The sequence below is a fragment of the Microcoleus sp. ARI1-B5 genome (assembly GCF_036705795.1).
Taxonomy (GTDB): Bacteria; Cyanobacteriota; Cyanobacteriia; order Cyanobacteriales; family Microcoleaceae; genus Microcoleus.
The window spans coordinates 1-40,842 of record NZ_JAUBVK010000005.1; the positions used below are offsets into that span (position 1 = coordinate 1).

At 46.4% G+C, this 40,842-nt stretch carries 29 protein-coding genes and 1 pseudogene; 18 read left to right on the forward strand and 12 right to left on the reverse strand.

Translation table 11 applies throughout. The features are described 5' to 3' along the window. The 3 genes from QUB63_RS09840 to QUB63_RS09850 form a co-directional block, all read right to left on the reverse strand. A partial coding sequence (locus QUB63_RS09840) for a DUF4347 domain-containing protein (protein ID WP_332944795.1) occupies nt 1–3,416 on the reverse strand: 3,416 nt, incomplete at its 3' end. Nucleotides 3,417–3,889: 473 nt separating this feature from the next. Next, nucleotides 3,890–4,315 (reverse strand): hypothetical protein, encoded by a 426-nt coding sequence (locus tag QUB63_RS09845; protein ID WP_332944797.1) that lies wholly within the window; start codon nt 4,313–4,315, stop codon nt 3,890–3,892. Between the two features lie 501 nt (nt 4,316–4,816). Continuing rightward, the gene (locus tag QUB63_RS09850) at nt 4,817–5,749 is read right to left on the reverse strand and encodes a cation diffusion facilitator family transporter (protein WP_332944799.1); all 933 of its coding nucleotides are present in this window, start codon (nt 5,747–5,749) and stop codon (nt 4,817–4,819) included. 44 nt (nt 5,750–5,793) lie between these two features. Here QUB63_RS09850 and hpsU point away from each other — a divergent pair, with 44 nt between their 5' ends. The 5 genes from hpsU to QUB63_RS09875 all read left to right on the forward strand — a co-directional run bounded on the left by hpsU (nt 5,794) and on the right by QUB63_RS09875 (nt 9,471). Then, entirely contained in the window at nt 5,794–6,474 is a 681-nt protein-coding gene (hpsU, locus tag QUB63_RS09855) for a hormogonium polysaccharide biosynthesis acetyltransferase HpsU (RefSeq protein ID WP_332944800.1), read from the forward strand. Between the two features lie 198 nt (nt 6,475–6,672). Next, nucleotides 6,673–8,154: a mechanosensitive ion channel domain-containing protein gene (locus QUB63_RS09860; protein WP_332944802.1), complete on the forward strand. Its 1,482-nt coding sequence runs from the start codon at nt 6,673–6,675 to the stop codon at nt 8,152–8,154. A 10-nt stretch (nt 8,155–8,164) separates the two neighbouring features. Beyond that, nucleotides 8,165–8,332, forward strand: a complete 168-nt coding sequence (locus tag QUB63_RS09865; RefSeq protein WP_332944803.1) for a hypothetical protein — start codon at nt 8,165–8,167, stop codon at nt 8,330–8,332. Nucleotides 8,333–8,397: 65 nt separating this feature from the next. Beyond that, nucleotides 8,398–8,589 (forward strand): hypothetical protein, encoded by a 192-nt coding sequence (locus tag QUB63_RS09870; protein ID WP_332944805.1) that lies wholly within the window; start codon nt 8,398–8,400, stop codon nt 8,587–8,589. A 66-nt stretch (nt 8,590–8,655) separates the two neighbouring features. Beyond that, nucleotides 8,656–9,471 carry a flagellar assembly protein H gene (locus QUB63_RS09875; RefSeq protein ID WP_332944806.1) on the forward strand — a complete coding sequence of 272 codons (816 nt, stop codon included), beginning with the start codon at nt 8,656–8,658 and terminating at the stop codon, nt 9,469–9,471. 86 nt (nt 9,472–9,557) lie between these two features. Here QUB63_RS09875 and QUB63_RS09880 read toward each other — a convergent pair whose 3' ends face one another. Beyond that, nucleotides 9,558–10,166: a TetR/AcrR family transcriptional regulator gene (locus QUB63_RS09880; RefSeq protein WP_332944807.1), complete on the reverse strand. Its 609-nt coding sequence runs from the start codon at nt 10,164–10,166 to the stop codon at nt 9,558–9,560. A 114-nt stretch (nt 10,167–10,280) separates the two neighbouring features. On the opposite strand from QUB63_RS09880, the gene QUB63_RS09885 reads away from it, so the two are divergent. The 3 genes from QUB63_RS09885 (at nt 10,281) to QUB63_RS09895 (ending at nt 13,863) form a co-directional block, all read left to right on the forward strand. Then, nucleotides 10,281–11,702: an HlyD family efflux transporter periplasmic adaptor subunit gene (locus tag QUB63_RS09885; protein WP_332944809.1), complete on the forward strand. Its 1,422-nt coding sequence runs from the start codon at nt 10,281–10,283 to the stop codon at nt 11,700–11,702. Nucleotides 11,703–11,849: 147 nt separating this feature from the next. Continuing rightward, on the forward strand, nt 11,850–13,034 hold the full coding sequence (gene devC / locus QUB63_RS09890; RefSeq protein WP_332944810.1) for an ABC transporter permease DevC: 1,185 nt from the start codon (nt 11,850–11,852) through the stop codon (nt 13,032–13,034). A gap of 112 nt (nt 13,035–13,146) precedes the next feature. After that, nucleotides 13,147–13,863, forward strand: a complete 717-nt coding sequence (locus QUB63_RS09895) for a DevA family ABC transporter ATP-binding protein (RefSeq protein ID WP_332944811.1) — start codon at nt 13,147–13,149, stop codon at nt 13,861–13,863. A 239-nt stretch (nt 13,864–14,102) separates the two neighbouring features. On the opposite strand, the gene QUB63_RS09900 is transcribed toward QUB63_RS09895, so the two are convergent. From QUB63_RS09900 to QUB63_RS09910, 3 genes are all read right to left on the reverse strand, one after another. After that, on the reverse strand, nt 14,103–15,149 hold the full coding sequence (locus QUB63_RS09900; RefSeq protein ID WP_332944813.1) for a glycoside hydrolase family 24 protein: 1,047 nt from the start codon (nt 15,147–15,149) through the stop codon (nt 14,103–14,105). A gap of 103 nt (nt 15,150–15,252) precedes the next feature. Further along, nucleotides 15,253–16,521 (reverse strand): glycosyltransferase family 4 protein, encoded by a 1,269-nt coding sequence (locus QUB63_RS09905; RefSeq protein ID WP_332944814.1) that lies wholly within the window; start codon nt 16,519–16,521, stop codon nt 15,253–15,255. Between the two features lie 603 nt (nt 16,522–17,124). Further along, entirely contained in the window at nt 17,125–18,042 is a 918-nt protein-coding gene (locus QUB63_RS09910) for a YihY/virulence factor BrkB family protein (protein ID WP_332944815.1), read from the reverse strand. Between the two features lie 114 nt (nt 18,043–18,156). Between QUB63_RS09910 and QUB63_RS09915 the strand changes: the two genes are divergently transcribed. From QUB63_RS09915 to QUB63_RS09930, 4 genes are all read left to right on the forward strand, one after another. Then, complete coding sequence (locus tag QUB63_RS09915; RefSeq protein ID WP_332944817.1) at nt 18,157–19,245, forward strand: hypothetical protein; 1,089 nt, start codon at nt 18,157–18,159, stop codon at nt 19,243–19,245. Nucleotides 19,246–19,526: 281 nt separating this feature from the next. Further along, the gene (locus tag QUB63_RS09920) at nt 19,527–20,420 is read left to right on the forward strand and encodes a CNNM domain-containing protein (RefSeq protein WP_332944818.1); all 894 of its coding nucleotides are present in this window, start codon (nt 19,527–19,529) and stop codon (nt 20,418–20,420) included. A gap of 118 nt (nt 20,421–20,538) precedes the next feature. Continuing rightward, the gene (locus QUB63_RS09925; protein ID WP_293178791.1) at nt 20,539–20,736 is read left to right on the forward strand and encodes a hypothetical protein; all 198 of its coding nucleotides are present in this window, start codon (nt 20,539–20,541) and stop codon (nt 20,734–20,736) included. After that, nucleotides 20,720–21,049: a type II toxin-antitoxin system PemK/MazF family toxin gene (locus QUB63_RS09930; RefSeq protein ID WP_332944821.1), complete on the forward strand. Its 330-nt coding sequence runs from the start codon at nt 20,720–20,722 to the stop codon at nt 21,047–21,049. The genes QUB63_RS09925 and QUB63_RS09930 overlap by 17 nt, the downstream gene beginning before the upstream one ends. A gap of 52 nt (nt 21,050–21,101) precedes the next feature. Here the strand turns inward: QUB63_RS09930 and QUB63_RS09935 are convergent, their stop codons facing one another. Then, on the reverse strand, nt 21,102–29,312 hold the full coding sequence (locus QUB63_RS09935; protein ID WP_332944822.1) for an FkbM family methyltransferase: 8,211 nt from the start codon (nt 29,310–29,312) through the stop codon (nt 21,102–21,104). Nucleotides 29,313–30,111: 799 nt separating this feature from the next. Here QUB63_RS09935 and QUB63_RS09940 point away from each other — a divergent pair. The 5 genes from QUB63_RS09940 to QUB63_RS09960 all read left to right on the forward strand — a co-directional run bounded on the left by QUB63_RS09940 (nt 30,112) and on the right by QUB63_RS09960 (nt 35,282). Beyond that, nucleotides 30,112–31,332, forward strand: coding sequence for an RNA-guided endonuclease InsQ/TnpB family protein (locus tag QUB63_RS09940; RefSeq protein ID WP_332944824.1), 1,221 nt, complete (start codon nt 30,112–30,114; stop codon nt 31,330–31,332). A 91-nt stretch (nt 31,333–31,423) separates the two neighbouring features. Beyond that, complete coding sequence (gene ftsH3 / locus QUB63_RS09945) at nt 31,424–33,262, forward strand: ATP-dependent zinc metalloprotease FtsH3 (RefSeq protein ID WP_332944825.1); 1,839 nt, start codon at nt 31,424–31,426, stop codon at nt 33,260–33,262. A gap of 147 nt (nt 33,263–33,409) precedes the next feature. Continuing rightward, entirely contained in the window at nt 33,410–33,772 is a 363-nt protein-coding gene (locus QUB63_RS09950; protein ID WP_332944826.1) for a YybH family protein, read from the forward strand. Nucleotides 33,773–34,012: 240 nt separating this feature from the next. Continuing rightward, nucleotides 34,013–34,651 carry a bifunctional 4-hydroxy-2-oxoglutarate aldolase/2-dehydro-3-deoxy-phosphogluconate aldolase gene (locus QUB63_RS09955; protein ID WP_332944827.1) on the forward strand — a complete coding sequence of 213 codons (639 nt, stop codon included), beginning with the start codon at nt 34,013–34,015 and terminating at the stop codon, nt 34,649–34,651. Nucleotides 34,652–34,766: 115 nt separating this feature from the next. Further along, nucleotides 34,767–35,282, forward strand: a complete 516-nt coding sequence (locus QUB63_RS09960; RefSeq protein WP_332944828.1) for a L,D-transpeptidase — start codon at nt 34,767–34,769, stop codon at nt 35,280–35,282. 269 nt (nt 35,283–35,551) lie between these two features. On the opposite strand, the gene QUB63_RS09965 is transcribed toward QUB63_RS09960, so the two are convergent. From QUB63_RS09965 to QUB63_RS09975, 3 genes are all read right to left on the reverse strand, one after another. After that, on the reverse strand, nt 35,552–35,827 hold the full coding sequence (locus QUB63_RS09965; protein ID WP_332944829.1) for a DUF1963 domain-containing protein: 276 nt from the start codon (nt 35,825–35,827) through the stop codon (nt 35,552–35,554). A gap of 299 nt (nt 35,828–36,126) precedes the next feature. After that, nucleotides 36,127–36,783: an ester cyclase gene (locus tag QUB63_RS09970; RefSeq protein WP_332944830.1), complete on the reverse strand. Its 657-nt coding sequence runs from the start codon at nt 36,781–36,783 to the stop codon at nt 36,127–36,129. Nucleotides 36,784–37,083: 300 nt separating this feature from the next. After that, the gene (locus QUB63_RS09975) at nt 37,084–38,673 is read right to left on the reverse strand and encodes an Hsp70 family protein (protein WP_332944831.1); all 1,590 of its coding nucleotides are present in this window, start codon (nt 38,671–38,673) and stop codon (nt 37,084–37,086) included. A 452-nt stretch (nt 38,674–39,125) separates the two neighbouring features. Here QUB63_RS09975 and QUB63_RS09980 point away from each other — a divergent pair, with 452 nt between their 5' ends. After that, entirely contained in the window at nt 39,126–39,815 is a 690-nt protein-coding gene (locus tag QUB63_RS09980) for a CPBP family intramembrane glutamic endopeptidase (protein WP_332944832.1), read from the forward strand. 192 nt (nt 39,816–40,007) lie between these two features. Here QUB63_RS09980 and QUB63_RS35005 read toward each other — a convergent pair. After that, nucleotides 40,008–40,173: pseudogene (locus tag QUB63_RS35005) on the reverse strand (ATP-binding protein); the annotation flags it as partial. Nucleotides 40,174–40,842 lie beyond the last annotated feature (669 nt).

Here is a 40,842-nt window from a genome sequence, read left to right on the forward strand (position 1 = left end):
GTTTGTGGCAGATTCCAGTTAGCTGGTGTGAAGGTGACACTTGCTTTGTCTACTGTACCTTCGGTAGTGTTGTTGCTGGTTAATCCGATGGCAACATTCGCTGTTGGCTGACTGTCTAGTTTGACGGTAAAGGTGGCTTTTCCCCCGGCTTCAGTGGTGGTTAATCCTGTGGTGGGTGCGATTGTGATTCCAGCAGTGTCGTTGTCTGCGATCGTCACACTTTGATTGGTAGTGGTTCCTAATAGTATCCCTGCTGATGGGGTGCTAATCGTTAAGGTAGCTGTTTCCGTACCTTCGACAAGATTGTCATCGTTAACTGTGAGGGTGAATTGCCCAGTGTTGCTACCATTTGGGATGGTTATTTGAGCGGGAATAGCACCTGTAAAATCAGCGCTGCTCGCAGTACCAGTTAATGCTAAATCGATTGTTTGAGGGCCGACGACATTACCTTCGGCAGTGGCGGTAAAGGTAATGGCGGTTGTACCGGCTTCGCTGGCTGTATTGGTGCTGGCACTGAGGTTAACTTTCGGTGCGGGAATGGTAATATTAAACGTAGCTTTGTCGGAAAGGTCAACACCGCTATTGGTTGTGCCGCCGTCATCTTGGAGTTGTACTTCAATGGTGGCTGTACCGGGAGTGCCGTTGGGAGTGTAGGTAAGCGTGCCGTTGTTTGCAACTGTTGGTGGAGTGGTAAATAAGGTGTTGCCGCTGGTAATGTTAATGGTGTAGTTCTTAACAGCTTGACTTGCTTCGTTGGTGGGGCCGAAAGTAACGCTATTTACCCAATTGTTGACGGTTTGAGCTGTATTTGTCCAAGCTGTTAGGGTTTGGTTGCCTAAGTTAGTGAAACTGGGTTTGTCGTTGACTGGGTTAACGGTAATAGTAAAGTTTTGTACTGCGGAAGTATCAACACCGGTGTTAGCAGTACCGCCGCTATCTTGGACTCTCACATCAAAGGTGGATGTGCCGAAGGCATCGGCGGCGGGAGTGTAGGTGAGCTTGCCATTTGCGTCTATTGCTGGTGCTGTGGCAAATAAGCCTGCGTTGCTGATATTGCTGACGGTGTAGGTGGCAGTTTGGGCGGATTCGTTCGCTGGGCCGGGGTTGAAGGTGGCCCAACCTGTTACCGTTTGTGCCCCAGCGTCTTCATTGACTGCGACGGGGTTGGTAGCACTGAAGCTGGGTTGGTCGTTGACTGGGGTAACGGTGATGTCTGCGGTATCGGTGGCAGTGCTGACAGCGATGTTGATGCCGATGTTGGTTGTGCTGCCATTCGTACCCACTATTTGATCCCAAGCTCGGAAGGTGATGCCGTTGGTAAGGGTGCTGGAGTAGTTAGCGGCTGGTTGAAAATAAATGCGGGTGTTGGCATCAGCGACAAGTAGGCGAGCGTTGGTATTGGATACGGCGCCCAAGGCGTTCCAGTTTGTGCCGCCGTTGATGCTGTAGAACCAACTGCCGTTAGTTGTGTCGGCGGCAGTGATGGCGATGCCGACCAGTGCGCCAGTGTCGGGATCGGTGATGTTGTTTTGCCCCGTACCTATAGCAGCAATCGAGGAAATGAGTGTGCCAACAGCGCCCGTGGGTGCTAAGGAGTCTTCCAAGACGGGATTGAGAGTGACAACGGTATCGGCAAGGACAGGGGCGGTGTTAGCAATTGTCCCGTAGATATCGTTATTATTTGTTCTAGTGTTTGCGTTCTGAGCAGCAGTATTACCGCTGGTGCGGAGGAAACCAAAGGCACTGACGGTGGGAACAACCGCTGGCATTCCCTGAGTGTTGCCTTGAGCAGTTTGTGCGGCTTGGGCTGCTGCATCTAATACAAAAATCGCGCCTCCCAAAGCTTGACCGTTATTTGCTCCAGTGCTGCCTGTAGCTGTGTTGTTGTTGAAGGTAGTGTTCTGTAGTGTTAAAGTGCCTTCCCTGACAAAAATCGCGCCACCCAATCCGGCACCGCCACCACCAGGAAGAATGGGGGAGTAGCCTGTAGTACCGCCTCCTGTGCCACCGCCAAAGCCGCCGGCGCCTGGTTGGTTAATGTTAACACTCACACCGCCGCCACCGCCAAAGCCACCTCTGCCACCTTGACCAGCAGCAGCACCGCCACCGCCACCAAAGCCACCCCAGCCACCATTCAAAAAGGCTTGGTCGCCAGCAGCACCGCCACCGCCACCGAAGGCACCGTTGCCTCCGTTGGTAAAGTTAAAGCCGCCACCACCGCCACCGCCACCAGTGCCATTACCGCCATTTGCTCCACCAGCGCCACCGGCACCGCCGCTCCCGCCGAAAGCCCCGCCAGAGCCGCCAGCTCCACCGTTGTTGGCACCAGAGTTATTGCCGCCGTTGCCGCCAAAACCTCCGCCGCCGTTGCCGCCACTGGCGCCAGCGCCACCTCCGCTGTTACCGCCAAGACCGCCACCGCCGCCTAAAAATCTACCATTATTAGCGCTATTCCCGCCGATCGCTTGGTTGCTCGAAAAAGTGACATTATTAATTGTCACATTACCGTTATAGATAAATAACGCGCCACCCATGCCAGCCGCGCCGCCGCCGCCACCGCTGGTAGCAGTGCTGCCATTTCCTCCTTGAGCTCGTCCTCCGGCTATGCTCAAGGAGGAAAAACTGACGGTTCCAGACAGCACAAAGAAAGGTCGAACATCACCAGCGTCATTGGTACCGTTGTTATTGACATCCCCACTGACGGTGAAACCGCCTCCAATAAAGGCGATATTGCTGTTAATTAGCTGATTCGGAGTTCCCGTCAGCCTGACATTTGTGGCGAGGGTAATAGTGTCATCTACCCCCACCGAATTATTCGCCTGCAAAATAGCCCAGCTTAGGGTGTTAGCTGTCCCCCCCGTCCCATCATCGGTTGCCACCGTGACATTATAATTGAGCAACACACCGTCATAAGCTTTCATCGCCTCCTGATTAAACGGCACGGCGGCTTCTATCTTGCCCGTTGTTGTTTCTAAGTTCCAGTCGCCGCCTTTAGCAGCAGAACCCGTCAAGTTGTCAGAAGCTGCAATATCTGCGCCTGTTATTTCACTCAATCGCTTGACAAAATTCTTGCCGGTGTCTCCTGCTGCTGCATCGCAGCCATAAAGTAAGATATCTCCGTTCTCAGTTAGGGCATTTCCCCACTGTTTGAGCTGAGTGTTGAAACTTTCTATGTCATTCCCATTCAGCAGGTCAGAACCGAGTTTTAAACTACCTTCGCTTCCGTGAGAAAGAATATGCACGGCTTCAATGTTACTTTCACTCGCCAATGCTTTTGTAATTTGCTCGATGCCGCTGCGCTTGTCATCTAAAATGACTATTCGATCGTTAGCATCGACACCTTGGATCAGACTTTGATAGTTCTGTACAGAAGGGTCTACGAAAATGATTTGCTGGTTGGCGGTTGATAAGTTCATAGTTGTTGCAATCCTTGAGATTTATGGTTTACATTTAAGTCCGGCAGCAGGGGTTGAAACCCCCGCCTCAAAGAAGACAGTCCTCGCTATGAGGACTGAAGAGCTGATTAGTCATATCCAAGTAAGGAATGAGAATTAAATAACATTGACTTCCGTAGCTTGGGTTGCAGCATGAACCCTCCGCTTCGCTTCGCCCAACATTCCCAGGGCGTTGGGTTTCGTCCCTCAACCCAACCTACACAGCTTATTTAAAATGATAAGCCCTTAAATCGCTCAAACAAATCCGGGGGTAAAATCGTTTTTATCGGTTTAAACTCGACTCGGGCACGCACTTGATTTAACCCTTTTGTTTTGAGCTTTCGATCGAATTATGGCTCTTGATATTGAAGATTATCGAAATCACGTTCGAAAGGTGCTTCGCCAATAAATTGAGAAATTAGCGACATCTTTTTAGCAGGCATTATGGTTAATAATTAGGACTGTAGCAGTAGAAGAGAGACCGTCTGTTCTCTGTAGAATGCTTCTTTAAGAGCGTTATAAGCATAACCAACTAAACGCGCCCCTTGACTTAATGCCTCGGTGCGACTGTAGACTGTAGCCCGTTCCGCTGGATTATTATTAAATAACCTGGAAACATCAAAGGCGTTGCGCCGAATTAGCAGCTCTATGCTGTCCATAATCCAAGCGATGTTTCTGACACAGCAAATCAGTTTTGCTTCGGGAAATAGTTCTAGAATTAATGGCAATTTGCTGCACCACAGGCGATGGGTGTCGAAGATCGCTTCTTTTTGAGCTTGCGGGTGATAATAGGCAGAAAATATACTCATAATCAGCGCCCGTTTTTGTTCCGGGGAAATGAAAACTGAACACTCGTTGTCTTCGCTCATAGCTTCCAACATTCTCTCCACTTGCGCCCCCGACTGGGCTAGTCATAGCTGCGTGAAAGCGGGGATTTTGTCGCAATAATGCTGCCAGCAAAGTAGAGCCTGAGCGCGGTAGTCCCGATATAAAGTGGGATCTCACTGGCTTCGCGTGGGAATGAATGCATATAACTTAGATGCAAGTTTAATGTATCATACTAAAGACATATCTTTTATAGCAGATCTTTATTTAACATTTCGCAACACAACATCCCGGTTTACGATATCTTTACAATCTAGACATCGTGGGTTGGCTTTCCCTATCTCTAATCATTGCTTCGGGCCCCTGCCTCTGTAAAGTCGTAAAAGTCGGATCGTAAAGTCGGAAAAGTCGGATCTTTGTCTTTGTGATGAGTAGATAATAAGGTTTACGATATCTTTACAATCTAGACATCGCCCTTGTTAATTACTTAGGTATTTTAACCGCAGATCTCAGGGGATATACGCGGATATACGCAGATATACGCAGATGAAGAGATGTTATTTGATGAGTTCTTCGAGGGATGGAAAAAGCAATTTTTCGGCGCTGATTTTTTGGCAATCGCAACCTTGTTGAGTTGCGGATATTGCTGATACTTTTCCTAGCAGCAATTGGATGCTTTCTATTAGCAGCGGTAGGGTTAATAAAATTATTGATGCCGAGACTAGCAAGCTAATTAAGCCGTCAGCCCAATTCCAGTGCAGCCACGCTACGGCGATCGCAGCTAAAATTACTCCAACAGACGAAAAAATGTCGGCGACTGCGTGCAAAAACGCGCTTTTGAGGTTCAAGTCGCCGTGACAGCAGGAATGCAAGCAACAAGCATTAATCGAGTTGATGCTTAAACCGACTATGGCGGTAATTAACATCGGGAGCCCTTCTACTTCGGGAGTTGGGGACTGCAAGCGGGCGATCGACTCAGCAGCAATCCAGAGGGCGATCGCCACTAAACTGATACTATTAACTAAAGCGGCAATGATTTCTCCACGAGCGGGCTCTATGCCCACTCCACAAGAAAACTCACTCTTCGCTTCACAGGCATCTTGCCTGTTATTAACAATAGTGCCGATGCCCGCCCCACCAGAAAACTCACTGTTTGTGGAACAGGCATCTTGCCTGTTCTTAAGAATAGTTCCCGAACTCAATTCGATCGCACAATCTACGGGTTTCCTTCTGCTTTTGAGTGACGAGTACCAAGTGGCGGCTAAAGTTATTGTTAAAGCTGCTACATCTGACAAAACGTGACCGGCATCTGCTAATAGGGACAAACTGTGAGAGCTCGTTGCGGCGATTAACTCTGCTACGAAAAAGCTGCTAAGGAGTACCAATGCTGTTTGTAAAAGTCGCACTTTGGCAATTCTGGGATTGGCGTCGCAGCCTGCGAGATCCTTGGTGTTTTCAGAGTTAAAATTGTCCCTAACTGGAAATATCATTGAGCAGTCCTTAAAGTTAAACTCGATTTTTAATTGAACATTAGATGACTTATTATACGCCAACTCCCGACCCGGAACCGCAAAAGCCGATCGCAAATTCCCCAAATCCTGAAATCAGTTATCATCCAATTAGCGACAACCAACCAAATATTTTAACAGGGGAATCTTTGGTTGATTTGCGGAGGTACGATCGATCGAATGTCGATCGGGGAAGGCCCGGTTGGCTAATTTTGCTTTGGTGGTTGGTGCAGGCGATCGTATTTCCCCTCACTCCACACCCTTTTAACGGCATCAGAAGCGGGCTGCTGCGGTTATTTGGAGCAAAAATAGGTTTTGGGGTAATTATTCGCCCTACAGCTCGTTTTACCTATCCCTGGAAAATTGAAATCGGCGATTGCAGTTGGATCGGAGATGATGTGGTTTTGTACAGTCTCGATCGAATTGCGATCGGCAAACACTGCGTCATTTCTCAAAAAAGTTACCTCTGCACCGGCACTCACGACCCCCAAGACCCAGCCTTTAGCTTAATAACAGCACCTGTTATCATTAATCATGGCGTTTGGATTGCCGCCGACTGCTTCATTGGCCCCGGTGTCGAAATCGGCGCCAATGCTTTAATTGGAGCTCGCAGCAGCGTCTTTAAAAATATGCCAGCTAGCTTTGTTTGCACGGGAACACCCTGTCGTGCCCGCTATCGGCGAGAAATTAAACAAGTTCGTAGTTAGGACTTCAGTTTTTTCTTATCCTACTTCGCCGAGAAATATTAAGGCAGTTAATACAGCCATATATTTCAATAAAGTTCAGTTAGCGGTTGTCCGAAGAGAGGAACGAAGCAATCGCAGTATCTAATTTTCACAGCGTCTTGAATTCCCGACTGTCTTATCTGAACCGTCTTGCCATATATTTACTTAATTTACCACAAAATGACTGTAAATACAATTCCCCAACAATTACTGACAGATATCTCCCAAGTCTTTACATCTACCTTATTTAAAATCGGGGATAATCCTGTATCGCTGCGGTCACTTGGGGAACTGATTGTATTGTTCATGGCTGTCCTCGTTATCTCGCGAGCTTTTACAGAGTTTCTGAAGGAACGCTTGCTGGTTCGATTGGGAATTGACGAGGGAAACCGGGAAGCAATCGCCGTAATCTTGCGCTATTTGATAGTAGCTTTGGGAGCGATCGCCGCCATCCAAAGCATCGGCTTCAACCTGGCTTCTTTGGCAGTAGTTGCGGGGGGATTGGGAGTCGGAATTGGCTTCGGAATACAGGATTTAACAACTAATTTTGTCAGCGGCTTAACGCTGCTTTTAGACAGGCCTGTGAAAGTCGGAGACTTTGTGGAATTAGAAGGATTGATGGGAATTGTTAAAAAAATCTCGATTCGCTCGACCATTATCACCACCAACGACGACTCCAGCGTCATAGTTCCCAACAGTACCATGATTAGCAACAAAATTGTTAACTGGAGTTACGAAAACCCGCTACTCTGTCTGCGACTCTCCATAGAAGTAGCCGAGAATAGCGACCCGCTGTTAGTGACAGAAACTCTGTTAAATATTGCTTACGCGGAAGCAGGGGTTTTGTACGAACCGCATCCGAAAGTATTCTTTGTTGAGTTTGGCGATGATAGTTTTAAATTTGAACTTTTAGTTTGGACGGACAGGCCGACTGAAAGAGAAGTAATTAAAAGTTCTTTGAATTTTGCGATCGAGTACAATTTCCGCCAGCAGGGAATCGAATTTCCGTTTAATGACCGAGAAATTTATTTGAAAAATCCTGAAGTTTTGTTGTCGCTATTCAACAAAAATGAAAATGCAACTGACACGAGTAAAATGTTCTCTAAAAAAAGCCATAAAAGGCCGATTTTAGCAGAGGAAATAAAAAAGCGATCGTCACTTAGCGGTTTGCTGCGAGAGGTAGAATACTTTGAAAATCTGACGGATCTAGAATTGCGACAAATGATAGAAGTTGGATACCGCCAACGGCTGCGGCCGCACGAATTTTTATTTCGCGAAAACGACCCCGGAGATGCTTTTTACCTGATACTTTCAGGTTCGGTTGAAGTTTTTGTCGAAGCTATTGACAAACACCTGAACAACCTCGGTACGGGTCAGTTTTTGGGGGAACTTTCTTTGATGCTGGGAATCCCCAGAACTGCTTCGGTGAGAGCTTTGGAAGAAACAATTTTGTTTGCGATCAATAAGGAAGGTTTCCAGAAAGTTTTAACTGAACGACCGGATTTATCCGAGCAGATTATTCAAGAAATAGTCAAACACAAAGAAGAGTTAAGCGAGAGACAGCAGCTATTGCGAGAAATGGAATTGGTAGATGCAGCGGAAGACGATGAAAATCCTGTAGAATGGGTGAGGCAACGGTTGAAAAAATTATTTAGTGTTTGAAATAATTTAGATGACGCGATTCATTCACGATTTATTTGCCAAAGAATACCTGGAGGAATTGCTTTCGCCGATCGGAACAGTCGATATCGTTCAGTTGACAGTTGACCTGGGACAGTTGACCTGGGACAGCAAGAGGGCGACCTCTACCGGGCAGGAAGAGGATTGGAGTAATGAATAGTCGGATTTTAATTTCTCAAGGGATCTCGGGGCTGGGGCTTTAAACCAATTCTTTCTGGTAAAGATGTGACTTCCGAAGTCCGAGAAATTGATGTTTATTTCACTCCCGGTGCTGCAATTGCCGAATACTCGGAAACCTTGGGGTTGTTGGGAAAAATGGCAAGCACGACGGCAATTTTTGAACCTTTTCGCAATCCGGCAAGCATCAACGAAATTTGTACCTGTCTGGGCAAGTTGTTGGACGTGCGCGGCGAATAGGAGGGAAAATTTAGACGAGAAAATACTCGCTATGATGACGATCGATTGCCGAGGCTGTGGATTCTGATGCCCACGGCATCCAAAGCTGTGGTAGATAGTTTTAATGCGATACCGGATACGGAGAATTGGGTGCCGGGAATCTATTTTTTGGGGGCATCTTTGCGCACCGCCATTGTGGCGATTCACCAGTTGCCGGAAACTCCCGAAACCCTGTGGTTGAGGATTTTAGGCAAGGGGGGAGTGCAGCAGCGGGCCATTGCCCAATTGACTGCTTTAGCAACGGACGATCCGTTGCGGATTATTGCGCTAGAATTGCTGTATCGGCTACAGTCAAATTTAGTAACTGATACCCAACAGGAATTAGAGCCAGAAGAGCGGGAGTTAATTATGGCGATCGCACCCCTTTTTCAACAACAATTAGAAGCAGCAGAGCAACAGGGAATAGAACGAGGACTAGAACAAGGCTTAGAAAGAGGACTCGAACAGGGATTAGAACGGGGGCTAGAAGAGGGATTAGAACGAGGCAGACAAGAACAAAAGCGCTTAATATTAGAGAACTTTCTGCGAGTTAGATTTGGTGAATTAACTCCAAAAATGATAGTTGTTCTATCTCCAATATCCAAGTTGCCGGCGGCGGAATTTACTGTGCTGTTGCTGGCATTGTCGATGTTGACAGTGGATGATGCAGGGCGGGAATCTGCGGTTAAATTGTTGGTGGAAAGTATGTTGCAAGTGCGATCGCCCGAATTGGGCGATTTTCTGCCGACAGCCGTGACTAATTTATTGGCGCTGCCTGTGGCAGAATTGACATTGTTTGTAGAACAATTTCCGCAGTTATCGGCTGATGAATTGAGGGAACGGTTAGGTGAAGCATCTGAGTAAAATTTGCGATCGCAGCCATCAAGGGCGATCGCTCTTTATGGCTGCGATAATTCTCACATAAAATTCCTAGATTCTGTCGATCGCCCTTAAGAATTGGACTGCGGGGGTAAAATCAAGTGCAGCAGAGCCTCGATCGCTCGATCGCGCTCCATTGGCATAATATCTTTACCGTGCATCATCTCCTGCGTTAACTGGAAATATACCAGAGAGCCAATAAAAATCCGCGCCGTCGCCTCCGGATCGGGCAATTTTAACTCTGGATGCAATGTTAAATATTCAGTCAGGCGATCGATACCCGGTTTAGCTAAGTTTCTCACAAAAGTCTGCGCTAGCTGGGGAAAACGCCCCGACTCCGCAATCACCAACCTCACGAAATTGAGAAATTCTGGTTCGTGCGTCGCCTGATCCAATATAGTTGTGGCAATGAATCGCAGCGCCACGGCGGGTTCTTCATCCAGAATTGTAAAATGGACTTTTTTTCGCGCCAGCCACTGAACCAAGGCCGCGAACAATCCCTCTTTATCTTGAAAGTAGCTGTAAACCGTGGCTTTGGAAACTCCCCCCGTCTTCGCTACCTTGTCCATACTCGTGCCCGCGTAGCCGTGGGTTAAAAATTCTTGCATCGCACCTTGCAGGATTTGCTCGCTTTTATCACCTGCTGCTGCGTCTGGTTCGATCGGTTTTGTCCTGGCCATTGCTGGTTTATGTAATTTTTGCTTGGGGTATTGACATCATTATACTGAACCGTTTAGTATTTAACTATAAACTAAACCGTTTAGTTTTTACCTACCCAAATCATGAGGTGTGTCATGGTACACCGATTAACCGCAGAAAGCTTATCCTCAAATTCACCCTTAGTTAAACAAGTCCTAGTTGTAGCAGCGTTAGCAACTCTGGCGGCTGGGGGAACTACTGGTTACACGATCTGGCGATCGCGCATTCCCGATGCCAACGCAGCAACCGCAGCAGCAGCCGTCGCAGCATCGCAATTAACAACAGTGACAGCCTTGGGGCGACTGGAACCTAGGGGAGAAGTGATTAAAGTCTCGGGATCTGGGGCGGCGGAAGGAAACAGGATCGATCGACTCCTGGTAAAAGAAGGAGACAGAGTGAAAACAGGTGAAACGATCGCAATTCTCGACAGTCGCGATCGCCAGCAAGCAGCCTTTGAGCAAGCACAAGAACAAGTGCGCGTTGCCCAGGCAAATCTAGCGAAAGTGAAAGCTGGAGCCAAAAACGGCGAAATTCAAGCGCAGAAAGCCACTATTGCCCGCTTAGAAGCCGATCGCAGCAACGAAATCACAGCCCAACAGGCGATCGTTGCTCGCTTAGAAGTCGATCGCAGCACCGAAATTACAGCGCAACAAGCCACCATTGCGCGCCTAGAAGCCGAACAGCAAGGGGAAATTCAAACCCAACAAGCCACAATTGCTCGCATAGAAGCCGAACTCCGCAACGCTAGAAACGAACAGCGACGGTACTCGCAACTGTACGAACAAGGAGCAATTTCTGCCTCAACTAGCGACAGCAAAAGCCTCGCCGCCGAAACAGCCCAACAGCAACTCAACGAAGGAAAGGCAAAACTCAACCAAATTCGCCAATCCCGCCAACAACAAATTAACGAAGCCCAAGCCAAACTGAATCAAATTCAGCAATCTCGCCAACAGCAGATTAATGAAGCCCAAGCCAAACTCAGCCAAATTCAGGAATCTCGACAACAGCAAATCGACGAAGCCGAAGCAAATCTCGATCGCATCGCCGAAGTGCGCCCCGTTGACATAGAAGCAGCCGCCGCCGAAGTCAGTTCCGCTGCTTCTGCGGCCAAACAAGCCAAAGCCAATCTAGCTCTAGCTTACATCCGCGCTCCCAGAGATGCTCAAGTCCTGAAAATTCACACGTATCCGGGCGAAAAAGTGGGAAACGACGGCATTGTCGAACTGGGACAAACTCGCGAAATGCTGGCGGTGGCTGAAATCTACCAAAGCGATGTGGACAAAGTACGGATTGGACAGCCAACCAAAATTACTAGCGATTCTTTCCAGGGGGAATTGCAGGGAAGTGTCGAATACATCGGTTTGCAGGTGCAGCGGCAAAATATTGTTAACACCGATCCTTCTGCCAATATTGATGCTCGAATTGTGGAAGTGAAAGTGCGCTTAGATGCAGCTTCTAGCCAAAAAGTCGCGGGATTGACCAATTTGCAAGTCAAAGTTGCGATCGGCGGGAATTAAAGATTAAGAACTTTTTAACCACAGAGAGCGCAGAGGACACAGAGGATGAGAAGAGAGAGATGAATTAATTACGATTTAATTAAAGATTAAGAACTTTTCAAACATCAGGTTGCTGTCTTTAATCCACAATCTAAAATCTAAAATCCTATGATTGGACTCATCAAACCCTTACAACAGTTAAGACGCAGAACTCCCCTCGGATGGCTGCAACTGAGTCGCGACAAAGGGCGAATGGCGGTTGCAGTAGCAGGAATTGCCTTTGCTGACATTCTGATGTTCATGCAGTTGGGCTTCCAAAATGCTCTCTACACCAGCAATACGCGCCTGCACGCAACATTGCAAACAGACTTAGTTTTGATTCACCCCCAAGCCCGAAATTTAATTAATTTATCTTCCTTCCCCCGGCGCAGATTGTATCAAGCAATGAATGTACCGGGCGTGAAATCAGCCGATCCGCTTTACGTGAAAATTGCCAACTGGAAAAATCCCGAAACTCGGCGGGAAACGTCGCTGATGGTGGTGGGTTTCAATCCCGATCGCCCTGCGTTTGCGCTTCCAGAAGTCAACCAAAATTTGAGCGCGATTAAATTGCCGGATACTGTGCTGTTCGATCGCGCTGCGAGGGGAGATTACCAAAGGACGATCGCCGAAATCGATCGAGGAAAGTCGGTTAAAACTGAGATCGAGCGGCGCACCGTTACCGTCAGCGGGTTATTCACAGTGGGAGCATCTTTTGCCGCCGACGGCATCTTGATGACTAGCGATCAAAATTACCTGCGCCTGTTTCCCAGACAAAACGCCGCCAGTGTTAATGCCGGATTAATTCAACTGCAACCGGGTGCTGACCCCGTGCAAGTTCAACAAGTTTTAAAAGCATACTTGCCGGAGGATGTCAAGGTACTTACTAAACAAGAATTTATCGATTTTGAGAAAAATTACTGGGCTAAGAATACTGCCGTCGGCTTTGTGTTTAATTTAGGCGTAGCGATGGGTTTTGTAGTAGGAGTAATTATTGTTTACCAAGTTCTCTCAACCGATGTCAGCGACCATATGGCAGAATACGCTACTTTTAAAGCGATGGGCTACCGCAATGTTTATTTGCTCGGCATTGTTTTTGAAGAAGCTCTAATTTTATCAATAATCGGTTTTTTCCCAGGATTGGGAGTCTCTTTTGGACTTTACGCCTTAACTCGTAAAGCTACAAATTTACCCCTGTACATGACGCTCATTCGAGCATTTACAATATTGATTTTGAACGCGGTTATGTGCAGTATTTCAGGTGCTATTGCTACTCGAAAACTGCAAGCAGCAGACCCGGCAGATATGTTTTAATCGAGTTGACCACAATACGGCCTCGCGCGCATTATCAATCTCGTCTTTCTCCTCTGCGTTCTCTGCGCCTCTGCGGTTCATCCTTAAATTTCAAACTTCAAAATAATCAATCATGAATTCTGCTACTGTTTGCGAAACAACTAACAATTTACAGATTCCTGAACCTGTAATTGCCGCACACAAACTCGACCACTACTTCGGTCAAGGTCAACTGCGAAAACAGGTACTTTTTGACATCAACCTGGAAATTAATGCTGGGGAAATTGTGCTGATGACGGGGCCTTCCGGTTCGGGAAAAACCACGCTTTTGACTTTGATTGGCGGACTGCGGTCAACTCAATCTGGCAGTCTCAAAATTCTCGGTCAAGAAATGTGCAAGGCTAGTTCCGATATATTGGTGAAAGGACGGCGCAAAATTGGCTATATTTTTCAAGCGCACAACTTGCACCGCAGTTTGACGGCGCTGCAAAACGTGCAAATGGGTTTGGAAGTTCACGGGAATTTGTCGCGTTCCCAAATGCGCGATCGCTCGGCACAAATGCTAGAATTGGTAGGGCTGGAACAGCGGGTTAATTATTATCCAGATGATTTGTCTGGCGGACAAAAACAAAGAGTTGCGATCGCCCGGGCTTTGGTCAGTCACCCGCAAATTGTTTTGGCAGACGAACCGACAGCAGCCCTGGACAGCAAATCCGGGCGCGAAGTGGTGGTTTTGATGCAGCAACTAGCCAAAGAACAAGGTTGTACTATTTTGTTAGTGACCCACGATAACCGAATTTTGGATATTGCCGATCGCATCGTTAACATGGAAGATGGAAAATTAGCATAATTTTTAACATACCAAAGAATAGACATCACCCATAAATCCCCCATTCTAAATTTTGGATGTCAAAATTTCATCCAAAATCCCTAAACCCAACTCCTAACTCGTCCTTGAAATATTGAGCCGCAAGAAACGGGTACCAGCCCCCGATGCTTCTGAGTAGACGCTCCCCAAATTTGAGACTTTTGTTCAAGCTCCCAGATTCACTGCGCTGCAAGTCAATTCTAAAATCTAAAATCGACCGACTAATTGCTCACAACCAATCCAGGGCGGTAAATCCCTAAATTTTGCCGATACATTTCTTCGAGTTTGGGCATCGACGATTCCACGGAACCGCCAAAACGCCGAAAAGAAGGCCAGATGTAGGCGAGTTTTCTCACTGCTGACTCCAATCGACCCGCTTCTATATCTTCTAAGGCACCTTTTTCTCGGATCAACTCTACAGCTACAAAGTCTTGATTTTCGGGGCTGAAATCAGTGATGCTAAATTTTTTGGCGAATCTGTCCCAAGTTGTGCTCAGAAACTGATACCGCCCCGCAGCGTCGGAACACAGCTTTGTGCCGTAGCGGCGGCCGCATCTCATTTCCCTGGGATGGTCGGTGAAACTGACAAATGTGGTGCCGGTGTACTGGGTGCGGTAGCCGTCGGCGCTAGCGGTGCCTTCGGCGCTGGCGATGGTGTCGAGAAAGGCTTTGACTCGATCGCGCTCAATGTTATCCTCGTTATCCTCTTGATTCTCGTTATCTTTTCCTTTGTTTGGTGAGTCGTGAGTTGCAACTTTCGGCAACAGTTCCCCCCCAGCCGGCGAGCTTTCTGCCGAGGCAGTCAAGCGTTTCGGAGGCGGCGAGATTTCTGCGGAGACTGTTTGCCCCCAGAGTTTCGGGGTCATTCTACCCAAAAAAAAGCACAAACAGATGCACAAACTCCACGACAGCCTAAAACGGAGGCGTTTGGACTGCTTGCTGCGCTGCCGCACCGGCCATCCTTGCAGGGGAAGGGCTGCGGGCAAAATTCTCCTTTGCTGGCCGAAGGCGAACAGCGATTTCAGCGCTAGCAAGGTTTGTTTGTAGAAACGGGGTGGAAGTTTGCGAGCCCTCATGGCTGCGGCGAAAGTATGGACATCTGTCAGAGTCACTTCTGCCAGCGGTTTTTTTACAAACAGCCGAAAACTGTTGGCCGTCTGCCAGCTAAAGCGCTTGCTGCGGGGGGTCGTTCGATCCACCCACAGGCGAATTAGCTCGATGTCTTCCATGGGTTGCAGATGGCTTCCCAGATGTTCTGGTGCGTACAAGAGTACCTCCTGATATCACTTCTAGTTGAAGGTTCCCAGTTAGAACGGATGAGAGGAACAGGGATCGACGGGAAACTGGCTTCAACCATACTAAGTGATACTACTAAGCGCTCACGGGGTCAAGTTGAATGGCCGATTGTTCGAGGAGTTGAGTGTAAAGTTGACTTAGTTGGGAGGCTACACCGTCCCAACTGAAATAGGTTGCGACGCGGTTGCGGCCTGCTTGTCCGAGTTGCTGGCGCCATACTGAGTCAACTAACAGCCGATCGATCGCACCAGCAAAGGCTGCTTCATTTTTCGGCGGCGCGAGCAAACCTGTTTCTCGCGGCACTACGGTATATTTGAGCCCTCCCACGTCGGAGGCGACTACGGGCGTGCCGCAGGCCATCGCTTCAATGGCGACTAAACCGAAGGGTTCGTAGTGGCTGGGAACGACGCAGACATCGGCGGCTGCGTAGTAGGCGGGGAGAATGTCTCGGCTCAAGCCGCCGGGAAAACTGGTAATGTCGGTCATGCCTAATTCTTCAACGATGCTGCCGATACGATCGCGCTCTTTACCGTCGCTTTCCCCCTCGCGCCAGCCGCCGCCAATTATCAGTTTTAAATCGGCTTTACCCCGCAGCGCTGACAGACTGACGGCGCGGACTAAGGTTTCGATGCCCTTGCGGGGGTCAAAACGGCCGACGTACAGCACGACTTTGGTTTCTGGGGCTATTCCCAACTGGCGGCGGGCGGCCGATCGCCCGATCGAGCCAAACTGCTGAATGTCGGTACCGCAGGGAATGATATCAATATTGCCTTTTGACGACACCAGAGACCTCATGTGCTCTTTTTCTTGGGGACTGGTAGCCACCACGCGATCGGCTGTTTCCAAAAGTGTTTTTTCTACTTGCAGCCTGGTTTTGGCAATCATCGGAATTGTCGAAACCGACTTGTATTTAACTGCTGCCAAAGAATGGTAAGTATGAACTTGCTGCAGGGGTTGGGATTTTTTTAACTCCATTCCCACCCAAGAAGACAGCCAGTAATTCGTGTGAACTAAAGAATATTGAAAGCCTGACTCTAACTGAAACTTCTGAAATTCGCGAACAAAGATTGGCAAATATCCGTAAAGTTCGTCGCGGGGAATAAATTCTTGCGGCCCTGCTACTAGGCGAATTGTGCGGCAATTGGGGCTGTGCTGTACAATGCTTGCTTGTTCGCGATCGGATGAGCGGGTGAACATATCAACTTGCCACCCCTGTTGCGCCAGAGCTTCCCCTACTTGACGCACGTAAACATTTTGCCCGCCCGCTTCTTCTTTACCAATTTCCACAGCGGGATCGCCGTGTACGGAGATGAGAGCGATGCGTTTTTTAGTTAATGAAATCATGATTGTTTACCAAAATTTTAAAAATAACTTGCAGCAGATTGAAAGTGCGATTTTGCCTACTGCGCGGGGAATGGAAGGTTAAAGCTAATTTTTATTAAAGTCAAAATTCGCGAGGGTTCAATCATCCTTCCGGGATAAGTTGCAGGGGCAAAATTGAAAGACGACTTCCTTCTGCTGATAGAGACCTGCAGCAGATCAAACTTTAGATAATCTAAATGGCAACCAACGAAGGTGAAGGGAATTTTCCGTATTTGAGCCGGGATCAAACTCGAACCTGCTTTCAGCTTGCTGTTCGAGATGATCCCGTCAGTCGGAGGCATAATTTTTGTCCGGGGCGATAAATAGGTAGGGATTTCGAGAAAGCAGAAGTAAATCGTCCCGAAGACAGAATGTTAGAGGGCGATGAAAAAAAGCAAAATTATTGCCTTCAAAATTTTTCTTTCCTTCTGCCTTCCACCTTCCGCCTTCCGCCTTTTTCCTCTGCCTCCTTCCCTCGTAGCTCAACATCCATCCGTTAAATCCGTTACGTAATCCGTTGCCGAACTTCCTTCTTCTCTCAAACCGGGGTTGTAGTTTAACCTCAAATTTCCAGTTTGTCTAATGTTAAGAATTGTGCCGATGTTTGTGTGCGGAGGATTCCCCCTTTTCGCTGTTGAGGACATTCTTTCGCGAACCTTGCATTAGAGAGCCGTATCTGTTAGCCCAAACTTGGGTAAACTCGGCACCTAAGAAGAGAATTTGAGCGGAATAATTAATCCAAAGCAGGATAATCACGAACGATCCCGCAGCACCGTAGGTAGAGGCAATACCGCTACCTCCGAGGTAAGCTCCAATTAGAGATTTGCCGATCGTAAACAGCACTGAGGTGATGGCGGCGCCGATCGCCACATCATTCCAGGCCAGATCGACATCGGGCAAAAGTTTGTAAATTAAGGCAAAAAGCAGCGTAACTACACCAAAGGAGATAGCAAAGTCCACAACCTGCCAAATGTTGACAGGCAAGTGCAGCCAGTTGTTCAACCAATAGCTGACGGCTGCTAAAACGGCGCTAATTACTAAAGATACTAGCAGTAGAAAGCCTATGCCCAAAATCATCGCAAAAGACAATACGCGGTCTTGCAAAAATCCCCAGATGCCGCGTCCGGGAGGCGGTGAAACATTCCAAATAGTATTGAGGGCTTCTTTAAGGTTAGTAAACACGTTGGAAGCGCCCCACAAAAGTGTAGCGACGCCGACTATAGTAGCAATCATTCCCGACTTGGGTTCGGAAGCTTTGAGGATCAGTTCTTGGACGGTTTGGGCGCCATCTTTGCCGATTAAACTTTGGAGTTGGGCGACGATTTGACCTTGGGCTGCTTCTTCACCAAAGACTAAACCCGCGATCGCAATTACGATAATTAACAGCGGGGCGAGGGAGAAGACTGTGTAATAGGCTAGGGCGGCGGCTAGGGTTGGCGCTTTATCTTCTTGCCATTGAGTAAAAGTTTCTTTGAGCAGCGATACGACTGTTTTTAAGTTCACGGCTTTTGGTTTCCTTATACTTATCCTTCACCAAGGGATTATAAGAGGTTAGGAGTTTTTTAGCGTCGGCCACAAGATAGATTTATCGATTAGCAAACTCAGAAAATTACTTTTATGTCAGATTCCAACACAACTGTTAACAGCACCGATGTACAATTGTCCAAAAAAGCCATTTCTTGGGCAAAACTGAGCGCATTAGTAGCGGTGGTAAATTTCTTGCTGGTGCTTTTTCATTTCAGTTACCTTCAGTTGCGGCCTGTTTATCAGAACTATTTTCCGGGTTTAGTTAAAATTTACGACCCGATTAAAGGCATTAATTCGAGTTTGCCAAATCCCGAATATTTGCAAAACGCTGACGGGTTTTGGCGAATTGATGCGTGGTTTATCGGTTTTTTCTGGGCGGAATTTGCGATTAAAAGTCTGTTCCACACCCGCCGCAAACCGGGGATACCTTGGTCGAATTTTGTGCTGAGGCGCTGGTACGAGGTGTTTCTGCTGGTGCCGATTTGGCAGGGGTGGCGGATTCTGCCGGTATTGGTGCGCCTCCACAAGTCGGGTTTGGTGAATCTCGATCGCGCAGTTGCTCAAATTACCTACGAACCGGTGGCTTATTTAGCCGATACGATGTCGGAATACATGATGGTGCGGTTTATCAATCAAGCTCAAAGTTCGATCGAACAGGGCGACGCAGCGCGGGTACTGCTGGAACCGCAGCAGCCCTACCTTCACGTCAATCAGGAAAATACGATCGAACAAATTACCAACCGGATTTTGGATCTGACAATTTACAAAGTTTTGCCGCAGGTGCAACCGGGTTTGGAAGAATTGCTGCACCACAATCTGGAAACAACAATCAAACAGTCGGATTTTTATCAACTCCTGCAAACTTTCTCTCCGGTTAATATTCTGCCTAAGGAAATGACAGAACAGCTAGCAAATTATCTGGCTCAAACTGCGGTTGATGTGGTAGCAACTACTTACGAAGACGATAAAGGGCGAAAAATTATCGATAATTTCAGCCAAGAATTCAATCAAAGTTTGCGGCGGGAATTGCAAGATGAGAAAACTCTCGGGGAATTGCAGTCTCTGCTGTCGGATTTGTTGGAAGAAGTGAAGTTGAATTACATTCAAGGCGGGTTGAAGTCCGATCCGGAGCAGACTTTGACGGAAATTAACTCGCTGCGGGAGATAACGGAGGGTTGATACAGCAGTTAGTTTCGGGTTTGTGAATTGGATTTTTTTTTAACGAACCGCGTTGGCGTAGCCTGCGCGTAGCGCTTAGGCGCTAAGGGCGCTAAGGAAGAGAATAGAAGGGAAGATAAGAGTAAGAGTTCACAACTTGTACGGGTAAGGTGCGCCGCGGCGCACCCTACGAATACGGGTAGTGCGGATATCCGATATGTCAGGCGGTCAATCTATCTGAATGGCTAAGCTAAAATAAAGGCGTTAGTCGAAAACATCTATCATCATATTATTTATCTATTTTGAACAACCTTACTTGTCTGGAAATAGAAGTCGCCGAAACATTGCTGAGATTAGCAATGTTGCTGGGCTTAACACTTTTAATCGCGTTTTTTGTGGCGTCAGAACTAGCATTAGTATCGGCCGATCGCCATCAAATCCGCCAACTCGCCCAGTTGGGCGATCGCCCAAACGCCAAAACCGCCGAACTCGTCCACCAAGCTCAGAACAACATACCGCATTACCTGTCCGTGACTCAAACAGGCACAACCGCAGGGAGTCTGCTGTTGGGTTGGTTGGGCGAGGGTGCGACTGTACACTGGATCGAACCCTGGATCGACAAATTGCCGATCGGTCATTTTCCTGCTATGCTGACTGCACATTCGATCGCAGTTCCCGTAGCTTTCATCTTCGTAACTTACATCGAGATAGTATTAGGAGAACTCATCCCCAAAGTATTAGCAACCCACGCTCCCGAACGCACCGCTTTGCTGCTGATGCCCGCCCTCGAAATCTGCTCAAAAATACTGTGGCCGCTGCTAGCAGTTCTCAACGGTACAGTGCGGCTGCTGACAGGTTGGATTACCAGTAAAAAGTCCGAACCGCTGCTATCAGCTTCCGAAGCAACTCTCGTTCAAAAAGATGCTCATTCAGCACTAATTTCCGGCATCTGGGAAGTAACAGCAGTCAACGAAAAACTCGGGTTAAACCTGCCCACCAACCAAGCTTACCAAACAATCGCCGGATTCGCGCTCCACACTTTCGGTAAAATGCCAAATAAAGGCGATCGATTCTTGTGGGGAGAATTAGAAATAGAAGCAGCAGACGTAGTAGAAGGCAGTTTAGAAACAGTGCTGCTGCGCCAAGTAACACGCCCGTTATTTGAGCCGCAACATCCAGAACTCGTCTTGAATTGATACTAAATCAGGCTTAAATACTTCCTCGCTCTATGTGTGTTAGGTTGTAATTGGTCGCTCAGTGCGACAACCTACCAGAAATCTGCAAATTGCATAAAGCACAGTTTATGAGGTGGATATGCTAAAAACGCTTTGGGCTACTGTTCGACAAGGGAAAATTGAACTGCTGGAGTTATCAGAGTTACCCGAAGGGGCAAAAGTATTAGTAACACTCTTACCTGATGAAGAAGCTGAGTTTTGGCTTCAAGCCAGTCAAACATCATTAGATACAGTTTGGGATAATACTGAGGATGATGTCTATGCCCAGCTACTCTAAAAATGACATAATTTTGGTTCGATATCCCTTTTCAGACTTGTCTAGTTCTAAGGTAAGACCAGCAATTGTTGTGAGTGCGCCGCACGTATCTCAAGACATAATGATTGTGCCATTGACAAGCAAAACTGCATCCTTACTTGAGGGTGAGTTCGTACTCGCTGAATGGTCAACAGCAGGGTTAAATGTGGCTACAGCAGTCAAGCGAGGCTTGTATACAGTACATGAAAGCTTGATTGCAATGACGATTGGCAAATTAGCGGATTCTGATGCTGAGCGACTGGAGCAATCTCTTCGAGGTTGGTTAGGGTTTTAGTGCCGCTAGACACTAGAATATTTCCTGTGTTTTCGATACAAATTACCTTCGTTTACTTCACAGCCACCTGAACCGCACCCCCAACAAACTGCTCGTAATCCTCAAACAACCATTCAGGCAAACAACTATTCGCATCCTGAACTTGCAACTGTCCAGCGCGACAAAACAGCCTCGCCGCTAACAAATAATTCACAGCATTAGGCATTCCAAATCCTTTACTCAACTCAGCAACCAATGAAGTCAAAACAGCACGTTCAGTATCAGTCAGCGGCTCGTTAACAAACCCACAGCCCAGCATTGCCTTGTAACCTTTACCGAAATCGCTCCGGTAAAAAAGTTCAAGTTGTTCGCCAGAAACACTCAGCCACAAATCAGCAATTTGCTTGCGAATTTCCCGCAAATCTGCTATTACCAATTCAGCCGTCGGGTCGATTTGATAAAGATTCACCGCAGCAGTTAATTGATTGAGAAACTGCGGCAGATAATCTTGGTTGACAATCGTTTGTTGATTGTCCGCGAATGGGATTTCAAACACCTTTTCGTAATCGTCAATCAACCACTGCGGCAAGCGGGTGCGAGCGTCGGCAACCCGCATTTTTCCCGGTACAAAGTACAGCATTCCACCCAGCAAAGCATTGATAGCTTGAGGATGCACCAACCCTTTGCTAATTTCGGTTAATTGCTGCAAAAACTTTTGTTCGGCTTCAGTCATTGATTCCGCTTGCAAGCCGCAGCTAAGTATTGCTTGATATCCTTTGCGAACTTCTCCTCGGTAAACATTTTGCAATTGTTCTGAGGGAACACTCAGCCAAAAATCAGCCAGTTGTTTGCGGATTTGGCGGAGTTCCAAAACTACCGATTCGTCAGACGGATCGATGCGGTAAAGATTGACGCATCCTAACAGTAGATTGGCAAATTGCGCGGATTGAATGTATTGAACTAGCAACTCAGAACTAGACTCTGACTTGACGGCGCCTTCCGTCTCAAAAACTTGTTCGTAATCGTCAATTAACCAGTGGGGCAAACGGTTGCGAGCGTCGGGAATTCGCATGGTTCCCGGCGGGAAATACAGCATCGCTGCCAGCAAGGCGTTGACAGCTTTAGGATGCACTAATCCTTTGCTAATCTGGGTTAGTTGCTGCAAAAATATTTGTTCGCCTTCCATCATTGCTTGATGTTGAAAGTAGCTGTGCAGCAGCATTTGATAGTTTTTTCCGGCAGCACTTTTATAGGTGGATTCCAGGTTTTCGGTGGGGACGTTTAGCCAAAAATCAGCGATTTGTTTGCGGATTTGACGCAGTTCGGATATTGCTGAGATGTTTGATGAGTTTCTTTGGTAAAGCTGGACGTTGTTCGAGAGAATCTCGTCAAAATCTGGCTGCTTGGGAATGCTATCCTGTAAGTTGCGCGATGCTTCCAGGTGGCTGGTTTGCCAGTTGCCAAAGAGTTCTTGGAATAATTTGCCGATCGCCCCCGAGTATGCAACACTGTCAAAACAGGCGGGATTGGCTTGCATTTTTTCCTGAATTTCCTGGCGTTTTTGCTGCCGCAACTGCGGGTTAGTCGCCAGGGTAACGGCTAGCTGAATGTAAGATGCTTCGTCACGGGCAATTAAATCTGGCATCAAGAGCGATCGTACCACAGCCGCTCCCATGCGCGATCGTAAAGTATCACCATCCCTGACAACAGTTGGCAATCCAACCTCCAGCGGATCCACAAGAGAAGTAGTCCCCGCATAAGGGAAAGAATCCAAATAAACATCACCCAACTTCAAAACTTCTTTAACATCCGCACGGTTAGGAAAAGTCTTCAACACCCGCAAACGCTGACTCTCAACCCCATACTTAGCAAAAACCCCTTGCATATTATTCACAAAAGCCGCCCCAGGATAATAATTAGTCCAGCTAGGGCCAAAAGGCATCAAAAACAGAACAGAATTAGGAACCGCCGCCAGAATCTTCGCCCAAGTTTCCCTTAACTCCGGCACCAATTTATACAAATTCGCGCTCGAAACAAACACAACCGATTCCTCAGAAATGCCAACGCTATTTCTGTTGAGTTGAATATTAGGAGTATAAGGTTCCAGGGTATAGCTAAAACAGCAGCCCAGGCCGTCAATAGTTGCTAATTCCTCGCGATAATGCGCGCGTCCCTCAATTGCAGGTTCCATCAACTTGCCAGCAATATAATAGTCGATGTGGCGCATTCCCGTCGTCACAGGAGAATTAAAACAAGTAGTTTGTACCCGCGCCAATCGATGCAGCGCCAGCAAACTAATCGGATGAGCGACAGCAGTAATATTCGTAGCAACCAACAGAATATCTAAGTCATCAGCGCGGATAGCCTGAACTTGACTTGGCAAATCACTGGGCAATTGCACCAGCCTGTCAGCGCGACTCTGACAATACTGTTCTAGTTTATTCCCGTCGAGATTTAGAGCGTACAAAATAATCTCAAACTGTTCTCGATTCAGATATTCAAAAGCAGGCAAAGTAGCGAAAGTTTCCGTCATCGCCCCGAAATGTTTAGTCAGAACTCCGACGCGAATTTTCTGTCTGTTTGCAGGCCTTGCCGGAAAAATGCAATCAATGGCAGCCCCGCGATTTTTCATCGCAAATTCAATAATATCCGCCCGCTTCCTGTAGATTTCCTTGAGATTTTCGCTGTTGAAGTACAAAGGGATAAAGTTAGCGGTTTGAGTGAAAAACCAGGCGATTTGCTGCCAAATTTGTGAATTTTGGTTCTTGAAGATATTGCTGTGTACGTAACTGACCCATCCCTGCACGTAGCGACAATAATTGTCAGCCTCTCCTAGTTCTTGAAAGAGAGTGGGCGCAGCAAACATAAATTTGAGATAGTCGTTGACAAACCAATTGGGTATAGATGCGTTTTCATACTTCAGCCGCAACTGGTCAGCACGACGGTAGAGAGCGGCTGCTAGTAAGTAGTTAACATCTTTCAGAGTTTTAATTCCCTGGGAGAGATGTGCTGCTAGTTGACCGATCAAACTCTGTTCAGTATCTGTCAGTGCTTCATATTTGATAGTGCTGTTGAGCAGCATTTGATGTGCCTTACCTGCATCGCCGGAGTAGGCAGTTTCTAGTTGTTCTGCGGGCAGATTCAGCCAATAATCAGCAAGTTGCCGGCGGCTTTGGCGGATGTGAGCGAGAGCAACTTGATTGGTTTGTTCTTTTTGATAGTCTCCCAAGTATTGCGAAAGGGAAGCTAAAAATTGTTCTGGTTTGTTGAATTGAGCTAATTCATCAGCAATCAAGTTGCCGTGTTGCTGCAAAATTTGTTCTGACCAACGCACTTCTTCGGGTTTGTAAAGTTGAGAGTGCAGGTTAACAATTGTAGCTCTCATCAAGTCTAATTTTGCGCGCTCTCCAGCCATTTTTTGGGTTCTGCTAGAGCCGTCGCCGTGTTGCCTGTAGTAGAGGTAAGGCTGAGCTAAACGATAGCCCGACCAGCCTTTTTCATAGGCAGAAATCCAAAACTCCCAGTCTTCGCATCCCAGCTTCATCACTTTTTTTAAGCCGCCTACTTGCTCGTAAATTTCTTTTCTAAATAAGGAAGTAGCGGGGGCTTGATTGTCTCTCAAAAATTTATTGGGTTCAAAGTCGCCGTGGGTGACTAAATCGCAGTTTGCTCCGAAGTGCTGCACATCTGTATAGACAAAACCTACATTCGGTTTCGCTAATAAAATTTCAATGCACTCCTCTAAAAACTTGGGATGAATTTTATCGTCAGCATCTAGGAATAAAATGAATTTTCCTGAGGAATTCTGAACGCCAACATTTCTGGAATCAGCGGGCCCAGTGTTGGGTTTGTCGATGAGGCGCAGCGCTTTTTGAGAATACAATTGAATTAAATAATTTGCGAAGTTGCTGGTATCATCGGTGCTGCCGTCGTTGACAATGATGCACTCCCAATTTTGATAGGTTTGATTGGCAACACTTTCAACAGCTTCTCTGAGTAGATTGGCGTGGTTGTAGCAGGGGATGATGATGCTGACGAGTGCTGGTTCGGGGGTGCGGTAGGGCATGGCGTTTAGCTGTGACGGAGAGATTGCAACGGGGACGGTAGTGGCTGGCTTGACGCCTCGGCGGATGATGCCGTATTCATTCCATATCTTAAGCGTTTCTTGTTGCGATCGCCCTGAACCGTGTTCTAAACCTTGTTCGTTGGCGCAGTACAAGCCGAGAATGTCTGGGAGACGCACAATATTTTCGGTTTTGCCAATCCGCAGCCAAAATTCGTAATCGCCAGCCGCAGTCAATTCTGCTCGGAAATAGCCGTGTTTGTCGTGCAGCGATTTTCTCCACATCGGTTGAGAACCTGTAATGCAGCGGCGTTCCAGTTCGCTATAGGAAAATTCCGGCCAATTCCACCGCTTTTCGGCTTGGGTTTTGGCAAAAGTATCGTTAACTGCGGTGGTAATTAATTGGTCAGCATAAACCAGACTTACTTCGGCGTTTTCATCCAAGTATTTCGCCATGATTTCTAGAGCGTCTGGGCGGTGTCTGTCATCGGTGTTAGCATTAGTAATGTAAGCTCCGCGCGACATCTTGATTCCTCGGTTCCAGGCGGCATATAAGGTCTCGCGTTCAGGGGTGCGATCGTACACAATATTCGGATATTTTGCTTGAAATTCCCGCACAACAGACTGTTCATTTTGTTGGGAAGCGCTGTCAATCACTATGATTTCCAGTTCGCCTTGTTTGTACAGCGTTTGATCTACCAAGTCTTGCAAGCAGCCGCGAATAAATTTTTCGGAATTGTAAGTAGAAACGATCGCAGATACTTTGAAAACCGACTGGACAGGCTGCAATGTGTCATAATTCTCTGATACGCTCTGCAAGGCTCGATCGGCTTGCCGTTGAACGGAATGCTCAGCTACTTGAACCAAAACAGAGCTAACAGTTGCAGCCATTTTCGACCAGGAAAACTTCTTAGCTTGCTCTAACCCCGCCGCAATTAATGAGTTGCGGACAGCAGGCTTCTGTATTTCCCGCAAAGCATTGACAAGCCCGCTGACATCATCGCCGCCTACATAAACCGCTGCTTGTCCTGCTACTTCTGGAATCGAACCGTTTGGACAAGTGATGACTGGACAACCGCAAGCCATGGCCTCGATGACTGGCAACCCAAAGCCTTCATATTTCGACGGATAAACTAATACCGCAGCACCCGAATAAGCAACTCTCAATTCGCTATCGCTTAGTTGCAGCGTGCGGACAGTGATTCCAGAACAGTACAATTGCAGATCGGGTTCTAATACAGGTTTGCCGCCTGTGCAGACTATATCAAAGTCAAACTTATTGGCAAGTTGAGAAAAGGCTTTGAAGAATAATATCCCATTCTTGTAACCATGCCAGCCTACCCTCTCGCCTACCAAAAGAAAATAGGGTTTAGCAATGCTGTACTTTGACTTAAAAGCTGCGATTTCTTCTCTATCGGCTGGCGAGAAATGGGCGTCAATTCCGCAGTGCGCTACAGCGACAGAAGCTGAGGATATCTGCGGAAAAATTTTAACTAAATCGCGGGCTGTATTTTCGGAAATGGCGATGTAGGCAGAGGCGTGGCGGATACCGCAATGCTTTTCTCTCCACTCGGAATGAGCAATATTTTGTCCCATCAACTCTGGAATCATGTCATAGGCCATGAATACCGATCGCGTTGACAAAGGCGTTGTATAATAAGTAGAAATAAATAAATCGGCTTTTTCTTCATCGCAGATTTGTTGGAGCATCGCGCGATCGCGATCGGTATTACCATAATCGTAAAGGGGAATAGTACGATAACGAAGACCGGGAATTTTAGGGGCAGTTCCGTTCCGATCTAAAATGATAATATGTTGAGCAAAGTTCGTATTTGCCCATTCTTGCCAGAGGGATTTCCAAACGCGTGCAATGCCTGTATTATTATGTTGAAAAAATACACCATCAATGACAATTGTCGGATATTTTTGACTAGGCTTAACAGCAAGTGCAGGTAAAGGAGACACAGTTTTAAATTGCCAAGTTTTTGTACTAATATCTCGTTGTGCAATGGGTTCGACTCCACAGGCGATCGCGCTATTGACTTGACTCTCATCCTTAACCCAATCAAAGTATTGACGCAATAAGACAGGAAATTGAGTCTGTTGTTGCAGATTTAACCATTGGGAAGTCGCATTTTTATAACCATAATATTGCTCTTTAAAGCGCAATTGATTCGGGGTAACGTAGGCAAAATGTTGGAAAACTAACCCCTCTTTTTCGGTTTCTTGATGTCGAAAAGGATTAACAAACGCGACATCACGCCATTTACCGTTAGGTAAGGGTTCCGCTAATCTGGGCGGTTCATGGGTTGCCCATACCATACCTGGTTTGAAACGCCAAGTGCGTAGCCATTCATATTGAGGATTATTTGCATAACAATTACGAGTGCTAATAACTAAATTTTCCCCAACAAAATACCAACACCAATAAAAAGCCGCAGTTTTTTCAGGATGTTCAATAAACATCTGTCGAGTTTGGCAAATTTGCTCAAAAGTCCAGAATTCATCTACATCAATTTGCCACAATACACACTCTTCAGGAATCCCGGCAATAGGAGCATTTATCATTTCTCGTTTGCCTTCCCAAAATTCGCCCTCTGGCTTACGATAAATGCTAATATTTTGGGGATAAAGACGAGCCAGTTCATCTAAATATTCGGTAGTCCCATCCAGGCTGCGTCCGTCGCGATGAACATCATCAGAAATGTTACCGCCCAGAGTGACACTCCAAGCCGTATCATGTTTTAAATCGGCCACCCCCTCGACAATATGCCAGTGCCATCGAAAGGGTAATTTTTTCAAGACATCAATATGATAACGGATGAAGGGTTCACCATTGAGAACGATGGTAAAGAAATGAAGGGGAAGTGATGGAAACGCAATATAATTTTCATAGAAAGCATTAGAGTTTACAACTGCTCGACCAATCGCACCCGTTTTTTCTATACAATGACACTCATAACCATTGGCCATGAGTAAATCAAAAGTTTCTTGGGCGGTGTGCTGCATTCCCTCTAACATTTTTTGATATATTTCAAACTGAATAAACTCAATTGCTTTTCTTGCTAAAAGATTCAGGCAACCATTAAGAACATCACTTTCAGCTCCTTCTACATCGATTTTTAAGTAATCTATTTTCTCAATATTATGTTTTTGACAAAATGAATCAACTGTAATCGCGCTAACGGTTTCGCTTTTGACAATAGGTACATATTCCTGGGGATTTGCCGGATTTTCCATCTGCGGTCTGCCGATGCTGTTCCAAACCGAAAAATCCTCAGGAAATTCATTAAATTCAATCAGTTTATTCTCGGAAAATACTGCATTCTGAAACAGGAAAATATTCGGATTATTTTCTGTTCGTTCTTTTAGTCTATTAAAAGTAGTAGAAGTCGGATCAAATGAATATACTTTTCCTTCAAGTCCGACTAAATTACTAAACAAAAGAGAATAGTTACCAATATTTGCTCCAATATCGAAAACTGTCATCCCTTGACGAACTAATCTTTGTACAAGCCGTTGTTCGATTTGTTCTTCATTAAACGCAAATTTTTTTTGCTGGAAAATGGCATAACCATTTCGCAGATGAAGATTATGCAAGAGGAGTTTATAATTAGGATCTTTGAGAAGTTTATGGTAATTTTTATGGTTTTTAAAAGTATTAATATCATCCAGAAATATAAATTTAGCCCCATAGACTTCATCTAATTCAGCTTCGCCGGTAAATTCAGAACCATCTATTAAGACAACATCAAAAAAAATGATTTTATTTTCAGATTTTATTTGCTTAATTCCTGCCTGAGATACTCCTGAATCTTGGAGATATTTTAGGTCTTGTCTGAGCCAATCTAAGACTCGTTCTAGGGGGTATTGATTCAGTGCTGTTTGGTAAGAATTATAAAAATCAATAACTTCTTTTTCCGTAGCAAATTTATTCAGTCCTACTGATGAAACATTATAACATTTTACAAAGCCGTCCTTAGCATATCTGTTTTGTAATTCGGTAAATCTTGCCTGGGATATTTCCATGCAAAAAAGTTGAGGATGATGGGGATTTTCTCTAATTCCTGTGACAAATGCTTCTGTACTTCCCTCACCGGAAGATGACCCTATTTCTAAAATGGTTTTGATATCTTCTTCTTTCGCTATTTGTTTAATAGCCTGATAAAATTGATCGTACTTAATTTCGGCAGGAATAATTTTATTCATTTCTGAAGTCATTATCAAATTTTCTCCTTAATTCATTGTGTTTATAATACGGGAGTGCGTTTTCGAGAAAAAACCCTGAAGTTAAATCTAGCCACCAAAGAAACCCGGTTTTTGAGATCAGACTCTTTGGTAAATGACGATTTGTGGTAAACAAACTTGGTTTCTGGGTCAGTCCTGCTTTACCTTAACAGTTTAATAGGACTTAAGCATAAATACCAAATAAACCGGGTTTTTTACTCGAATTAAAGACTCAAATGCAGTATTTCCGTCAAAAAAACCGGTTTCTGCGTTCAGGACTATTTAACCGAAAAAGGGATTAACGCGATAAAAGAGATTAACGCGATCGCCACCACTTTTGAGAATATTGACAAATTCTGTCTGATAGTGTATAATGAAACGCAAAAATTAGGACAACACCCGAATCTCCTGACGCCGCGCAGGGCAGTTCGGTTTCCACCACCTCAGACGAGCGATCGCCCTTGCCGAGATTCCTCACAACACAAAAACAGGTTATTGAGAAAATGGGTTGAAAGCCCTTGTGATTACCCACATCTCCTGAAACCTTTTCAGCGTAAAGGTATTAGACAAGCTATTATTATCATTAGTCAAGCACTATTGATAATAAAAAATGAATAACGAGAGAATAGGGGGTTTCAAAATTTGCTTTTTGAGAAATTTAGCAGATTTAAAAATGTGGGTAATGACAAGAGTTTAAAGTCCCGTCCTTTGTTAGACGGCTTTTATAGGTTGAGCTACCTTAAGAAACATCCTGGTATTTCTTAAACTAGCTATATACTAGAAGTTGGAGGAAATGCAAGTGCTTAATCTAACTTACGAATTCAAACTTAAGCCAACATCAGAGCAAGTATTTATTTTCACGGACTGGCTTGAACAGTGTCGCCGTGTCTATAACCACGCGCTGACTGAACGCAAAGATTGGTTTAAGTCCCGTAGTTGCCAAATTAACGCTTGCTCCCTCCGGTCTGAATACACAATCCCCGCCGAGACCAAACGACCAACTTATGCAAGTCAATGCAAGTCGCTAACCGCTAATCGAAAGACTAACTCAAACTTGCAACGGGTACAGTCTCAAGTCCTACAACAAACACTCTTGAGACTTGAGAAAGCATTTGTGAGTATGTGGGAGCAAAAACATGGATTTCCCCGATTTAAGAAGCCGGGAACTATGCGCTCTTTCGTGTTTCCCCAGTTGCGAAAAAACGTCGTTCAGGGCAGCACTATCAAACTACCTATGGTTGGCTGGGTTAAGTTTCGCCAGTCCCGTGAAATACCTGATGGTGCAACCCTACGCCAAGTTCGCATAGTCCGACGTGCCAGGGGTTGGTTTGCCATGTTGACGTTGCAGTGGGACGTAATAATCCCTGATGTCATGCCTCATGGTGAAGGCATTGGAGTTGATGTTGGCATTAGCCATTTTGCTGTGGCTTCTAACGGTAGATTTTTCCCTAATCCACAACCTTTTAAGAAGCTCGAACGCAAGCTTAAATTGCTGCAACGGAGTGTATCAAGGAAGGTCAAGGGTTCAAGTAACCGTAAAAAAACTCAGGTTAAAGTAAGTAAATTGCATGAGCGAATTGCCAATGTCAGGAAAAACTATCACTGGCTTGTAGCCCACAATCTTTGTGACTTGGCGCGGATGATATTTTTAGAAGACTTAAACCTGAAGAGACTGGCGCGTGGCTTTTTAGGGAAGCATTGCCTAGATGCTGGATGGGGTCAGTTTTTCCAGATACTAGAGCAGTGTTGCCGTAAGCGCGGGGTGTTCTTCCTTTATGTGGACAGCAAGAAAACAAGTCAGATATGCCCTAATTGCCTCACTGAAACGGGTAAAAAGGAATTATCTGAACGGGTTCACTCATGCCAGTATTGCGGCTACACGACGGATAGAGATGTCGCCGCCGCTCAAGTGGTTCTCATTCGAGGGCTTGCAGCCGTGGGACACACGGTGAAGATGCTTTCTGAGGGTAAAGCGGTAGCGCTCCCTTTGACGAAAGAATCCCCTGGCTTTTAGGCGGGGGATTGTCAAAATTACGTTAAGATTGATTAAGATAAATAAAAAATCCCAAATCACAGGGACTAAATAATTAGGAGGATCGACCTCGGTGAATAAACGGTGGAGAAACGCTGGACTGTACGCGCTGCTGGCTATTGTAGTCATTGCCTTAGCAACCGCATTTTTTGACAAACAGCCCCCAAGTAGGGAAGTTTGGAAGTACAGCCAATTCATTCAGGAAGTCGAGAGCAAGAGAGTAGACAAAATAAATATCAGTTCAGACCGCAGCAAAGCTCTGGTTACAGCTCAGGACGGCAACAAGGTACTCGTCAACCTGCCGAACGACCCCGAACTGATCAACATCCTGACCAAAAACAATGTAGACATTTCAGTTCTGCCCCAAAACGACGAAGGCTTCTGGGTAAAAGCCCTCAGCAGCCTGTTCTTCCCGATCCTGCTGTTGGTGGGACTGTTTTTCCTGGTGCGGCGCGCCCAAAACGGGCCCGGCAACCAAGCCATGAACTTCGGCAAATCGAAAGCTAGAGTCCAAATGGAGCCTCAAACTCAGGTGACTTTCGGCGACGTAGCCGGCATCGAACAAGCCAAGCTAGAACTCGCGGAAGTCGTGGACTTCCTGAAAAATGCCGATCGCTTCACCGCAGTCGGAGCAAAAATCCCCAAAGGCGTGCTCCTGGTCGGCCCTCCCGGAACTGGCAAAACCCTGCTCGCAAAAGCAGTGGCTGGAGAAGCTGGCGTTCCCTTCTTCTCGATTTCCGGTTCAGAATTTGTGGAAATGTTCGTGGGTGTCGGTGCTTCCCGCGTCCGCGACTTGTTTGAACAAGCTAAAACCAACGCTCCTTGTATCGTATTTATCGATGAAATTGACGCAGTAGGCCGCCAGCGGGGCGCTGGTTTGGGCGGTGGTAACGACGAACGGGAACAAACCCTCAACCAGTTGCTGACCGAAATGGACGGCTTTGAGGGCAATACTGGCATCATTCTGATTGCTGCTACGAACCGCCCCGACGTGCTCGATGCCGCGCTGCTGCGTCCGGGTCGCTTCGATCGCCAAGTTGTGGTCGATCGCCCCGACTTTGGAGGCCGCCTCGAAATTCTCAACGTTCACGCCCGCGGCAAAACTTTGTCGAAAGACGTGGACTTGGAAAAAATCGCCCGCCGGACTCCCGGTTTCACAGGTGCGGATTTGTCGAACTTGCTCAACGAAGCAGCAATTTTGGCCGCCCGCCGCAATTTGACCGAAGTCTCGATGGATGAAGTCAACGATGCGATCGACCGCGTGCTCGCAGGCCCGGAAAAGAAAGACCGCGTGATGAGCGAAAAGCGCAAAACTTTAGTAGCTTACCACGAAGCCGGTCACGCTTTAGTCGGCGCGCTGATGCCCGATTATGACCCCGTGCAGAAAATTAGCATTATCCCCCGCGGCCGCGCTGGCGGTTTGACTTGGTTCACACCGAGCGAAGATCGGATGGATTCTGGCTTGTATTCTCGCTCTTACTTGCAAAATCAAATGGCGGTAGCTTTGGGCGGCCGCATTGCTGAAGAGATTGTCTTCGGCGAGGAAGAAGTCACGACTGGCGCTTCCAATGACTTGCAGCAAGTGGCAAGAGTAGCGCGCCAAATGGTAACTCGCTTCGGAATGAGCGATCGGCTAGGCCCTGTAGCTCTCGGTCGCCAACAAGGGAATATGTTCATGGGTCGCGATATCATGGCCGAACGGGACTTTTCTGAAGAAACCGCAGCCACGATCGATGATGAAGTCCGCTTGTTGGTAGAGGAAGCTTATCGGCGCGCTAAAGACGTGCTGGTTGGCAACCGCCACGTTCTGAACGCCTTGGCAGATATGCTAGTTGACAAGGAAACTGTGGATGCTGATGAATTGCAACATTTGTTGGCCAACAGCGATGTCAAGATGGCGACAATTGCCTAATTGATTTTGGATTTGGGATTTTAGATTTTAGATTGAATCTAAAGCTTAAAATCGATAATTGGGGTGGTTCTGGTATTGTCTGGAATCGCCCCGATTTTTTTTGTGCGGCACACAGGAAGCAGCGGAAAAAAGCATTGGAGTAGCAAAATGATCGTCACTGAAGATAGAGCGCGTGAACTTGCACTTGATTGGGTAGAAGCTTGGAATACTCATAACCTCGATCGAATCATGTCCCATTACGCACAAGATGTAATTCTGATATCGCCTGTCGCAGCGCAACTGCTAAACGAACCATCTGGGACAGTGACAGGCAAAGAAGCGCTACGAAACTACTTCAAAAAGGGGCTGGAAGTTTATCCTGACCTCAAGTTTGAGTTGCTTGATGTGATGTGGGGAGTTTCCAGTGTTGTCCTTTACTACATCAACCAAAAAGGCACGAAGGCAGGTGAGTTTATGGAAGTCAGTTCAACCGGAAAAGTGACTAAAGTTGTTGCTCATTACAACGGGTAGAGCGAGGTTATGCAAATGGCGGTAATATGGATGGCACAACCGAGCGATGCTGAGGCTTTACTTACTCTAGCTAGCGAGTCAAACGCAGTCCACTCGCCTGTGGTGTAAAGAAAATAACGCAATTTTAACCGCCCCCTCGGAAACCCACGGAGGTGGGTTTTGTTTGTATAGACGCGGTTTCAACCGCTCGGTCTTCCGATCTGAACTGTATTGAATTATCTGGGGGCAAAATCAGTTAGCATGAATCATCAATCTTGGTTGACACTACTAAAAAAACACCGGGCGATCGCCGTCATCCGTTCCTCCGAAAAGGAACTCGCTCGGCAGATGGCATCAGCGGTAGCAGCAGGCGGAATTCAGTTTATTGAAATTACTTGGAACACCCACAAAGCTGCTGAATTAATTGGCGAACTCCGCTCCGAATTCCCTACTTTTAGTATTGGCACCGGCACTTTATTAAACTTAGAACAGTTGCAGCAAGCCATTGACTGCGGCGCTCAATTCCTGTTTACTCCGCACACGGATGTAACCATGATTAAAACAGCAGTTGACGCCGGAGTGCCGATCGTCCCGGGCGCTTTTTCTCCCACGGAAATTCTGACCGCGTGGCAAGCAGGCGCTACCTGCGTTAAAGTGTTTCCGATATCGGCTTTGGGAGGCGCGGCTTACCTGAAAAGCCTGCAAGGCCCCCTGGGAAACATTCCTTTAATTCCCACTGGCGGGGTGACGCTGGAAAATGCGAAAGTATTTATAGACGCTGGGGCGATCGCCGTTGGTTTGGCCGGAGACTTATTTCCCAAACACTTAGTGCAAAATCGAGATTGGCGGGCGATCGTCCAAATTGCCCGAACTCTCACCCAAAACTTAACAACTTGTTAAGCCCTCTTTCCCAATCTAAAATCTATAATCTACAATCTAAAATAGTACAAGGTGTGAAAGTTTCCCAATTCTTCAATCTAAAATCTAAAATCTACAATCGTCTTGGGTGTGAGGAATGAACAAGATTATCAACTCAACTTACTTGCGCAGCGCAGGAACTTTCTGTGCAGGCTTGGCCCTAACAGTTGCTGCATTCTGCGGCGGTTCAATGACCGCATTTGCCGGCGAACAGCGCAACATAATTGCCAATAGAATCATGCAGTTGCAGCAATCCAGTCAGCGCTGGATTGAAATTGATTTGTCAAGACAAAGATTAATAGCTTGGGAAGGAAATACACCCGTTTATGCGGTGACTATTTCCAGCGGCAAATCATCGACTCCCACCCGCACGGGAACCTTTGCCGTTCAAACCAAATACCGCGTTGCTAGAATGACTGGGGAAGACTACGACGTGCCCGACGTTCCCTATACAATGTATTACGACGGCGGCAATGCAATTCACGGCGCTTACTGGCACAATTTGTTTGGCAATCCCGTCACTCACGGCTGCACCAATGTAGCTGTTAATCACGCTAAATGGCTGTTCAATTGGGCCTCGGTGGGAACACCCGTGGTGGTCCACAAATCTTAGGTTTAGGGCATGGGGCGAAGCGAAGCGGAGGGATGGGGAATTGGGCTCTAGCGTTGCGGAGGGATGGGGCTTGGGCATAGTTGAAGGCTATTCAATCTGTTAGAACCCCAACTTCTTTAAGAAGTCGGGGTTCTGGGTATTATGTTTTTTTAGGTGAGCTTACTTAACTGCTGCTTTCAAGCACAAGCCCAATTGTACCAAACATCAGTAAAGTCTAAGTTGATAAGTTATGATTGAGAAATAAAAAAGTTACATATGCTGTCGTCTCTCTACAGAATATGTACCGCATCCTCAACAGAGGAATCCATTTGAAATAAAAGAATATTTTGCTCTGTGTCACTATCAGGGTTATTACCCCATCTTGCGTCGCCTTCTATAAAATCGGGATAACCGCCTATTTTATGACCGAAGGGACCCGATATCTCTAAATACTGTTTCATGATGCGATCGTTATTGCTCAATAATTCATAAAAAACTTCTCCTAAACCTTGACGAAATTGGTAGTAATCAGTACCCATCGGTGCAGATTTTTTAGTAAATTGCAAGCTGTAATATCAAATCCGGTTACATGGGAATCATACAGTAGCGAAAGCAAGCGTCTCCCTCGCTTTCGCTACTTATAGCGACGGAGACGCTTGCACTGCAAGTCGAACAATTATGTATGATTCCGATTCCAGCGGCAACGATATAGCGGTTCTTGGAAAGATGAGGTATTTACCAATTAATTAACAATTACAAAATCCCCCAATCCCCAATCCCCCAATCTAAAATCTAAAATCTAAAATCTAAAATCTAAACTTGTACCTCATCTATCTGAGAAAGGCTATATGACCTCTTCCTTTGATTAATGACTCACGGGACATCCTCCTGTCGTTAACCCTGTTAAGAAATTATTGGTGTCAAAGAAATGTTCTACAGACTCAATCTTTAAATCCTCTGTGACTTTAGCAATGCTAAGACCAATAATTTCAATAGTTTCTCCTCTCCCTTGATGATCTTTGTAAGATCCCTTAAAAGTACCCCAGTGTCTCCACTTAAACACAACGTTAGGAGGCCCGGCAACGACTTCGACTAATTCCCAGAGAAAGCCATCGGGAAAAGCTGTGTGAAAGAGGTCGTAGGAGGATTGAAAGGTTTCATCAGAGGCGCGGTAGTGCTCTGAGTTTTCTAGAAAGAGATTATAGGTTCCCTGATCTACAACTTCTTGGGCTGTGTATTCTTTTCCTCCATTAGTGCTCATACGGAATTTATCCGTAACTACAGAGAGCCATTGTTGGGGATTGGTTTTGAAGGATGCTTCCATTTCAAATGTTCTCACCAAATTATAGGCGATCGCATCCAAAGACCCTTCGGCATGATTGTGTTTCTTTTCCTTGGACAAGAAAGCATTAGTGTGAGAATAGTCGGGACGATCCCCGTACCGCCATTCTACTCCATCATCCTGTTTCAGAACTTCTTCTCTATCTTGCACCCAGAGGGGTAAGCCGGGAGTTGTACTCATTGCTGTTAATCTCCTAGGATTTGGGTTAATAAAAATCTTGATACTACAATGAAAGACTGACGGTTCAGATTCGAGTTTACAAGAGAGTACACGAAAATTGTCGCCCTGTCAAGCCCCCGCAGCCATAAATCTAAATATCTGCGGTTGTCGTCTCCAATAGACATCTCCAAAAACTAACTGGTTCCTAGGAAGAGCCTGGGAACCAGTAATTTCTTAGTCCCTCTCTGCTCGGACGAAAGTTTTACTCTATGCAGCGATTTAAAGATCCGAATTATCTACCAAATTATCTAAAGTCTATCCTTAACTTAGCTGCACCACTGGTCTATCCTCTAACAACGTTTCATTGGTCAGCAAATCTTCTACAGTAATCCGCAAAAATCGCTGTTCGTCCACGCGGAAGAAAATTTTGACGCGATCGCTCCCCGGATACCCAGGCGGCGTCAATTGAGCGATGCTGCGTGCTCCGTCTTTGTCATTTAGCGGCTGTACCGATCTTTGACCCGCGAGTTGGCGAGTAATTAGCCTGTCGCCGTCAAAATAGATCTCCGTGCCGCCAGTTTCCGCTCCCAATTCGCCGATAATTAATTCTATACTCGGCTGATTTTCTAGAGAAGCTCCCAAAACTAATTCTACCGGTTCGCTCATCGGATAAGACTGGCCGGATTTGATTAAACTGTGCCAACTGTGGCAATTGTCGCGGCGGTTCCAGTAGCGGATGCCGTAACTGTGATAGAGAAAATCTTTGATTTCTATGCCTTGACTCAGTTGCAGAGCACCTTGGGCGATCGCCTCAAAGGGTTTGTCGCACCGAATTTTTGCTGTGTCGAAATATTGCTGCACCCAACGCTGTACCGCTGGAATTTGTACAGTACCGCCCACCAGCAAAACTGCATTGATGTCGCCAATTTCTAAGCCTTGGCGCCGCGCTTGCTGCAATACTTGATTCATGCACTCGTCGAGGTTGTCAAAAAACTGATGTTCGGCGAGGATAGATTCAAAGCGCTCCCGGTCTAATTCTAATTCGTAACTCTCAAAATTTTCATCATCAAAATAAACCTCAACAGCCTTATTTAGCAAAGATAACTGAATCTTTAACCGTTCTGCCAATCTCGTCACAATCGGAGATTTCACCACTTTTTGAGTTTTGACAAAATAGTCCACCAGCCAATTATCAATATCAGAACCGCCCAAGTTTTGTCCGGCTTTAGCCAAAACCCGGGCAACTTTTGCCTTTTGTGCGGAAGATTCAGCCAGCAATCTTTCGCCCCATTTCAGCAGAAAACCCAGGGGCTTTTTGCCAACCGAACTATCCAGCCGCACCAACGAAATGTCTAGAGTTCCGCCGCCGAAATCAATGACTAACAGAATTTCGCGATCGGCCAAACCGTAGCCCAAAGCAGCAGCCGTAGGTTCGTCCAACATCCGAACTTCTTCTACTTGCAGAGATTGAGACACTTTACCCAACCAATGGCGGTAAGCTTCAAAACTATCTACCGGCACAGTAAACACCAAAGAATCTACCGGGAAGGGGAGTTCGCGAATTGAGCTGACAATTTGGCTCAAATACCACTCACCTACTCGTTCAAAATCAACAATTTGCCCGTCAAGTTCCGGCACAAAACCCTGAACGGAAGTGCCAATTCCCCGCTTGAAATTGCGAAAAAACCGAGAATCTCCACTCAGATCGAGGCCTTTGTCGCGGACTTGCTGACCTAGTATGACTTTACTTTGAGCAGCGTCCTCAACGTAGAGCAAACTGGGAATTAGGGGCGGATTTTGAACCGAGATTGCCGACAATCCCGGTAATTTCAAAGTTTCGGGCTGCTGGAGAGCTTGATTCCAGCGAGCGACGACGGTGTTGCTAGTTCCAAAATCAATTGCGATCGCCATTGGGCCAAAATACACAGCTACTAAGGATTAAATCATATTATGATATTTAGAGCAGCAAATGCAAACAGATTATCAAATTGTTCTTTCACGAACATTTTGTTGCCAGCGAAACTGCTTTACCGGCGGAGTCTTAATTTTGTGCAACTGCATATAGCAACCGCTAAGACGGTGAGGGCGTTCTTAATTGCTGAAACTGATGCGGAAGATTGCTTCTTGCTTTTTGCTTTGGCTATATTTTTAGAGGCCACAAAGGCGCGCCAGTTTTATAAGCGGCACAAAACTCAAACGATTTGAGATTTTCCATTTTTCGATTTGAGATTTGGAATAACTGACTGCATAAGGATTTCGGGATCGCCGGCAGTTGCATTCTTTTTTGAAGCTGGTATCGCCTATCCGCAGGGGTAAAGCTTTTACATTCGATCTCAATCCAATTTTTAAATGGATAGTGAAAAATGCTGGATCTTGGCGATCGCAAAACAGCACTATTGGCTCTCACACTGCTCGTCCCCGCTGCGAGTATTGGTATAATAACAGGTTTGTATATTGCCCCCGGAAGCTGGGGACAAACGCTGTCAGTCTTGTGTCAAGTTTGGTTGTTCGTTTTTCCGATCGCCTGGTGTGTTTTAGTCGATCGCGAAAACCTGCGTTTATCCCTCCCCAAGCGCCGAGAATTGCTGGCTGGAGCTATTTGGGGAATCTTCATGTTTGCGGTGATTGTGGGTATCTACAGGCTTTTCGGTCAGAACTGGATCGATCCTGTAGTTGCCAAACAAAAAGCGCAGCAATTGGGTATTAGCAGCGCTAATATTTACTTGATGATAGAAGCCTATTTTGTGCTAGTTAACTCGCTAATAGAAGAATTTACTTGGCGGCGGTTTGTCTGCAACAAGTGCCAGATTATCATACCGGGAACAAAAGCAATATTTCTAAGTTCGCTATTTTTCACGCTGCACCACATTTTTGTAATCGCAGCTTACAGCGACTGGCGAGGTGTGATTTTAGGCTCATTGGCTGTCTTCGCCGCCGGGATAATTTGGTCGCACTGTTATGTGACTTACCGTTCGCTTTGGTCTAGTTATATCAGCCACGCGAGCGCAGATTTAGCCCTGGCAATTATTGCTTGGCAAATCCTCTTTAACTAGCTGCTTTTTTAGGCACTATCGCTGGCAATTATACCATAAAAACTGACACTTTTTCCAACTCGCTCTCCCGACTCTAGCGCCAAAGAGTATGAGTTCGGTCAAGGGCGATCGATTACCCATTACCTTTTTCCCCATTACCCATTACCTTTTCCCCCATTACCTGACATACCTCACCCTTAAGAAAAAGGCTATAATATCTCCCCCCATCATCTGACATAATTTCTTAGCGATTGCCAGTCCCAAACCCGTACCGCCGTACCTGCTTTGTAGTAGACTCGTCCACTTGCGTCAAAAATTAAAATACTCTCTCAATTTGCTCTGCATTCATCCCAATTCCAGTATCACTGATTTTGAAACTCATCCATTTTTCACCAGCCGAAATATCCGATTCTGCTTCCTTCTCCCTGCTTCCTCCTTCCCGCTTCGCTTCGGGACGTAAAACATCCGATTCAGCTTCGATTTCTCCCATAAAACTCAATTTATACTGGTGAAACTCTATTTTCTGTAGCGCGATTGGGAAACCTACTTTTTCAAACAGTCCCGCACGCATCAACCGCCTTTTTTCACGGAAATAAGATCGGTGAGGGCGAGGGATATCGGTTGAAAAACCCGGTTTCTTCGCCTGTCAGGCGATCTCGCCTGTCAGGCGCTCGATCGCGCCCATGCCGATATTTGAGCAAACCACTATCTCTGAATCGTGATAAAATATCATATTTTGTCAAAAAATACCGACAGCACAATTACCAAAAAATCAAAGCTGCCGATCGGTGTTTATAGCTGTTGGAGCGATCGGGAAATTAACCTTCTCAAGTAAGAATTGCCCTCTTTGATGTCGCAGTATAAAATGTTGCCAACGGCGACCGTCAATAAATCTGAATATTGTTACCCATGCTACCTTTCACCCCACAGTAAAGGTTGGTGCTTTGCGGTTTCCCGTACCTCCCTGTCTTTAGGATCAGCAATAGCTGTTGTGTTAGACAGGAATAGTTGTCTAGCGGGCGTGTTAGCCACCCGCGAAAAAAGCTGC

Coding starts and splice junctions, on each gene's coding strand:
- QUB63_RS09845 (WP_332944797.1), bottom strand. CDS start 4,315: ATGTTGGAAGCTATGAGCGAAGACAACGAGTGTTCAGTTTTCATTTCC.
- QUB63_RS09850 (WP_332944799.1), bottom strand. CDS start 5,749: ATGATATTTCCAGTTAGGGACAATTTTAACTCTGAAAACACCAAGGAT.
- hpsU (WP_332944800.1), top strand. CDS start 5,794: ATGACTTATTATACGCCAACTCCCGACCCGGAACCGCAAAAGCCGATC.
- QUB63_RS09860 (WP_332944802.1), top strand. CDS start 6,673: ATGACTGTAAATACAATTCCCCAACAATTACTGACAGATATCTCCCAA.
- QUB63_RS09865 (WP_332944803.1), top strand. CDS start 8,165: ATGACGCGATTCATTCACGATTTATTTGCCAAAGAATACCTGGAGGAA.
- QUB63_RS09875 (WP_332944806.1), top strand. CDS start 8,656: ATGCCCACGGCATCCAAAGCTGTGGTAGATAGTTTTAATGCGATACCG.
- QUB63_RS09880 (WP_332944807.1), bottom strand. CDS start 10,166: ATGGCCAGGACAAAACCGATCGAACCAGACGCAGCAGCAGGTGATAAA.
- QUB63_RS09885 (WP_332944809.1), top strand. CDS start 10,281: ATGGTACACCGATTAACCGCAGAAAGCTTATCCTCAAATTCACCCTTA.
- devC (WP_332944810.1), top strand. CDS start 11,850: ATGATTGGACTCATCAAACCCTTACAACAGTTAAGACGCAGAACTCCC.
- QUB63_RS09895 (WP_332944811.1), top strand. CDS start 13,147: ATGAATTCTGCTACTGTTTGCGAAACAACTAACAATTTACAGATTCCT.
- QUB63_RS09905 (WP_332944814.1), bottom strand. CDS start 16,521: ATGATTTCATTAACTAAAAAACGCATCGCTCTCATCTCCGTACACGGC.
- QUB63_RS09915 (WP_332944817.1), top strand. CDS start 18,157: ATGTCAGATTCCAACACAACTGTTAACAGCACCGATGTACAATTGTCC.
- QUB63_RS09925 (WP_293178791.1), top strand. CDS start 20,539: ATGCTAAAAACGCTTTGGGCTACTGTTCGACAAGGGAAAATTGAACTG.
- QUB63_RS09930 (WP_332944821.1), top strand. CDS start 20,720: ATGCCCAGCTACTCTAAAAATGACATAATTTTGGTTCGATATCCCTTT.
- QUB63_RS09935 (WP_332944822.1), bottom strand. CDS start 29,312: ATGACTTCAGAAATGAATAAAATTATTCCTGCCGAAATTAAGTACGAT.
- QUB63_RS09940 (WP_332944824.1), top strand. CDS start 30,112: ATGCAAGTGCTTAATCTAACTTACGAATTCAAACTTAAGCCAACATCA.
- QUB63_RS09950 (WP_332944826.1), top strand. CDS start 33,410: ATGATCGTCACTGAAGATAGAGCGCGTGAACTTGCACTTGATTGGGTA.
- QUB63_RS09955 (WP_332944827.1), top strand. CDS start 34,013: ATGAATCATCAATCTTGGTTGACACTACTAAAAAAACACCGGGCGATC.
- QUB63_RS09960 (WP_332944828.1), top strand. CDS start 34,767: ATGAACAAGATTATCAACTCAACTTACTTGCGCAGCGCAGGAACTTTC.
- QUB63_RS09970 (WP_332944830.1), bottom strand. CDS start 36,783: ATGAGTACAACTCCCGGCTTACCCCTCTGGGTGCAAGATAGAGAAGAA.
- QUB63_RS09975 (WP_332944831.1), bottom strand. CDS start 38,673: ATGGCGATCGCAATTGATTTTGGAACTAGCAACACCGTCGTCGCTCGC.
- QUB63_RS09980 (WP_332944832.1), top strand. CDS start 39,126: ATGCTGGATCTTGGCGATCGCAAAACAGCACTATTGGCTCTCACACTG.